This is a genomic window from Bradyrhizobium sp. (assembly GCF_035652035.1).
Taxonomy (GTDB): domain Bacteria; phylum Pseudomonadota; class Alphaproteobacteria; order Rhizobiales; family Xanthobacteraceae; genus Bradyrhizobium.
The window spans coordinates 1-51,690 of sequence record NZ_DASREO010000050.1; the positions used below are offsets into that span (position 1 = coordinate 1).

The following is a 51,690-nucleotide window of genomic DNA, read 5'->3' on the forward strand; positions in this document are numbered from 1 at the left end:
AGCTGCCGCCGCTGCGCCTTGCGGCCCAACTGACGCCCGGGGTGTTGGTAGTCGACATCGGCATCGCCCAGAACCTTCTCAATATGCCGGGCCAGGTTTCCCGGCTCTTGATCGGCAAGAGCAAAGGCGCGCGCGCGCCGCTCGAATCGATCGCCGGCGACAGGCTTCGCCTGGTCAAGCCCGACGCCGAGACCGACCTCGAACGCCTCACCGACAGCTTTCACCTGAACCTTACCGCGTTTGGCCTGCTGTCGTTTTTCGTCGGGCTGTTCATCGTCAATTCGGCGATTGGCCTTGCGTTCGAACAACGGCTGCCGATGCTGCGAACCTTGCGCGCCTGTGGCGTGTCGTCACGACAACTTAATTCGGTGCTGGTGCTCGAACTGATATTCTTCGCACTTGTTGCCGGTTTCCTGGGAATGATTGGCGGCTATCTGATTGCAGCAGTGCTGCTTCCCGATGTCGCCGCATCGCTGCGCGGGCTTTACGGCGCGCAAATTCCGGGACAGCTCTCGCTGCGGCCAGAGTGGTGGATGGCGGGACTCCTGATCAGCGTATTGGGTGCGCTGCTCGCTGCCGCAGCGAGCCTGTTGAAGGCGAGCCGGCTCTCGGTGCTCGCGGCAGCCCAGCCACAAGCCTGGCGTCAGGCGCAGCGGCGATGGGTCATGCGTCAGGGACTGGCGGCGCTCGCGGTGTTCGCCGCAGCGCTTGTTTTTTTCCGGTTCGGCGATTCTCTTCTCGCAGGTTTTGCCGTGCTGGCGGCGATCCTGCTCGGCGCTGCGCTGGCGCTGCCGCTGATTTTGGAACTGGTGCTGGCGGGCGGCCAACGCCAGGCGCAGGGCGCGCTCGCCGCATGGTTCTGGGCCGATAGCCGCCAGCAACTGTCGGGGCTATCGCTGGCCTTGATGGCGCTGTTGCTCGCGCTCTCGGTCAATGTCGGCGTCGGCACCATGGTGAAAAGTTTCAGCCAGACCTTTGTCAGCTGGCTCGATGGACGGCTCGCTGCCGATGTCTATCTCAACGCGGCCGACGATGCGGAGGCCAAAGCCATCACCGCGTGGTTGCGCGAGCGACGTGACATCACCGCCATCCTTCCCGGTGCCCGGGCCGAAACGCAGTTTGCAGGCGCGCCGCTGGAACTTTTCGGCCTCGCCGATCATGCCACTTATCGCGATCGCTGGCCTCTTCTGCAATCTTCGCAAAATGCGTGGCTACGGCTGCGGTCGGATGATGCAGCTTTTGCCAGTGAGCAGCTGGCGCTGCGCGCAAAGCTTTCCATCGGCGATGCCATCGAAGTGCCGACGCCTAATGGCGACTGGAAGATCCGGATCGTCGGCATCTATGCCGATTATGGCAATCCGAAAGCACAGATCGCGGTCAACTTTGACGCGCTGACCCGCCACTTCCCCAACATCCCGCAGACTCGGATCGGCTTGCGCGCCGATCGGGCTGCAATTCCCAAACTGATGTCGGACTTGCGGGAGAAATTCGGCCTCGATGACCATAGCCTGATCGATCAGGCGACGCTGAAAGCGGAATCGAAGCGTATTTTCAACCGGACATTCGCGGTGACGGCCGCATTGAACGCCTTCACGCTTGGGGTTGCCGGGATCGCTCTGCTGACAAGCTTGCTGACGCTCGGCAACTCACGGCTGCCGCAGCTTGCGCCGCTATGGGCGATCGGCATCACACGGCGAGAGCTCGCGATGATCGAACTGCTCAAGACCATGTCGGTCGCGCTGGTCACGGCCCTGCTGGCGCTACCGCTCGGCCTTCTGGTCGCCTGGTGTCTGATCGCGATCGTGAATGTGAAAGCGTTCGGCTGGCGCCTGCCGTTTCACGTGTTCCCGTTGCAGCTGGCCGAGCTGCTTGTGGTCGCCATGGCGGCTGCGCTTGTCGCGGCGGCGATACCGGTTCTCAAGCTGATGCGGTTGCAGCCCGCCGCGCTGATCAAGGTGTTCGCGGATGAGCGCTAACCTGATCACCCGGCGCACATTCGCAGGTGGTGCGCTGGCTTTCGCGCTGGCGCAAAGGCGCGCATGGGCGCAGGGCTTTGCGGGACTCGGCATCAGCGGCGAAGGATTTGCGCCGGTCGTGCCCGGCAGGCAACTGGTCTTTCCTGCCGATCACGGTCCGCATCCCGACTTCCGCATCGAGTGGTGGTACGTCACCGCCAACCTCACAGACGCAAACGGTGCAGCTTTTGGCGCGCAATGGACCTTGTTCCGTCAGGCCATGACGGCGGGTGCGCAACAGGAAGGCTGGGCCGATCAGCAGATCTGGATGGGTCATGCCGCGGTCACTCGCGCCGATACTCACCGCTTCAGCGAAACCTTCGCGCGCGGCGGCGTGGGACAAGCGGGCGCGCAGGCGTCGCCCTTTGATGCATGGATCGACGCCTGGCAGATGCGCGGGCGCGAGGGAATGAGCAGCGACGCGCTTTCGCCGCTCGATGTCAACGCCGCCGGCAGCGATTTCGCTTACGCGCTGCACCTTGAGGCGGACCACGCTCTGGTTTTGCAAGGGGACGCCGGCTACAGCGTGAAATCAGCGCAAGGCCAGGCCTCCTATTACTACAGCCAGCCTTATTTCAAGGCCCGCGGTCATATCACCATCGACGACAGACCGGTCGAGGTGACGGGCCTTGCCTGGATGGATCGCGAATGGAGCAGCCAGCCGCTCGCTTCCGATCAGACCGGATGGGACTGGCTGTCGCTGCATGTCGATGGCGGCGAAAAGCTCATGTTGTTCCGGCTGCGCGAGACCAGCGGCCATCACTTCATTTCCGGAAAATGGTTCTCGCCCGACGGCAAGGAGCGACGGCTCGAATCGTCCGCGATCGCCATGACGCCAAAAGCTTTCACGGATATTGCCGGGCGTCGAATTCCAACCAGCTGGGACATTGCAATCCCGCCGCTGTCGCTGACGATTTCGTGCACGCCTGTGAATCCAAAATGCTGGATGGGAACGCGCTTTCCCTATTGGGAAGGCCCGATCCGCTTTTCCGGCAGCCATAACGGGGTTGGATATCTGGAGATGACGGGTTACTGAAGTCGCCATCACGATCACGTGGAAGGAAAGCTCGCGATGTATCACCTGACGGCGCTCGTCACCTGCCTTGTGATCCCAATGTATTTCTTTTTCAGCTTTCAAGTCTCCAGGGCGCGCACGACCTATGGCGTCAAGGCGCCGGCGATATCCGGCAATCCGGATTTCGAGCGCGTTTTCCGCGTCCAGATGAATACGCTGGAGTGGATGCCGATCTTCCTGCCAGCGCTCTGGCTGTTTGCGATCTATATCAGCGATGCGATTGCGGCAGCGCTTGGCGTGGTCTGGATCGTCGGCCGCATTCTCTACATGACCGGCTATGCAAAGGCCGCGAACAAGCGCGGTCCGGGCTTTGGCATCCAGGCCACCGCCGCAATTATTCTCTGGGTGGGCGCAACCGGCGCCATCCTGTGGCGTCTTGTCCATCCGTAGTGCGAGCACAGTGCCAACTAGTTGAAACCCTCAACAAATCGGGAAAAACCTGCAAGATTGCGGGCTTGGATCGCAATTTGACTTCGGCCATGTCCCAAGTTTAAGTAACTGCCGCACCAACAAGGTTGCCCCGCCTCTCTTGATTTTCATCAGCGCCCGCGTGCTTTTGCGCAAGGGCCGTAGCGAGCTCCTATTATGAGTGCTTTTTTCAAGCGCCAGCTTGCCGATTACGTCGAATATCATCGCAATCCCTGGAATGGCGCGATGCACGTGCTCGGTATTTTGACACTGTTTTTTGCCGCCATTCTTCCCCTCACCCTTGTTCCGGTTCATGTGCTGGGCGTTCACACGACGCTCGCACCGATCCTGGCATTGCCGGTGTTGATTTACTGGCTGCTGCTCGACGCCGCGGTTGGAGCGGCCATTCTCGGCTTTGCGATCGTCCTGTTCGCTGCTGCGGCGTTCGTCGTGGGGCACGCCAGCACGGCCATGGTGTGGTCGGTGACGGTGCCTTTGATCGCAATCGGCATCGGCTTCCAGATCGTCGGGCATCGCGTGTTCGAGCAGCGCCAGCCGGCGCTGGTCGATAACCCCTCTCACCTTCTGCTCGGGCCGATGTTCGTGACGGCGAAACTGTTCATTGCGCTCGGCTTCCGGCGCGACCTTGCTGCGATCATCCAGTCCGTCCCGCCGCACACGCAGCGCGGCCCTTCATCCTTCACTGAGGAACATCAGGCCGGACCGCTGCGACGTTCATGACCAAGGCACTCGTCACGGGCGGCACGGGCTTCATTGGGCAGCACCTTGTGTCGGCGCTCGTGGCGCGCGATCGCAAAGTCCGGGTCCTCGACCGCAGGCCGCCGGTTTGCGCGACACCCGGCGTCGAATACGTATCGGGTTCGGTGCTGGATTCGACTCTTGTCGATCAAGCCTTACGCGATGCGGACGAAGTCTATCATCTCGCCGGCCTGCCGGGGATGTGGCTGCCGGACAAGAACGACTTCCATGCCGTGAATTTCAAGGGCACGGAGATCGTCATCGCCGCTGCGCGCAAGCGCGGCGTCGCGCGCTTTCTTCACTGCTCGACCGAATCCATCCTGTTCAGCCCGACCTCATCGCAGCACGACGCCAGTGAGCGCAGCCTGCTGCCGCCGGAGCAAATGCCGGGCGTCTACACCCGCTCGAAGATGCTGGCCGAGCAATCCGCCACGCGGGCCGCAGCGGAAGGATTCCCGCTTGTCATCGGCACGCCGACAATGCCGATCGGACCTCACGATCACAACCTGACGCCGCCGACGGCGATGCTCCGGCAATTTCTGCATGGGCGCATTCAGATGTATCTCGATTTCATCGTGAACATGGTGGATGTGCGCGATGTCGCGACTGGCCTGATCCTGACCATGGAGCGCGGGCAAATTGGTCACCGCTATATTCTCGGTGGCGAAAGCATTTCGCTGAAGAGAATCCTGAAGCTGATGACGACCATCAGCGGCCATCACACCCTCGCCATTCCCGTGCCCGGCAGGATCGCGGAGATGGCGGCGGGCATGCTGGAATTCGTCGCGGACCACATCACGCACACCCCGCCATCCGGCACCGCCGAGGGTGTACGGATCGCGCTGCGCGCAACGGAATTGTCGATCGAGAAGGCGCAAAAGGAGCTTGGCTATGCGCCGCGTCCGATCGAGCCGGCGTTGCGCGATACCATTGCCTATCTTCTCAGCAAGCCCGATCCGTCCTGAGACGCCAAGCCGTTCTATCAGCTTGGTTTTTTCGGCAATTGCCAGCACGCATCTTTCAGGAATATAAGGGCGGCCATGATGCATGAGCCGAACCCGATTATCGCTTTCGTCTGGAGTGGATGGACCGCAACCTGGCCCAGTGCCCTGTTGGCGCTGATTTGGGCCGCATGGCTGCTCAGCTGGTTCATCGGCGCATTTTTCTCAGGACGAACCGAGAAGCACGTCAGGACCTGGGATTCGCGGGCCTATCGCTTTCCCATTCTCATCGGCGCCGTCCTGCTCACGCCATGGACCGCGCAAGTCCTCGGCGAGAAGCCGCTCTGGAAGGTCGGCACGTCAGGCACCTATGTCCTGGCCGCGCTGACCGCGGCCGGCTGCCTGTTCACCTGGTGGGCACGCATCCATCTCGGGCGTTTCTGGTCCAATGCCATTACGCGCAAGGAAGGCCATCGCGTCATCGACACCGGCCCCTACGGGCTGGTTCGGCATCCGATCTATACCGGGCTGATCGGCGCGATGATTGCGACCGGTATTGCGGTCGGAACCGCAACGGCGCTGCTGGGCACGGCTCTGATCGCTTTTGGCCTCTGGCAAAAAGCGCGCATGGAGGAAGGCTTTCTGTCGGCCGAACTCGGCGCGGACGCCTATGGCCCCTACTGCCGACGCGTGCCGATGCTGGTGCCGTTTCTGCCGCAGCGCTGACGCGCAGCCGGTTTCCACTTCGCTCTTGGAAGCGCTCTGATCGTCAATGCCTGGCCGGCACGGGCGCCGATGCCTCGAGCACCGGTTCAAGATGACGGGGAACCACGACGCGCTCGCCCGGAACCAGCGGCGTGCGGTCCGCGCCCTTGTTGAGCTGCAGGATCGACCACAGCGGAACATGATAGGCCGTCGCGATCGACTGCAGACTGTCACCCGGACGAGCAAACACCGCCATCCCGCCATCCCAGAGATCGATATCCGCTTTCGCTGGAACGACCAACCGAATGGGCACGGCATCACCTCCGGCCTTGGCTGCGACGGCAAGCTGAACGACCTTGTTCACGAGTTGCTGGTGGATCGTATCCTGCTTCTCGATGTTGATGTGCGACTCGCCGTGCTCGGCCAGATCGAAGCTGGCATACTGGCCGCGATAGCCCGGCTTCGGCTTGACGTCGCCGCCGCCGAGCACGTCCTTCGACAGGAAGATGTTGATGAAGCGGTCGACGTTGAGCGGCACGTCATGCGTGATATGTGCCGGATCGATAGAGACGACCAGATCCGCTCTGATGCCCTCGGCATCCAGGAGCTCGGCAAACTTCACCGCGCAGGTGCCTCCCATGGAATGCCCGATCAGCACAATCGGCGCCGGGTTGGCGCGATAGTCCTCAATCGCCCGGTTTGCGATTAGGTCGCAAATGGTGAATTCGTAGACGTCGGCGGTGATGCCGACCTCTTCAAGCCGTCCTGTGAGGCGGTCGATCCCGCGCGAGAAGAACGGACCCAGGGCTCCGCGGAACAGATAGGCGCGCGGCCGCGGCGCCGGGTTGAGCGCGGGCGGCGGCGGCGATATCAGCGCCTCTGACGTTGCAGCGGCTGCCGGGCCCGCCGCCGCTGAACTGAAACCGCCGCTTGCCAGCGAGATCAGGCACAGCGCCGCGGCTAGAATTGCCCGTGTTGGATTGATCGAGTGCTCCACGAGCCGTCCTGACGCTGCGAGCCCCGCGCTGGCCGGAACCGGCCAGAGGGCAGAAAGGCGCAAATTGATGCGCGATCTCGTCCTTTTGAGAACCCGAGTTGGTGGAATTGTGGCGTCTTTGGATGCCGCTAAGCAACCGCGCAAACAACCTTTGGTTTGCGCGGTTTTGCCGGATTTATCGCACCCCGCCGGGCGCTGCGGAGACTTCCCGCCGGCGGCTGCCGAAAGCCACGGCATCGATGTCGCCGATCACCCGCCGCTGCATGATCTCGTTCTTTTCGATCGTGATGTGCCCGACGCCCGGAACATTCTGTACGTTCACGTTGTCGAGCTCGCCCTGCATGCCCCTCGCCCGCGCCACCGGCTCTCCATTGCCGTTGCCGATGTAATAGTTGATGTAGCGTCCGACGCGGCCGTTGAGGCTGGTGCGAAACACCGAATCGAGACCGATCACGAGCTTAACCGGTACGCCGAGCTGATTGAGACGCTCGACCATATCGGGCAGCACGGTCGCACCCGAAGAATGCCCCACCAGAATGATCGTCTTGACCCGCCCACTGCGATAGTCGGCCGCGGCCTCGTCAGCGACCGCCGACCAGCCGAGATAATTGGTCACGTCAACCGGGATACCCTGGGCCTGTAGCCTGGCCGCGATGCTATCGAGGCCGAGCGAGAAGATGTTGAGCACACCGCGCAACATGTAGACCTTTGCGCCACCGGCAGGCTGCGCCGGAACCGCACGGCTCGCCGTTGTCGCGCTCGGAACAGCAAGCAGCAGCAACGCCACGGCCGCTGCCTTAAGCGAACCTGACCACCGGCGCCCTGACACGCGAGGCATGCGAAAAAGCTTCAAGTAGCCGCTGGACGACGTCATGGGTTCCCTCAGCGCGAAATGGATTAGCTGGAACGGTAAGTAGCCTCGGCGCGCTCGCATCCGCAACAAAAAGACAGTCTAAGATGACGATTTAGTCGCCTCCGAGTGTCCTGACTGCAACACTACCACTTCTCCGATACCCTCGGTGGCGCGAGTGCTTTTGGCGAGTGTCAAAATAAAGCGCGGCGCCAAATGGCGCCGCGTCACATGGCCGCAATATCAGCGCTCCGCTCACTTCGTCAGCGGGCAACCGCTTTCCTTGGCCGTGAAGAACGCCTTGTCGCCGGGAACGACAGCGAGTTGCTTGTAGTAGTCCCAGGGCTTCTTCGATTCCGAAGGCTTCTTGACCTCGAACAGATAGAGGTCATGCACCATGCGACCGTTTTCGAGCACCTTGCCGTTATCCGTAAAGGCGTCGTTGACCGGAAGCTCCTTGAGCTTCTTGGCCACGGCGTCGGAGTCCTTGGTGCCGGCGGCCTTCACGGCCTTCAGATATTGCAGCGTCGCCGAGTAGGTCCCCGCATGGATCATGCTGGGCATGCGGCCGGTTCGCTTGAAGAAGCGTTCCGAGAACGCACGCGTCCTGTCGTTCTGGTCCCAATAAAAACCCTCGGTCAGCACCAGGCCCTGAGCGGCCTCGAGCCCGAGCCCATGGACCTCTGAGAGCGTCATCAGCAGTGCTGCGAGCTTCTGACCGCCCTTGACGATGCCGAATTCCGCCGCCTGCTTGATCGAGTTGGTGGTGTCGAGACCGGCATTGGCGAGCCCGATGATCTTGGCCTTCGAGCTTTGCGCCTGCAGCAGGAACGACGAGAAGTCCGACGAGTTCAGCGGCACGCGCACCGAGCCCAGCACCTTGCCGCCGTTTTCCTTGACGATATCCCCGGTGTCTTTCTCAAGCGCGTAGCCAAACGCGTAGTCGGCGGTGAGGAAGAACCAGCTGTCGCCACCGGCCTTGACAAGTGCGCCGCCGGTACCAACCGCAAGCGCGCGGGTATCATAGGCCCAGTGGAAGCCGTAGGGCGTGCAGGCATCGCCGGTGATGCGCGAGGTCGCGGCGCCCACGACGATGTCGATCTTCTTCTTTTCCTTGGACAGCTCCTGCACTGCGAGCGCGACCGACGAGGTCGTGAGCTCGGTGATCATGTCGACGCCTTCGACCTCATACCATCGCCGCGCGATGCTGGTGGCCAAATCAGGCTTGTTCTGATGGTCACCGGTCACCATCTCGATCTTCTGGCCGAGCACCTCGCCACCGAAATCCTCGATCGCCATCTTGGCGGCTTCGACCGAATATTTGCCGCCGTAGTCGGCGTAAACGCCGGACTGATCGTTCAGGATACCGATCTTGACGCCCTGCGCGGACGCCGGCGCCGCGATCAACAGGGCGCATGCCGCAACAGCAGCTGGCAATAGTCTAAACCTCATGGAACCTCCCGGAATATTGCTGCAACGAATGTCAATCCATTCGAATAACAGCATATTTTATTGCCTTTGCCATGCCCACCCACTTTGGATGGGCCAAAAGTAGGGTCGCGAAGACCCGCGCGCCGTGGCAAGGGCCCGCGCCATTTACCAATCGTCAGCTCAGCAAAGGCGGCTTTTTCGGCTGCGAGCCGTCAGCCAGATTGCGCACCACCACGTAGAAGATCGGCGTGAACACGAGTCCAAAAAGCGTGACGCCGAGCATGCCGAAGAACACGGCGACGCCGACCGCCTGGCGCATTTCCGATCCCGAACCGGCCGAGACGACCAGCGGCAGCACGCCGAGAATGAAGGCGAACGACGTCATCAGGATCGGACGCAAGCGAAGCCGGCAAGCTTCGATCACGGCTTCCAGACGCGGACGGCCCTCCAGCTCGATATCGCGCGCGAACTCGACGATCAGGATGGCGTTTTTCGCTGCCAGTCCCACCAGCACGACGAAGCCAATCTGGGTGAGGATGTTGACGTCCTGTCCCATGATCCGTACCCCAAGCGTTGCCGCGAGCAGGCACATCGGCACGATCAGGATCACGGCAAAGGGCAGCGTCCAGCTGCCATACTGCGCCGCCAGCACCAGGAATACGAACAGAACGCAGATCGGGAAGACGTAAAGACCCGAGTTACCGCCAGTGACTTGCTGGTAAGACAAATCGGTCCAATCGTAAGAGAAGCCGCTCGGCAGCGTCTCGTCCGCGAGACGCTTCATGATCGCGATCGCGGTCGAGGAGCTCGTCCCCGGCGTCGGCTCTCCCTGAAGCTCGGAAGCGGAATAAAGGTTGTAGCGCGCGACGCGATCAGGCCCCGAAATATCGCGGAAATCGACGACGCTGCCGAGCATCACCATGTTGCCGGCGGCGTTACGCGTACGCAACCGCGCGAGGTCGGCGGCTTCTTTGCGGAACGGCAGGTCGGCTTGCGCGGTGACGTGATAGGTGCGACCGAGAATGTTGAAGTCGTTGACATAGGTCGAGCCGAAATAGGTCTCGACCGCATCGGTCACGTTCTGGATCGGCACCCCCAACTTCTGCGCCTTGATCCGGTCGATATCGACAAAGACCTGCGGCGTGTTGGCGGTGTAGGGCGAGAACACCGACGTCAGCCCGGGGGTCTTGCGCGCGGCCGCCACGAGTTCGTCGGTCGCCGCCGCGAGCAATTGCGGACCGCGGCCCTGCCGGTCCTCGATGCGCATGGCGAAGCCACCGCCGGTACCGATGCCGGGAATCGAGGGCGGAGGAATGACGATGATGAAAGCACCCTCGATCACCGAAAGCCGCTTGCGCAGATCGCTGGTGATCCTGGCCGCGGTCAAACCTTTCTTCAGACGCACTTCAGGCTCGTCGAAGACCGGGAACAGCGCGGCCGCATTGCCGGACTGCGTTCGCGTCGCGCCGGAAAGGCCCGCGAAGGCGGCGACACGAACGATGCCCGGCGTATCGAGAGCGATCCGTTCGATTTCGCGCGTGATCTCGGTGGTGCGCGCCAGCGAAGCCGCGCCCGGCAATTGCGCCGAGACGATGACGTAGCCACGGTCCTGCGCCGGGATGAACCCTTGCGGCGTCGTCACCAGCAGCCAGCCGGCGCTGCCGATCAGCGCCACATAGACCAGGAGCATGACCTTCGCGTGCCGGATTACGAAATCGGCCGCGCTGCCGTAACCGTGGGACAGCCAGTCGAAGCCGCGGTTGAAGAAGTCGGTGAACGCCTCCCACGCACGCGCAATCACGTTCCAGCGCGCCGGCGGACGCTTCTCCTCATGCGCGACCAGGATCTGCGACGCCAGCGCCGGTGACAGCGTCAGCGAACAGAAGCACGAAATCGCCGTTGCGACCGCGATGGTCACCGCGAATTGCTGGAAGAACTGTCCGGACACGCCGCCGAGGAATGCCGTGGGCACGAACACCGCGCACAGGACGAGCGCAATCGAAACCAGCGCGCCGCCGACTTCCTCCATCGTGCGCAACGCCGCGTCGCGCTTGCTCATGCCGTCGCGAAGATGCCGCTCGACATTTTCCACCACCACGATCGCGTCGTCGACCACGATGCCGACCGCAAGCACGAGACCGAACAGAGTAAGGTTGTTGATGGCAAAGCCGAGCGCCGCCATCGCCGCGAACGTGCCGACCAGCGAGACCGGGATCGCGATGATCGGGATGATCGCCGGCCGCCATCCTTGCAGGAACACCAGCACGACCACGACGACGAGAATCATCGCCTCGTAGATCGTCTTGATCAGCTCATGTACGGATTGCGCGATGAATTCGGTCGGATTGTAACCGATATTGTAATCGAGCCCCTTCGGGAAGTTGGCTTTCAGCTTGGCCATCTCGTCGGTGATATTCTTGGCGGTGGCGAGCGCATTCGACCCCGGGCGTTGCGTCACCAGCATGGCAACTGCCGTCTTGCGCAACAGGAAACTGTTGGTGGTGTAATCGAGCGCGCCGAGTTCGATCCGCGCCACGTCGCGCAGCCGCACGGTGCGGCCGTCACCGCCCGCCTTGACGAGAATGTCCTCGAATTGCCTGATGTCCTTCAGTCGCCCGGTGAAGGTGAGGTTGGGCTGAAAAGCGCGGTCCGCGATCGGCGGTCCTGCCAACTGGCCGCCGGCGATCTGCAAATTCTGCGAACGGATGGCGGTGAGAACATCGCCGGCCGTCAGGCCGAGATTGGCGATCTTGTCGGGATCAAGCCACAGCCGCATCGAATAGTCGCGCGCGCCGAAGATCTGGATGTCGCCGATGCCGTCGAGGCGCAGCAGTTGGTCGCGCACCTGAAGCAGCGCGTAGTTGCTGATATAGAGCTGGTCGAAAGTGTCGTCGGGCGACAGCATGAACACGACCATCAGGATGTCGGGGCTGTTCTTGCGCGTCACCACGCCGTTGCGCTGAACCTCGTCCGGCAATTGCGGCGTTGCGATCGCGACCCGGTTCTGAACCAGCACCTGGGCCTTGTCGAGATCGGTGCCGAGCTTGAATGTCACGGTAATCGTGAGCTGCCCGTTCGACGTCGCCTGGCTGTAGAGGTAGAGCATGTCCTCGACGCCGTTGATCTGCTGCTCGATCGGCGCGGCAACGGTGTCGGACACGGTCTGCGCCGAAGCGCCCGGATATTGCGTGGTGACGACGACGGTCGGTGGCACCACTTGCGGATATTCGGCGACCGGCAGCGTCGTATAGGCAATCGCGCCGACGATCAGCAGCACGATGGACAGCACCATCGCCAGGATCGGGCGGTTGACGGAAAGCGCCCCGAGATTCATGTCTTATTACCTGCGGGAGCGGGCTTGGCCTCGTGCGGGGTGACCTTTGCGCCGACCCGCACGCGCTGCAATCCGTCGACCACCACACGGTCTTCCGGCTTGAGGCCTTCGCGAACAACGCGCAGGCCGTCGTCGAGCGGGCCCAGGACGACGGGCTTCGCTTCGATCGTGTTGTCGTCCTTGACCACGAACAGGATCTTGCGCGCCTGATCGGTTGCGATGGCCGTATCGGGCACGAGCAACCCCTCATACGGCGCGCTCGCAATCAGACGAACGCGGCCGAATTGTCCGGGCAGGATCGACAGGTCCTTGTTCGGGATCACCGCACGGCCGCGCAGCGTGCCGGTCGAAACATCGAGTTGGTTATCGAGGAAATCGACGGTGCCCTTGTGGGAAGGCTTGGCCTCTCCGGTCAGCGTCACCTCGACCGGGTTGGGATTGTCGCGCGAGCTCGGGCGTTTCCCCTCGGACCAGAGCTTGTTGTATTTGAGATAGGTCGCCTCATCGATATCGAAGTAAATATAGATCGGATCGAGCGAGACGATCGACGTCAACAGCGTCGAATTTCCCTCGCTGCCCTGGACCAGATTGCCGACATCGACGAGATGCCGGCTGACCCGGCCGTCGATCGGCGCTGTGACGTGGGTGAACTCGACGTTGAGCTGGGCAGCCTTCAGCGCGCCTTCGGCCTGCATCTCGGACGCTCGCGCCGCCTGCAGCGCCTGACGCCGCTGGTCGACGGTGGAATCCGCCACATTCTGCGACTGCTGCAAGGTGAGCGCGCGGTCCAGTTCGCGCTTGGCAAGTTCGACCTTGGCACGCGCGTCCGACAGCTGGCCATCCGCCTGCGTAGCGACCGCCTCGAACGGACGAGCGTCGATCAGGTAGAGGAGATCGCCAGCCTTGACAAAGGCGCCGTCCCGGAAATCGACGTCGGTAATGAAGCCGCCGACGCGAGGCCGAACCTGGACGGATTGAACCGCGTCAAACCGTCCCGTGAACTCGTCCCAATCAGTGACGGTTCGCTTGACGGGCTGGGCGACCGTGACGGGCGGAGCGGCAGGGGCCGCCGCCTGTGCTGCCGGCTTTTCGCTGCAGCCCGGGAGAAGACCAGCGATCAGAACAAGGATCGCCGAGCCATACAACGATCGGCTATCGGCCACTCGAACCGGACGCGTCGATTGCTCACTCGCGCTCAATTCCCTCTCCTTCAACGACAGTTGCGATCAATCGAGGTAGTCCAGATATGCGACAGAACCAAGAACAGACCTGCCGATAGTCTGTTCAAGCGACCACCTGGATCAAGCAAAATCTGTCGCCGCCACTCTCCAGGCATTCCTGGCGCCTGCCCGATATCGCTGATGGCGTGAATCACATTCCGGCCATTATATTGTGGACGCACGGATGATCGCGGGCACGCGACCATACAAGCAAAGCAGCTATGACGATCGCACGTGACTACTTGGTCGCGTGATTGCGAGGCAACTGGCCGATTGTCCGGGGAAGCGTTCGCGCCACGTACCGACTGGCAAAAGACTTCGTCGTCGAGGAAGCCGGCCGGCGCTATGTGATCGACCACGACCGCGTGGCGCTGAACGTCAAGAATTTCGCCAACAAACGCTATTTCGTTCCGGCCAACGGCGCCGGCGATTTCGTCGGCGAAGGGCTCGGCGCTTACCTGACCATCAAACACCACCAGTAGTCCCGACCGGGCCGACTTAGCCGTGGCATTGCGGGCGTGCCTTCTTTGGCCTGTGGCGATGGTGACGCCGCCTCAGCGCTCCGCTAACATCCCTTCCAAAAGCACGGATAAAAATTGTCCGGGAGGACGACGCGCACGACCGCCAAATCGCCACGCCAGCGGCGACGTGGCCGCGCTGTCTGCTCCTCCGGTCGTACAGGGGAGTCGCTCGAACGATGTATACCGGCACACACGCTCATCTCCGCCCGCTTCAGCCCGCTTTCATCATGGCGAACTCCGGCGAGTCCGTGAGCTATGCCGAACTCGAGGCGCGCACCAACCGCCTGTCGCACCTGTTTCGAAAGTACGGCCTGAAGCGGCTGGACCACTATTCGATCTTTATGGAGAACAACGGCCGTTATCTGGAGGCGTGTGGCGCAGGCGAGAAAGCCGGTCTCTATTTCACCTGCGTCAATTCCTATCTGACGGCGCCCGAACTCGCTTACATCATCAACAACAGCCAGTCCCGCATTCTCATCACCTCGCTCGCCAAACTCGACGTCGCCCGCGAGGCGCTGAAAGACTGCCCGAAGGTCGAACTTTGCATCGTCGCCGACGGCGCAGGCGAAAGCGAGCGTATCGTCGGCTTGGCCGAGGCGACCGCCGGCCTTCCCAAGACGCCGATCGCGGATCAATCGATCGGCACCGCAATGCTGTACTCGTCGGGCACGACCGGCAGGCCAAAAGGCATCTTGCGGCCGCTAGCCGAGCAGCCGCCCTCGCAGCAAATGCCGCTGTTCGATTTCCTGCAAAAGCTGTGGCAGTACCGCGAAGGCATGATCTACCTGTCGCCGGCGCCGCTCTATCACTCGGCGCCGCAGGCCGCGGTCAACCTCACCATTCGGATGGGCGGCACCGTCATCATCATGGAAAGCTTCGATCCGCAGCGTTATCTCGAACTGGTCGAGCAATGGGGCGTGACCCACAGCCAGCTGGTGCCGACGATGTTTTCACGCCTGCTGAAACTGCCGGAGGACGTGCGCTCGCGCTACGACCTGTCCTCGCTTGAAATCGCCATTCATGCCGCAGCTCCCTGCCCTGGTGCCGTCAAGGACGACATGATCAAATGGTGGGGACCGATCATCCACGAATATTACGGCGCCACCGAAGGACTCGGCTTCACGGCCTGCAACAGCCAGGAGTGGCTGGCGCATCGCGGCACGGTGGGCCGGGTCCTGTTCGGCGACCTCCATATTCTCGATGGCGACATGAAGCCGTGTCCGGTCGGCACGCCCGGCACAGTCTGGTTCAAGACCGCAAGCCCGTTCGAATATTTCAACGATCCCGAAAAGACCCGCGAGGCGCGCTCGGCTGACGGCAGCATGAGCACCGTGGGCGATGTCGGCTATGTCGACGGCGACGGCTATCTGTACCTGACCGATCGGGCGACCTTCATGATCATCTCGGGCGGCGTGAACATCTATCCGCAGGAATGCGAAAATCTCCTGATCACCCACCCGAAGATCGCCGACGCTGCGGTCTTTGGCGTGCCCAATGCCGATCTCGGCGAGGAAGTCAAAGCGGTGGTACAACCGATGCCAGGCGTGAAGCCCTGTCAGGAACTCGCCGAGGAACTGATCGGCTTCTGCAGCCAACAGCTGTCGCGCCAGAAGGTCCCGCGCTCGATCGATTTTGAGGAAGAGTTGCCGCGCCTGCCCACCGGCAAGCTGTACAAGAGGCTGCTGCGCGACCGCTACTGGGGCAACAAGACCTCGCGGATCGTCTGAAGAAGATCAGAACACCACCGGACAAAATGATCCGGTGGATGAATGTGGACTTCGACGTCTCATCGCTTGATAGCGCGTTCGCTTTTGCTGAAGATAACCACGCATAGGGCTTGGGGTGCGGCGCCATGATGTGGAAAAAGGAACGCGATCTTCTGATTGCGCAAACCATGGCGTTTGTGCAGTCGGTTGCCGGAAAGACCGGAGATGCCCGTCACGCCTTTGAAGGTCGCCTTCCGCCGGTGTCGCAGGTTCAGCCTTCCGCAGCGGAACGTCCCGCCGACGTCCTTCCTCCCCGCCTCACGCCGATCAAGCACAGCGACCTGCGCGACGAAATCGGCCGAAGGGTTGCGACCTTCCGCGCCCGCCAGCAGGCGTTCAATCGCGAGCGCGACGAATATTGCAACGCGATGATGGCAAAGGCTCGCGCTGCGAGCGAGCGCGCCGCGAAAGACCGCGACAACTAGTGTCCCGGTTCTGACAGCAGATGATCTTCCGGCTTCGTCGGCGCGGCAAAAATGACTTGCCTGCCGAAGTTTTCGCAGCGCAAAATCGGATCGCCCGACCATGTGTGCGGGGGCAAACCGATGGAGCAGGATCATGACAGAACTTAACCGGAGAGGTCTCTTGGGAGCAGGCTCGGCCATGCTCGCGTTCGCGGCATTCGCCAACAAGACCGCCTTGGCGGCCGGATCTCCGGGACTGACCACCCACGTGCTTGACACGGCGAACGGCAAGCCAGGCGAGGGCATCAAGATCGAATTCAGCGAGCTTGTCGGCGACACCTACAAGCTGCTTACGACGGTTCACACCAATGCGGACGGTCGCAATGCCGAGCCGCTGCTGACGCCGGAGACCATGAAGACCGGAAAATTCCAGCTGGTGTTCTATGTCGGCGAATACTTCGCCAAGCTTGGCACCCAGCTGCCGAACCCGCCCTTCCTGGAGAAGGCCGTCATCCAGTTCGGCATGGCCGACGCCAAGGCGCATTATCACGTGCCGATCCTGGTTGCACCCTGGAGCTACACGACCTATCGCGGCAGCTAATTCTGTCCGCGTCCAGCGAAAGGACGTCGAAAATGACTGCTCGCATCCTGCATGCCGTTTCGCTGGCTTTGGTCCTGCTGCTCGCCCCGGCCTCGATCGCCAATGCGGCCGCCGGCCCGGTCGACATGGCGCCGATCAATGCGATGGATCGCGCCGCCTTCGTCGTGAAGTTCGGCGCGATCTTCGAGAAATCGCCATGGGTTGCCGAGAAGGCCTGGGAGAAGCGACCGTTCGCCAACCTCGACGACATGCATGCTGCGATGGTTGCCGTGGCGAAAAACGCCACGGCCGAGCAGCAGCTTGCCTTGTTGCAAAGCCATCCTGATCTGGCCGGCAAGGAAGCCCAGGCGGGCACGATGACCGCCTCCTCCGTCGCCGAACAGGCGAGCGCCGGATTAAATTCCTTGTCTGCCGCCGAATTGGCGGAGTTGACGCACCTCAACGCGGCCTACAAGGCAAAGTTTGGATTTCCCTTCATCATCGCGGTGCGGATGCACACCAAGGAAGGGATCTTCTCCGAGTTCAGGCGTCGGCTGCAAAACGACACGCAAGCCGAATTCGCCAACGACTTGCAGAACGTCTACATCATCACGCGATTGCGGCTGAACAAACTGCTCAATGCAAGCTGACCCGCGGCGATCGTCACCACCAGTGGCTCGCCGCGTTCTGCGCCTCGCCGGCTTCGGCCTCCGCCTTCATTGCCCTGCGAAATCCGTCGCGCGTTTGCAATCGCTGCCAATAGGCCGCAACCGCCGGGCCGAAATCCTTGGCTAGACCGATACGCTCAGCCACCAGCAGCGCATATCCCACCGAAATATCAGCAACCGTAAACCTGCCCGCACACAACGTCTCGCTTGCGGCCACCGCAGCTTCAACCGCACGCAGTCTCGCAAGGAACCATTTCCCATAGTCGGTGACGACCTGCGGATTGCGCCGCGCTTCGGGTTCGAGCTTTCCGTAGCGCAGCACCAGGGTTTGCGGAAAGGTCAGCGTCGCCTCGCCGAAATGCAGCCAGTTGAGCCAGGCGCCGTAATCGCTTTCATCGAGGCCGACCGCAAGCGGCGTCGGACCGTGACGCGTGACGAGGTATTGCACGATCGCCGCCGATTCCGTCATGCGCGTTTCGCCATCGATCAGAAGCGGAATGGTGCCGAGCGGATTGAGAGCGAGGTAGTCCTTCGCAAGTGCGCGCGGCGGAAACGGCAGCATCTTCAGGTCATAGGGAAGGTCGAGTTCTTCCAGCGCCCAAAGCGGGCGAAACGAGCGCGCCGCCGTGCAGTGATAGAGCGTGATCACGCCGCACCATCCTTCTCCGGCTCGCCCTGGAAAAACAGGGCGTATGGCTCGTCGGTCGTGCGCCGCAAATGCTCCCGATAGAGCGCGTAGTTGCGGTCGGCCGATGAAATACGGCCCATGGTCGGATTCGGGATCGTCCTGATCGGCAAGAACACGATCGGAGCCGCGACCGGCGTCAACAGCGCACCGCGTCCAGCCAGCAGCGTCGTGATGATTCCGTACATTTCGCCGGTGATCCTTGGACGCGACACCGTGATAAGGCGATGCTGGCCATGCCGGTTGGTCACGAGATAGACATGACCGGACTGGTTGGGAACCGCGACTTCGCCGAACTGGGAATAATCGGCATCCAGCCGTTCACCTTCGCGAAAAACAAGGCACGAGGCGGACGGATCCCAGCTGAAGTCGGTGTGGTAGGCGTAGATCGCGCCCTTGGCGCCGAAGGACGGGCGCAAAGTGATATAGACGCCCTCGAGCCAGGCCACCGAGCGGCGTGAATAGGCGCCAAGTCCGTCCGGCGAAATATCGCCGTTCACCGCGGGCGCCGGCGATATCTCCACGCCCTTGCGCAGCGAGACGCCAAGCGCCTCCTCCAGGCGGACCATCGTTGCTAGGGTGAACGGGCGGCGGCCACCCAGCACCTTCTCGAGCGTCGAAAGGCTGAGCTTGGCTTGTTCGGCCAGCGTTTGCCGCGAAATCCGGCGTCGCGCGATCTCTTCCCGGATCATTTCGGCCACATGCTGGCTCTGCTCCGGCGAAAGCTGCTTGTCCGGTGTCGGCATTTCACCCCTCCTGCGCGGGGCAGTCTAGCAGACGTACATTTCATCACAAATCCGCACAGAGCCGCCATGGCCGCGGCGCGAGGCAACGGGGGGCGGCTGAAGATTGCTGATCATTCTGCTCGCGGCGATGCGCCCTGCCTCGCACAAATGCGGCACGGCAAAATGCCGCCGGGAGCAAACCAAATGACGATCAGCGACGAAGTTGAGAACTGCGAAAAACCCAACCTGTGGAGCTTCGGCAGATCGGCCCTGGCCGGGACCATCAAGCTGCTGGTCTTCCTGCTGATCCAGACCGTCGCCATCCTGCTGGTCGGGATCATGGCCTTGTTTGTGAGCTTCGAGCCGGCATGGTCAGCGGAAGGCCCCCTCGCCGCGCTCGTCAAGCCGAGCGACGCCCGATCGGGCTCGCTGCTACTGAAAACGAACGACGACGGTTACACCGAGGCGGTGCGGCTCGGCATCGACGTCGAACTCACCGTTTCCGGTCCGACGGTCCGCGCCCGGGTCACGCAGATCTTCAAGAACCCGACCCAGGACTGGGTTGAGGCAACTTATGTCTATCCACTGCCCTCGGGCGACGCCGTCGACACCCTGAAAATAGTGGTCGGAGACCGCGTCGTGGTCGGCGAAATCAAGGAGCGGCAGCAGGCGCGCCAAGTTTATGAACAGGCGCGGCGGGACGGAAAAAAGGCCGCGCTGACCGAACAGGAGCGGCCGAACATTTTCACCAATTCGGTCGCCAATATCGGCCCCGGCGAAACGGTGCTGGTGCAGATCGAATATCAGGAGCCGGTACAGCAGTCTGGCGACGAGTTTTCGCTGCGCGTCCCGATGGTGGTCGGCCCGCGCTATAACCCGCAGCCGCTCGTGCAAAGCGTTGACCTGCGGCCCGGCAGCAACGGTTGGGGCGCGGCCTCGAACGATCCGGTGCCGGACCGCAACCGCATCTCGCCGCCCGTGCTCGACCCCGCCACCAACGGCCCGGTCAATCCGACCGCCATCACCGTCCATCTGCAAGCCGGCTTTCCGCTCGGCGAGGTGAAGTCGCACCATCACGAGGTCAAGGTCGAGAACCCCGACAGCGCGACACGCATCATCAGGCTCGCCGACCGCGTCGTCCCCGCCGATCGCGACTTCGAACTGACCTGGAAGCCTGCGGCCAAAACAGCGCCGTCCGTCGGCCTGTTCCGCGAGCATGTCGGCGATGCCGATTATCTTCTGGCTTACGTCACGCCGCCCTCGATCGAACCGGCCGAGCAAAAGCCGTTGCCGCGCGACGTGGTCTTCGTGATCGACAATTCCGGCTCGATGGGCGGCACCTCGATCATCCAGGCCAAGGCCAGCCTTATCTACGCGCTCGGGCGCTTGCAGCCGAACGATCGCTTCAACGTGATCCGGTTCGATCACACCATGGATGTGCTGTTTCCGGATTCCGTGCCGGCCGACAAGGACCACCTCAGCCGCGCCGTCTCGTTCGTCAACGCGCTCCAGGCCGCGGGCGGCACCGAGATGGTGCCGGCGATGCGCGCGGCGCTGAGCGATCGCGCCACCGGCGAGGCGGATCGCGTCCGTCAGGTCGTGTTCCTGACCGACGGGGCCATCGGCAACGAGCAGCAATTGTTCGATACCATCTCGGAAATGCGCGGCCGCTCGCGCGTGTTCATGGTCGGGATCGGTTCGGCGCCGAACACCTTCCTGATGACGCGCGCCGCCGAACTCGGCCGCGGCGCTTTCACCCATATCGGCTCGGTCGAACAGGTCGAGGAGCGCATGCGCGGCCTGTTCGCCAAGCTTGAAAATCCCGCAGTGACCGGCCTCGCCGCGAAGTTCTCGGACGCAAAGGCCGATCTGACGCCGGCGGTGCTTCCAGACTTGTACCGCGGCGAGCCTCTCGTGCTGGCCGCAAAGCTCGACAAGCTTGCGGGTTCTGTGGAGATCAAGGGCCGCATCGGTGACCGGCCCTGGGTCGTCAAGTTGCCGCTTGCGGGCGCCGCCGAAGGCAAGGGCCTGTCAAAGCTCTGGGCGCGCCGCAAGATCGCGGACGCCGAAGTCGCCCGCACCCTGCGGCAGAGCGCGCCGGAAGACGCCGACAAGATCATCCTGTCGCTCGCGCTCGAACATCAGCTGGTGACGCGGTTGACCAGCCTGGTCGCGGTCGACAAGACACCGAGTCGTCCCACTGGGGCGAAGCTCACGCTGGCCGAGCTTCCGATCAACCTGCCCGCGGGTTGGGATTTCGAGAAGGTCTTTGGCGAACGACCGACGCCGCTCGCTCCGCCGGCGGAACGTCGCACGAACACGAACGACCCGCATCTGTTGCCGATCTCGGCAAAGCGGTCCCTGATCCCGGCATCCGCAGCCGTGAACACCGTCACGCTGCCGAAGACAGCGACCGATGCCGAGCTGAAGATGATCGCGGGCTCGATCCTGCTCATGCTCGGCCTTGTCTTTCTGGTGTTCAACCGGCGTCGGACACTTGCTCACTGACGCCGGGTGAAAGGAGGGGTCGCCCCACGCCTCCTTCAAAGCGCGCGGCTTCTTTCCCCAGGAGCCGCGCGCAACTCTCTTCCAGATGACAATGGGAAAGCTTTGATGATCCGCTTTGGCCCGTTCGTTCTCCTGACTGCCGGGCTCGTGCTGTTCGGTCAGGGCGCTTACATCCACGCAAAGGCGGTGGTGGCGCAGATCCTGCTGCGACGGGCCTTCGACCAGACCATCGCCACTGGTCACGAGGTCAAACCGTGGTCATGGGCCGACACATGGCCGATTGCGCGCATCGAGATCAGGCGGTTGCATGCGCAGACAATCGTGCTCGCCGGCACCAGCGGACAGGCGCTGGCTTTCGGCCCCGGCCATGTCGAGCTCACGCCCAATGCGGGCGAACGCGGCGTCGCCGTCTATTCCGCGCATCGCGACACTCATTTTCGTTTCTTGAAGGACGCCGTGGTCGGCGACGAAATCGATGTGACGCGACATGACGGCCAGACGTTCCGCTACCGCGTCGACGGATCGTCCGTCGTCCGCTTCGACGCCTCGGGTATCGATCCTCTCGGGGACAAATACGAGCTGGTGTTGTCGACATGCTGGCCGTTCGATGCCGTCACCTCCGGGCCGGACCGCTATGTCCTGCACGCCACGATGATCCCGTCAGCCTTGGCAAGCACGCATCCTTGAACGAAATCCAATGTCGGCCACGTTTCATCGGCCAGGCGGTAACCCTTGTTGATGCCCGCCTGGCCAATATGTGAGATAAAGAGGCGAACGAGGCCGGACCATCCGCGATGGGACATCAAGTCCACTACCTGCCGCTGACACCTGCGCTGTTTTCCCTGCTGGTGCTTGTGTTCGTGGTGCTGATCATCCTGATTCAGCTCCGCATTCTTCGTTACGCCTATATGAAGCTTGGCGTTGGGCCCGGGGCCGCGATGCTTCTGCTGTTCGGCTCGCTGATCGGTAGCTATTTCAACATTCCGATCACGGTCCTGCCGGGACAGTCGATGACATCAGGCGAAGTCGTCGAGTTCTTCGGGATGCAATATGTCGTGCCGGTGGTGCAGCAATGGCCAGGCACGGTGCTGGCGGTCAATGTCGGCGGCGCGGTGATCCCGACGGTGATGTCGGCCTATCTCATGTTCCGCTACCAGCTCTGGGGCCGGGCGGCGATTGCCGTCGTCGCCATCGCCCTCATCATCCATCTGATGGCAACCCCGGTGCATGGGCTTGGCATCGCGGTGCCCGTCTTCGTGCCGGTTATCGCGACCGCGATCCTCGCCTTTATCCTGTCGCGCGAATACGCCGCTCCGCTCGCCTATATCGGCGGCTCGATGGGGACATTGATCGGCGCGGATCTCTCCAATCTCGACAAGATCGGCGGCCTCGGCGCGCCGGTCGCCTCCATCGGCGGCGCCGGAACGTTCGACGGCATCTTCCTCACCGGCATTTTGGCGGTTCTGCTGGCCGGGATCGTCTCGCCATCGCGCCCGCGCCCAGCCTGGTAGTCGGGGCTGCATGCGCGTAGCGCGAGTTGCCACGTCAGCCGACTGCCAATAATAAGAAATCAAAATGCCCCGGAAGGGGTGAAGCACTTGCGGGAAGCGATCAGGGATGACGGCCAGGGCCATGGACGCGCGGTCAGAACACGCGGCATCGAAAAAGTGGTCGCCGCCGCCGAGTGCCAGCCGCGCCGTTCAGCAAATCCACGCCATGCTGCACCCGCGCAATATCGTCGTGGTCGGAGCGACGGATAAGCCCGGCAACTACGCCGAGCGTATCTGGAACAACCTGATCAAGTACAAATTCGAAGGCGGCCTCTACCCGGTCAACAGCAAGCGCGAAACCATCTGGGGCGTGCCGTGCTATCCCGATTTCGCAAGCCTGCCCGACAAGCCGGATCATGTTCTCGTCATGGTGCCGGCTCGCTTTGCGGTTCAGGTGATCCGCGATGCGGCAGCAGCCGGCGCACGTTCGGCGACGATCGTAACCTCCGGCTTCAGTGAGTTGCAGGACGAGCAAAGTCAAAGGCTCGCCGTCGAACTGCAACAGGCGATCCGCGAAACCGGACTTGCCGTCACCGGTCCGAACTGCCTCGGCAATTTGAGCGCGGGTGAAAACCTCTTCACCAATATCGACGACCGCGTCGTCACCATGGAGGCGGGTCCGGTTGCGATCGCCGGTCAGTCCGGCGCGATCGTGATGGCGATCCGCCAGGCGCTGGAGGATCGCGGCGTCGGCGTCGGCTACATGGTCACGACGGGCAACGAGGCGGGCCTCGAGACGACCGACCTGATCAACTACTTCGCAGTCGATCCACAGATCCGCGTCATCGTGGTCTACCTCGAAGGCGTCCGCAACACCAAGGCGTTCCGCGACGCCTGCAAGGCCGCGCGCGCGGCCGGCAAGCCGGTCATCGCGATCAAACTCGGTGCGTCCGAAGGCGGCCGGGCGGCGGCAATGGCGCACACCGGCGCTCTTGCCGGCTCGATCGAAAGTTTTGATGCGATCTCCTCCCGCGAAGGCGTGATCCGTGCCCACGGCCTCGATGAACTGATCGAGACGACTGAATGCTTCGTCCATGCCGCCTCACCCAAAGGCTCGCGGTTGGCCGCTGTATCGTTGTCAGGCGGCAAGCGCGGGCTCTTGATCGATGCGTTCACCTCCGCCGGTCTGGATTTCGCTCCGCTCAGCCAGAGCGCCAGCGATAAGCTCGCCAAGATGCTCGGACCCGGGTCGATCGTCGGCAACCCGCTCGATGCCGGCTTTGCCGCCGTCGTCGACCCATCGGTCTACATGCAGTCGATCAAGATCATGATCGACGATCCCGACACCGATATCGTCATCATCGACTCTGAACTGCCGAAGGCGCCGCATGAACTGCGCGAACGCAATCTGCGCCGCGTCAACGAGATGGCGGCAAGCGCCCACAAGCCGGTGATCTATATCTCGACGATGTCGATCGGCTTTACCGAGTTCACCAAAAGCCTGCGGCAATCGCTGCCGGATATTGCTGTCATGCAAGGCCTCGACCGCGCAGTGGGTGCGATCAAAGCGCTGATCGACTATGCGCGCTTGCCCAAGGACATTCCGGACATCGCATCAAGTTCGAGCGCATCGGCGCGCGCGGCGCTGGAGCGCGCCTTGAAAGCAGCGAACGGCGCGGCAGCACTCGACGAAGTCGCGTCGAAGAAATTGCTCAGCGCTTACGGCATTCCGGTATCGAAGGAAGCGATCGCGCAGACTTCGGCCGAAGCGGCGAAGATTGCGAAGAAGATCGGCTTTCCCGTCGTCGCCAAGGTCGTCAGCGCGGACATCCTGCACAAATCCGACGTCGGCGGCGTCGTGCTCAACCTCAACAGCTCAGCCGAGGTGAAAAAGGCCTTCGACCAGATCACGGCGCGGGTGAAGAAGCTGAAGAACAAGCCGAAGCTCGACGGCATCCTGATCGCGCAGCAGGTCAAGGCCGACCTCGAACTCGTCGTCGGCACCGCGCTCGATGCCGAGATGGGTCCGGTCGTGCTGTTCGGCACCGGCGGCGTCGAGATCGAATTGATCAAGGATGTTGCGCTGGCTGGCGCACCGCTCGATGCGCTTGAGGCAAAGAAGCTGATCGGCCGCACCAAGGCTGGCGTCAAACTTCGCGGCTATCGCGGCAAGCCGGCGCTGCATGAGGCGTCCGTCGTGAAGGCGCTCGTCGGCCTGTCCAACCTGATGATGGACGCCGGCAACCGCATTGCCTCGATCGACGTCAATCCGTTTCTGGTCAACGGCAAGACCGGCGTTGCGGTCGACGGCCTGATCGTTTTTAATAATGCGGCCGCGAAGGGTGCAAGCGGCCACTGATAAATTTAAAGGGGGGGAACCAATGCGAGTTGCATTAGCCGCGATCGCCATGATCGGCATGGCCGCCAGCGGCGTTTCGACCGCGCAGACGCAATCGCCCGCTCCTGCTTCGACATCCGCAGCCTCGTTCCCGGCATGGGCGTATCCGTGGGCGCCGGATTTCAAGGTCGCACCCGCCGACGACCTTCCGCAGCACGTTCCCGACAGCAACCAGAGCTTCACGATTGCGCAAGAGCGTAACTTGTTTTTCGTGCCCGATTGGCATCCCGAGGATCATCCGCCGATGCCAGACGTGGTGGCGCATGGCCGCACGCCTGACGTGCGCGCCTGCGGGTCGTGTCATCGCGCGGAAGGCACCGGCGGGCCGGAAAACGCGAGCCTCGCCGGCCTGCCCGCGGCCTACATCGTCCAGCAGATCGAGGATTACAAAAGCGGAGCGCGGAAATTCGCAGGTCCCCAGCGCAGCCCGAGCGTCACGATGACGGCGATCGCCAAGGCCAGCAACGAGGATGAGATCAAGGCCGCCGCGGCTTATTTTTCCTCGCTCAAGCCGAAGGCGAATATCAAGGTGGTCGAGGCCGACACGGTCCCGGTGGCGCAAATCGCGCGCGTGTTCTACATGCTGGTGAAGGACGGCGGCACTGAGCCGATCGGACAGCGCATCGTCGAGACGCCGGTCGATGCCGTGCAGTTCGAGCACCGCGATACGCGCTCGCAGTTCATCGCCTATGTGCCGAAAGGCAGCATCGCCAAGGGCGAGGCCCTGGTCAAAACCGGTGGTGCCGGCACCACCACACCATGCGGCATCTGCCACGGTCCGGACCTGAAGGGCGTCGCCTCGATTCCCGGAATTGCCGGGCGATCGCCGAGCTATCTGGTCCGCCAGCTCTATGATTTCCAGCAGCGTGCGCGCGCAGGAAGCGCCGGCGCGCTGATGGCGCCCGTGGTCGAAAAGCTCTCGCATGACGATATGATTTCGCTCGCCGCCTACGTTGCGTCGCTCTCGCCTTAGCGCCATTTCGCCGCACCGCTCGATGACATGATCGCTGACATGGCTGCTGGAAAGCCTTCGATCGAAGGGCTTTCCGGGAACGCCGGGCCAGCCGATTGGCCCCGGGAAATCGTCATCTAAACAACGATTTGGCTGTTAACCCCGTTCCGTCGGGCGGCTCGCGCCCAGCCCTACGCCGAAGGTTGCAGGATTTTTGCCGGCCTTGGTCGTTGGCAAGGTCGCAGCAGAAAGTTACGCTCCCGTTCCAAAGGCATCGAAGAATGCCTGACTTCAAGGCATTAAACGTTGTCGGGGAGGATAGCATGGGTACAGCGCGACGATCCTGGCCGGTCGACCGGCGGACTATTCTGCGGACAGGCGCGGCGCTTGCCGCTGCGCAATTTACATCACCTTTCATCATCACAGCGCGAGGCGAAACGCCAGTACGGATCGGATTGGTCGATCCGCTCACCGGCGTTTATGCCGCGATCGCGCAAGGCGAACTGGTCGGCGCAAAATTCGCCACCGAAGAACTCAACAAGAAGGGCGGCATCATGGGCCGGCCGGTCGAACTCCTCGTCGAGGATTCGGCCAATGACGTCGGCACCGGCGTCCAGAAAACACGAAAGCTGATCGAGCGCGACCAGGTCAGCTTCATTATCGGTGACGTGAATTCCGGCATCGCGATCGCGATGGCGCAAGTCACCAGCGAGAAGAAGATCCTGCACATCGTATCCGGTGGCCACACCGATCCGATCACTGGGACCAACTGCTCCTGGAACGTATTTCGCGTCTGCAATTCCACCGCCATGGACGCCAACGCGATTGCTTCCACCCTGATCGAAAAGTTTGGCAAGCGCTGGTATTTCCTGACGCCGGACTACGCTTACGGGCACTCCGTGCAGGCCGGCTTTGAAAAACTGTTGAAGGCGGCAGGTGGCACATCGGCCGCATCACTCGTGCCGCTCGGCACGCCCGATTATTCGGCCTATCTGATCCAGGCCAAGGCCTACGCGCCACAGGTCTTGATCAACGTCATGGGCGGCGGCGACCAGGTCTCGAGCCTCAAGCAATTCGTCCAGTTCGGCCTCGACAAGCAGATGGCGGTCGGCGGTACCTTGTTCGAACTGGAGAGCATCCGCGCCGTGCCGGACGGCGCGCGCGTCGGATGGTGGACCATGGAATGGTGGTGGGACCAGCCGGGCGTGCCGCATGTCGCGGAGTTCAACGCGTCGATGAAAAAGATCACCGGCGCTTCGGCGACGGCGCGCAACTGGTTCGGCTATGCCTCGGTGCAGACGCTCGCCGCCATCGCCAACCAGGAAAAGACGCTGGATTCCTTAAAGCTCTCCAGGGCGCTCTCGGGATTCAAGCTTCCGCCGGAAATCGCGCTTCAGCCCGGCGCGCCGGCGTTCCGCGACGGCGACCACGAACTCATGAGCACCGTCTTTGTCGGCGAAGCCCACCCGCCAAAGGGCGACCCCGACAACATGTTCACCGTGAAAAACCCCGTACCCGGCGAGAAAGCGGCGGGCCCCGTTGAAGCCACCGGCTGCAAGATGCAGTGGCCGGCCTGAGATCAACTTTTAAAAGCGCAACGATCGCGGCTGAGACCATCGAGGTGTCAGCCGCGAAAACACAAAAACAGCAATAATCGGGAGAAGCCTTTATGAGTTCGCAGACTTTCAGCCACAGATTTGACCGGCGCACCCTGATGAAGGGCGCGGCCGCCTTGGGCGCCTTACAGGTCACCTCACCCTTTATCATTCAGGCCCGCGGTGAAACGCCGATCCGCATCGGGATGGTGGATCCTCTGACGGGCGTCTATGCCGCGCCTGCCGGCAATGAGGTGATGGGCGCGAAGCTTGCGGTCGAGCAGATCAACGCAAAGGGCGGCATACTGGGCCGTCAGGTCGAACTGCTTGTCGAGGATTCCGCCAACGATGTCGGCACCGGCGTGCAAAAGTGCCGCAAGCTGATCGAACGCGATCAGGTCAGCTTCATGATTGGCGACGTCAATTCGGGCATCGCTGCCGCGATCGCCCAGGTCACCAACGAAAAGAAGGTCCTGCACATTGTCTCTGGCGGTCATACCGATTCGATCACCGGAAAGGATTGCAAATGGAACGTGTTCCGCGTCTGCAACACGACGCGAATGGAGGCCAATTCGGTTTCCGACGTGCTGTTCAAGAAGTACGGCAAGAAATGGCACTTCATCACGCCGGACTATGCGTTTGGCCACACGCTGTTTGACGCCTGTACCGCCGATCTCAAGAAGCTCGGCGGCACCGTCACCGGCAATGAACTGACCCCGCTCGGCACCACCGATTTTTCCGCCTATCTGATCAAGGCCCGTGCCGCAAATCCGGACGTGCTGCTCCTCTTGGTGCAGGGTTCCGACATGATCAACTGCCTCAAGCAGATCGTGCAGTTCGGCCTCGACAAGCAAATCCACGTCGCCGGCACCCAGCAGGAGCTGGAGTCGCTTGCCGGCCTTCCGCCGGAAGCGCGCATCGGCGTGTGGATGTTCGAATGGTACTGGAAGCAGCCTGGCGTTCCCGGCGTGGACAAATTCGTCGCCGATATCCGCAAGGTGAATAGCGGCCACGTGCCGACCGCGCGGCATTGGTTCGGTTACGTGTCAGCCATGAGCTTTGCCCTGGTCGCGAACAAGGAGAAGACGCTCGACGCGATCAAGCTAGCAGGCGCGCTTGAGGACTTCGAGCTGCCTGACGACGTCAAGCTGCAACCGAACAAGGTGTATTACCGCAAGGGCGACCATCAACTGATGACATCGGCCTTCGTCGGCGAGGCGCAGTCAAAAGGCAAAGACGATCCGGAAGATCTCTATCGCGTCGACGAGGTGGTCCCCGGCGACAAGACTGCGCCGGCCGTCAGCGACACCGGCTGCACGGTGCAGTGGCCGACTTGATATTGGACGAAAGGCCGACCTCTGACATGATCCGGGAGCAGCATCTCCCGGATCAACCACGTAAAGAGATTTCCTTCCTGGTGAATTATGACGCAACTGCTTCTCTTCAACATCACCAACGGGCTCATCATCGGCGCGTTTTACGTGCTGATGGCGCTCGGCCTTTCGCTCATCCTCAATCTCAGCAACGTCATCAATTTTGCTCATGGCGGTTTTCTCGTCATCGGCGGCTACATTGCCTATACGATCACGCCCTATATCGGCTTTTGGGGCGCGCTCGTGGTGGCGCCGCCTCTAACCGCAATCGTCGGGCTGATCATCGAGCGCGTGTTGATCCGTCCGCTTTACGGGCGTGATCCGCTCTACAGCCTGCTCTTGACCTTCGGCCTTGCTTTCATGATCGAGGACGGCACGCGCTTCATCTGGGGGCCGCAAGGCAAGCCGGTCACCATTCCGCCCTTTCTGTCGCAGCCGCTGAGCAACGACTTCTTCTTCATCACCGGCTACCGCCTGTTCATGGTGGGCATGGTGATGGTCGCGGTGGCGCTGCTGTTCGTGTTGCTCCGCTACACACGGCTCGGCGTTCGCATTCGCGCAGGCACGCTGGATCTCGAAACCGTCGCCGCACTTGGCATCAACGTGCAGATGCTGCGTTCGCTTAATTTCGCAGTTGGCATCTTCCTCGCAGGCCTGAGCGGCGTGCTTGCCGCCGGGCAATTGGGGCTTGAACCCACCATGGGCACCGGGCTCCTGATGCCGAGCTTCATCGCGATCATCGTCGGCGGCATCGGCAGCCTCCCCGGAACACTGGCCGGTGGCCTCCTGATCGGCGTCGCTTCAGGACTGACGGCCGTCTTTTATCCGGCCGCCAGCGAGGCGGTCATCTACGTGCTGATGGCGGTGGTGCTGCTGCTGCGTCCGCGCGGGTTGTTCGGCGAAGAAGGAATGATGACTTGACCGCCCAACAACAGACCCGCAAGCTGATCGTCCTCGCCGCGATCTGGGCAGCGCTGATCCTTGCCCCCTATTGGATGGCGCCGCTCGGCGGCTATACCGCGCTCGCCACTCGCGTGCTCGTGCTGGGCCTCGCGGCCATGTCGGTGAATTTTCTTCTGGGCTTCACCGGCGTTCTCTCCTTCGGCCACGCCGCCTGGTTTGGTCTAGGCGCCTACGGCACCGGCCTCGCGCTGAAATTCCTCACATCCTCTACGCCGCTCGCGCTTGTCCTTGGCATGCTGCTGGGCGGGGTTTGCGGTGCCATTCTCGGCACATTGATCGTACGGCGGCGCGGCGTCTATTTCGCGATGGTGACGATCGCCTTTGGCCAGGTGTTCTACTACATCGCCTTTCAGTGGAGCTCGCTCACCGGCGGCGACGACGGATTGCGCGGCTTCTCGCGCCAGCCGATCGATTTCGGACTGCTGAAGCTCGATATCTTGTCGAACGCCAACGCCTTTTACTACTTCGTGCTGTTTTGCTTTGCGCTCGCGGTCGGCGCCATGGGTTTCATCCTGCGTTCGCCGTTCGGCCGCACCATGATCGCAATCCGCGAGAATGAGCGCCGCGCCCGTTTCCTCGGCATTCCGGTTGAGCGGCACATCTGGATCGCCTTTACGCTGTCCTGCTTCTTCATGGGATTTGCCGGCGCCCTCTACGCGCTCGTCAACAATTTCGCCGATCCCCGTGGCCTGCATTACAGCCAGTCTGGCGATTTCGTCATGATGGCGGTGATGGGCGGAATGCGTAACTTCTGGGGACCACTGCTCGGCGCGGCGGTCTTCGTCGTGGTGCAGGATTATCTGTCGAGCGTCACCGTCAACTGGATGTCTTTCCTCGGCCTGCTCTTCATTCTCGTGGTGCTGTTTTTCCCACGCGGGCTCCTGGGCTTTCTTCAGCGGGGCAAGGTATGAGCGTCCAAGGCATGAACGTCCTCGAAATCAACGACGTCACCAAGCGTTTCGGCAATCTGGTCGCGGTGCGCGGCGTTTCGCTCAAAGTTGCCAAGGGCGAGCTGTGCGCCATCATCGGCCCCAACGGCGCCGGCAAGACCACCTTCTTCAACCTGATCAGCGGATTCTTTCCGCCGACGTCCGGCAGCATCATTTTCGACGGCAACGATATCACGCGGCTTTCCACCCATGAACGCGTGGTACGGGGGATGGCGAGAACGTTTCAGATCACCGAAATCTTCCCCGAACTGACCGTTTTCGAAAACGTCCGTACTGCCGCGGAAGTCGCAGGCGGCTATCGCTTGCGCCCCTGGATCAGCCGCGCGGAGAGCCTGAAACTTCACACGCGTGTGGAAGAGACGCTCAAGCTGGTGTCGCTGGAAGCGCGGTCCGACCGCCTGGTCGGCGAACTCTCCCACGGCGACCAGCGCGCCGCCGAAATCGCGATGGCGCTGGCCTTGAATCCGCATCTGCTTCTGCTCGACGAACCCACCGCCGGCATGGGCGATCAGGAAACCTACCAGATCACCCAGTTGATCCGGAGACTGCACCGCGACAGCAACTACACCATCGTGTTGATCGAACACGACATGCGCGTGGTCTTCCATCTTGCCGACCGCATTTGCGTGCTGGACCAGGGCCGGATGCTGGCGCAGGGCACGCCGCAGGAAATCGCCGCCAACGAAACTGTTCAGGCCGCCTATCTCGGAACCGCCGCATGACCGCCGCTCTCACGGCCGAAGGCCTCCACACCTACTACGGCAAAAGCCACATCCTCCACGGGGTCAGCCTCTCGGTTGCGGAGGGCAAGATCACCGCGCTCCTCGGGCGCAACGGTGCCGGCAAGACCACGACGCTGCGGAGCCTGATGGGGCTAACGGCGCCGCGCGAAGGCAAGGTCACGGTGTTCGGGCAGGAGACCACGCGCTGGCCGACATTCCGCATCGCGGAGCTCGGCGTGGGCTATGTGCCGGAAGGCCGGCGCATCTTCGCCAATCTGAGCGTCGAGGAAAACCTCAAGGTGCCTTTGGAGCGCGCCGGTCCCTGGACCATTGCGCGCATCTATCAGCTTTTTCCCCGACTCGAGGAGCGCAAGCTCAACCGCGGCCGCCAGCTATCCGGCGGCGAACAGGAAATGCTGTCGATCGCGCGCGCGCTCTTGCTCAATCCGAAACTGCTGATTCTCGACGAGCCCTCGCAGGGGCTGGCGCCGCTGATCGTGCGCGAGGTGTTTCGCATCGTCCAGCAGATGAAGGCCGAGGGCATTTCGGTGCTGCTGGTCGAACAGAACGCGCGAATGAGCCTTGAAATTGCCGACGACGCCTATGTGCTCGACGACGGCATCGTTGTCTATTCGGGGACGGCGCGCGAACTCGCCGCCGATGATGCGCGCGTCCGCTCGCTGGCCGGAGCCAGCGCCGAAGAATGGACACTTGCATAGGTGTATCGGCCTTTCGCCTGACCCGCTTTGCCCGTACAATTGACCGGAACGCTGGGTCATTCAGCTATCCAATCCGGTTCCTTGATGAAGATACGCGCCACTAACCTCGTGATCGGGACGGCGACGCTCGCGATCCTCGCGGTGGCCTTTTTCGGCATTCTGGGCGTGCGCAAATACCGCGCCGTCTCACAGGAAACGCGGATGCGCATCGTGTTCGAGGGCGGTTCGGCCAGCGGCCTGCGCCGGGGCGGCAGCGTCAATTTTGACGGCGTTCAGGTCGGCGAAGTGCTTTCGCTCCGGCTCGACACCCCACGCAAGGTTGTTGCCGAAGTCCGGGTCGACAGGAGCGCGCCGATCCGCAAGGACACGGTCGCGGGCCTCGAGTTTCAGGGGCTTACCGGCATTGCCGCCATATCGCTGATCGGCGGCGAGTCTCCCGATCCGCCGGCACCGTCCGGCAAAGACGGCATACCGACGCTGGTCGCGGACTTAAGCGAACTTCATTCCATGCGCGATACCCTGCACAACGTCGACCGCATCCTTGTCGACAACCGGACGACCATCAAGGATGGGCTACTGAGTTTCGAGACCTACACTGCTTCGCTCGCCGGCAGCGGCGATGCCATCGACCAGGCGCTAGCCAAGGCTAATGCGGCCTTCGCAGGCTTCGACGGCGCCATCGCGCGCATCGACAATCTCTTGCCCGGTTTTACCGATGGAAAAGCCGACGAGTTGTTCGAGAAGATGCAGGCGATCCGCGAATTTGCGCAAACGTTTGACAAGAAGTCGTCTGTTGTGATGGAAGAAGCGCGCCAAACGCTTGTCGATGTCAGCGAGGGCGCCAACAAGATCACGGCAAAGTTCAATCCGCAGGCCGTAGCTCCCGCGCGGCCGCCGCGCCGGCAAGCCCCGCAGCGCTAGCTCGTCACGCCGGCGGCCCCGGCGACTTGGGAAAAGTTCCGATTGCGGAACGATGGGTACCCAACCTGAACCGTAGCGAAAAAATTTTTGAATTTAACGGGAACGAATATTGCCTTGCCGAATTGTTTCACTCGGCTCAAATCTTTCGATCTATCGTATTGTAATATCTAATGTATTCCACTTGCTTTGCGGCTGTCTGCACGATTTGATCGTGTCAAAACCGACTCGTAAGCGCGCAGGTTTGGCGGCGCGTTATCGGCTTCTTCGAGGGGAAATTTATGGGTGAACTCGGTTCGGTCGGTCCGTCTTCGCGTCGTCGTACCAAAATCAAGCCCTACACCAATGGAAAACCTGATCCGTCGCAGGAATTGCTGCAGGCCCTGCAGGCAATGCGCAGCGGCGACTTTTCAGTGCGCATGACCGGCGATCATCTCGGCATCGACGGCAAGATCGCGGACACCTTCAACGAGATCGTCGCCGCCAATCAGCGAATGGCGCAACAACTCGAGCGCGTCGGCCAGGTGGTGGGGCGCGAAGGCAAGACCCGCCAGCGCGTCAAGTTCGGTCTTGCCAGCGGCTCGTGGGCCGACATGGAAGGTTCGGTCAACACGTTGATCGATGACTTGCTGTGGCCAACCCGCGAAGTGACACGCGCGGTCGCCGCCGTGGCGCAAGGCGACCTCCTGCAAACGGTGAAGCTCGACGTCGATGGCCGCCCCCTCGGCGGCGAATTCCTGCAGTCGGCGACGCTCGTCAACACGATGATCAAACAGCTTTCCGTGTTCACCTCCGAAGTGACGCGCGTGGCGCGCGAAGTCGGCACCGAAGGCAAGCTTGGCGGCCAGGCGCAGGTGCCGGAAGTGACCGGTGTGTGGAAAGACCTGACCGAGAGCGTCAACTCGATGGCCAACAACCTGACGGGCCAGGTCCGCAACATCGCCGAGGTCACGATCGCGGTCGCCAACGGCGACTTGTCCAAGAAGATCACCGTCGACGTGCGCGGCGAAATCCTGCAGCTGAAGGAAGCCATCAACACGATGGTGGACCAGCTGCGCTCCTTCGCTTCGGAAGTGACGCGCGTCGCTCGCGAAGTCGGCACCGACGGCAAGCTCGGCGGCCAGGCCATCGTGCCGGGCGTCGCTGGCACCTGGAAGGACCTCACCGACTCCGTGAACGCGATGTGCGGCAACCTGACTGCGCAAGTTCGTAACATCGCCAACGTCACCACGGCGGTGGCGCGCGGCGACCTGTCGCGCAAGATCACGGTGGACGTGCGCGGCGAAATTCTCGAGCTGAAAGACACCATCAACACCATGGTGGACCAGCTCAACTCGTTCGCGTCGGAAGTGACGCGCGTCGCGCGCGAGGTCGGCACCGAAGGCAAGCTCGGCGGTCAGGCCCAGGTGCCGGGCGTCGCCGGCACATGGAAGGACCTCACCGACAACGTCAACTTCATGGCCTCGAACCTGACCGCTCAGGTTCGTAACATCGCCGACGTCGCCACCGCGATCGCCGGCGGCGACCTCTCCAAGAAGATCACCGTGAACGTGTCAGGCGAAATCCTTCAGCTCAAGGAAACGCTCAACACCATGGTCGACCAGCTCAACGCCTTCGCCGGCGAAGTGACGCGTGTGGCGCGCGAGGTCGGCACCGAAGGCCGGCTTGGCGGTCAGGCCAACGTGCTCGGCGTCGCCGGCACATGGAAGGACCTCACCGAAAGCGTCAACTCCATGGCGGGCAACCTGACCGCTCAGGTCCGCAACATCGCCGACGTGACCACCGCTGTGGCGAACGGCGACTTGTCGAAGAAGATCACGGTCGACGTCCGCGGCGAAATTCTTGAGCTCAAGGACACCATCAACACCATGGTTGACCAGCTCAATGCCTTCGCCGGCGAAGTGACGCGCGTGGCGCGCGAGGTCGGCACCGAAGGCAAGCTCGGCGGTCAGGCCAATGTGCGCGGCGTCGCCGGCACCTGGAAGGACCTCACCGACTCCGTCAACTCGATGGCCTCCAACCTGACCGGCCAGGTGCGCAACATCGCCGAAGTCGCAACTGCGGTGGCGAAGGGCGACCTGTCGAAGAAGATCACCGTGAACGTGTCGGGCGAAATCCTTCAGCTGAAGGAAACGCTCAACACCATGGTCGACCAGCTCAACGCCTTCGCCGGCGAAGTGACGCGCGTGGCGCGCGAAGTCGGCACCGACGGCAAGCTCGGCGGTCAGGCGCAAGTGACGGGTGTCGCCGGCACATGGAAGGACTTGACCGACTCGGTCAACTCCATGGCCGGCAACCTGACCGCGCAAGTCCGCAACATCGCCGAAGTCGCGACCGCAATCGCCGGCGGCGACTTGTCGCGCAAGATCACGGTCGACGTGCGCGGCGAAATCCTGCAGCTCAAGGAAACGCTGAATACCATGGTCGACCAGCTCAACCGCTTTGCCGGTGAGGTGACGCGCGTGGCGCGCGAGGTCGGCACCGAAGGCCGCCTCGGCGGCCAGGCCAACGTGCCGGGCGTCGCCGGCACGTGGAAAGACCTGACCGACAGCGTCAACTCGATGGCGGGCAACCTGACGGCGCAGGTCCGCAACATCGCCGAAGTCACGACAGCCGTGGCGCGCGGCGACTTGTCGCGCAAGATCACGGTGGACGTGAAGGGCGAAATTCTCGAACTGAAGAACACCATCAACACGATGGTGGACCAGCTCAACGCTTTCGCCTCTGAAGTGACGCGCGTGGCGCGCGAAGTCGGCACCGAAGGCAAGCTCGGCGGCCAGGCCGAAGTGCCGGAAGTGGCCGGCACCTGGAAAGACCTCACCGACAACGTCAACTTCATGGCGTCGAACCTGACCGCACAGGTGCGCAACATCGCCGAGGTCGCAACCGCGATCGCCGGCGGCGACCTGTCAAAGAAGATCACGGTGGACGTGCGCGGCGAAATTCTGCTGCTCAAGGAAACCTTGAACACGATGGTGGAGCAGCTTCGCTCCTTCGCCGCCGAAGTGACGCGCGTCGCGCGCGAAGTCGGCACCGAAGGCCGGTTGGGCGGTCAGGCCGTGGTGCCCGGCGTCGGCGGCACCTGGAAGGATCTGACCGACAACGTCAACCTGCTCGCCGCGAACCTCACCACGCAGGTCCGCAACATTGCCGAAGTGACGACCGCCGTCGCCCGCGGCGACTTGTCGCGCAAGATCACCGTGGACGTGAAGGGCGAAATTCTCGAGCTCAAGAACACCATCAATACCATGGTGGATCAGCTCAACGCGTTCGCCGGCGAAGTGACGCGCGTCGCCCGCGAAGTCGGCACCGAAGGCAAGCTCGGCGGACAGGCGCAGGTGCCCGGCGTCGCCGGCACGTGGAAGGACCTCACCGACACCGTGAACTTCATGGCCGCCAACCTGACCGAGCAGGTGCGCGGCATCGTCAAGGTGGTGACCGCGGTCGCCAACGGCGACCTGAAGCAGAACCTGACGATGAAATCGAAGGGCGAGGTCGCGGCGCTCGCCGATACCATCAACAACATGACCGAGACGCTCGCGACCTTTGCCGATCAGGTGACCAGCGTGGCGCGCGAAGTCGGCGTGGAAGGCCGTCTCGGCGGTCAGGCCAACGTGCCCGGCGCGGCCGGCACGTGGAAGGACCTGACCGGCAACGTCAATCTGCTCGCGGCCAACCTGACCTCGCAGGTGCGCGCGATCGCGGAAGTGGCGACCGCGGTCACCAAGGGCGACCTGACCCGTTCGATCCAGGTCGATGCGAGAGGCGAAGTCTCGGAGTTGAAAGACAACATCAACACGATGATCACCAACCTCCGCCTCACGACGGATCTCAACACCGAACAGGACTGGCTGAAGACCAACCTCGCCCGCTTCACCAACATGCTGCAAGGCCAGCGCGACCTGACGACAGTCGGCCGGCTGCTCCTCACCGAGCTGACGCCGCTGGTCAATGCGCATCGCGGCGTGATCTATCAGGTGCAGTACGAAGACAGCCCGCAACTGCACTTGCTTTCGGCCTATGCCAGCGACGGCGCCAGTCCGCACCAGCAGGTGATCCAGATCGGCGACGGCCTGATCGGGCAATGCGCGCTGGACAAGCGGCAACGGCTGGTATCCGACATTCCCGAAGACACGATCCCGATCAATTCGGCGCTGCTGCGCGTGACGCCGAAGAACCTCGTGGTGCTTCCGGTGTTGTTCGAAACCCAGGTCAAGGCCGTCATCGAACTTGCTTCTGTTACGGCCTTCACGACTTCGCAGATGACCTTCCTCGAGCAGCTCACTGACTCGATCGGCATCGTGCTGAACAGCATCGAGGCCACGATGCAAACCGAAGGCCTCTTGATGCAGTCGCAGCAGCTTGCCGGCGAATTGCAAACCCAGCAAAAGGAATTGCAGCAGACCAACGACCAACTCGAGCAGAAGGCACAGCAGCTCGCCGAGCGCAACGTCGAGGTGGAGGCGAAGAACCAGGAAATCGAACAGGCCCGCCGTGCGCTGGAAGAAAAGGCGACCGAACTCTCGCTGACGTCCAAGTACAAGTCGGAATTCCTGGCCAACATGTCCCACGAGCTGCGGACGCCGCTCAACAGCATCCTGATCCTGGGTCAGCAGCTGACAGAAAACCCCGACGGAAACCTGACGCCCAAGCAGGTCGAATTCGCGCGCACCATCCACGGCGCAGGTACCGACCTGTTGAACCTGATCAGCGACATTCTCGACCTTTCGAAGATCGAATCCGGCACGGTGACGGTCGAAGCCGAAGATATCCTGATCACCAACCTGCTGGAGACCGTCGGACGGCCGTTCCGGCACGAAGCGGACAACCGCGAGCTGACGTTCGATGTTGCGATCGATCCCCATCTCGGTCGCAGCATTTCGACCGATTCGAAACGGCTGCAGCAGGTCCTGAAGAACCTGCTCTCCAACGCTTTCAAGTTCACCGCCGAAGGCGGTGTTCGCTTGAGCGTCTCCGCGGCGCTCGGCGGCTGGAGCGCCGAGCACCCCGTGCTCAATCATTCGCCGGCGGTGGTCGCCTTTGAAGTGTCCGACACCGGCATCGGCATTCCGCAGGACAAGCAGAAGCTGATCTTCGAAGCCTTCCAGCAGGCCGATGCCGGCACCAGCCGGAAATACGGCGGCACCGGCCTTGGCCTTGCCATCAGCCGCGAACTGGCAAGCCTGCTCGGCGGCGAAATCCACCTGCAAAGCACGCCTGGCAAAGGCAGCGTGTTCACGCTCTATCTACCGCTGAAATATTCCGGACCGACGATCGCGCCGCGCATCATCGCGTCCTCGCAAGTGGCGCAGCATGGCCTCACACCGGCAATGCCGGCCGTCACGCAGGAGCGCGTCACCGAAGCGCTGCCGGACGACCGGTTGAGCCTCGAGCCCGGCGAAACGATCCTTTTGATCGTCGAGGACGATCCGCACTACGCGCGCGTGCTGGTCGATCTCGCGCGCGACAAGGGTTTCAAGGTCCTGGTCGCGGCAAGGGGCTCCGAAGCCCTCGACCTCGCCAAGCAGTACCAACCGACCGCGATCTCGCTCGACGTTTTCCTGCCCGATATGCTCGGCTGGACGGTACTGAGCCAGCTCAAACACAATCCGCTGACGCGGCACATTCCGGTGCAGATCATTACGCTCGACGAAGACCGCCAGCACGCGCTCGCGCGTGGCGCGTTCTCCTTCGTCAACAAGCCGACGACCACCGAAGGCGTCGCCGCAGCGCTCTCCCAGATCAAGGAATACGCCAAACCCCGGCGCAAACGGCTGTTGATCGTCGAGGACAACGCGGCCGAACAGATGAGCATCAAGGAGCTGCTCGGCCACGATGATATCGAGATCGTCACCGCCGACACCGGCGCGAGCGCGCTTACGACGCTGCGGGATCGTCCCTGCGACTGCGTCGTGCTCGATCTCCGCCTGCCCGACATGAGCGGCTTCGAGGTGCTGGACTCGATCCGAAAGGACGACTCCCTGTCGGATGTTCCGGTGGTGGTCTTCACTGGCCGCGAGCTTTCGGTCGAGGAAGACGCCGAGCTCCACACCATGGCGCGCAGCATCGTGGTGAAGGGCGTCGAATCGCCCGAGCGCCTGCTCGACGAAACTTCGCTGTTCCTGCACCGCGTGATCACGGAACTGCCGATCGAAAAGCAGCGCATGCTCGAAAAGCTCAACAGTTCCGACGAGGATCTGGTGGGCCGCACGGCGCTCCTGGTCGACGACGATGCCCGCAACATCTTTGCACTGTCGAGCGTTCTGGAACGCCGTGGCATGAAAGTGCTCACCGCTACGACCGGCAGCGAGGCGGTGACGCTGGTCGGCTCCAATCCGGAAATCGCCGTCGTTCTAATGGACATCATGATGCCGCAGATGGACGGTTATCAGACCATCGGCGTCATCCGGGCGAACCCGGCATTCCGCAGGCTCCCCATTATCGCCCTGACAGCAAAGGCGATGAAAGGAGACCGGGAGAAATGCCTCGAGGCCGGCGCATCCGACTATCTCGCAAAGCCGGTCAACACCGAGCAATTGCTGCTCGCGATCCGAATGTGGCTGCATCGCTGATTCAAGCCGTGGACGCTGAATGATGGACCAGGAACAGGTAGACATTCTTCTGGTTGACGATCAGCCGGCCAAGCTCTTGGCCTATGAGGTCATCCTCAAGGAACTCGGCGAAAACCTCGTCGTGGCGACGTCGGGGCGCGAGGCGCTCGAATATCTCCTCAAGAACGAAGTCGCCGTGATTCTGGTCGACGTCTGCATGCCCGAACTCGACGGGTTTGAGCTGGCGGCCATGATCCGCGAACATCCCCGCTTCCAGAAGACGGCGATGATTTTCATCTCGGCCATCCAGGTTTCCGATCTGGATCGGCTGCGCGGCTACGAAATGGGCGCGGTGGATTATGTGCCGGTGCCGGTCGTGCCTGAGGTGCTGCGCGCGAAGATCCGCGTCTTTGTCGATCTCTATCGCAAGACGCGGCAGCTCGAGCGTTTCAACGCCGAGCTTGAAGACCGCGTTCGTGCCCGGACCAGGGAACTGGAATATTCCAACGCGCGGCTGCTCGAGAGCGAGCAACGGCGCAGCCTCGCGCTGGCCGCGGGCCGAATGGGTTCGTGGGACTGGGACTGGGGCAACGGCGACTGGATGTGGGATGAGGGCCAGTTCCGGATTTTCGGCGTCGATCCCGAAGGCTTCACGGTGACGCCGGAGAATATACGGGCGCTGCTGCACCCCGAGGATATTCACCAGTTACGCAAGGCAATCGTCCAGTTTGACAAGGGCGCCAAATCCCACGAGACCGAATTCCGCATCGTTCGTCCCGATGGCGAAATTCGCTGGCTGTTCGGCACGGCGGCCGCCACCACCGACAAGACCGGCCGCGTCATCCGCCTCAGCGGCGTTACCGTCGACATCACGGAACGCAAGCGAGCCGAAGAGCGGCAAAACCTGCTCACCCGCGAGGTCGACCATCGCGCCAAGAATGCGCTGGCGCTGGCGCAGTCGATCGTGCGCCTGACACGCGGCGAAAGCGCCAAGTCCTACATGCAGGCTGTTGAAGGCCGCATCGGCGCATTGGCGCGCGTCCACACCATCCTGTCCTTGTCGAGCTGGCAGGGCGCCGAGATCACCAAACTGGTCGACGAAGAACTCGCACCATATCTCGTGAACGACCAGATCGTGTTTGGCGGATCGAACGTCCAGTTGCAGCCGGCGACGGCCCAGACGCTCGCCATGGTGCTGCATGAGCTGGTCACGAACTCGGCCAAATACGGAGCGCTTTCCACGCTGACGGGGCGGCTCGCGATCAATTGGAGAATCGAGGCGGAGATTCTCAAAATCCTTTGGGAAGAGCGCGAAGGCCCGCCGGTCGTCGAGCCGGTATCGCGCGGCTTTGGCACACGAAGCGTGATTGCCTCGATCGAATCCCAGCTCGGCGGCCAAGCCGAATTCGACTGGCGTCCCGAAGGGTTGATCTGCCGGCTCTCGGTCCCGCTAAAGCCGCCTGCCGCATCCCGGCAGACCAGCTATCGTCAGCCCGCGGGCTTTGCTGACGCCGAAATCCAGAAGGTCGCCAGCCAGTAAATATCCGAGCGCGGAGCAAAAGAACCTCCGCGCATTTCTGACAATCTCCGCGTTTGCCGCAGCCCGGGATCGCCCGAGGACTGGCGCGAGGCCGCCCGCCATGTTAGCGGCTTCCCTGTCTTGTGGGGGTGCTGGATAAAACAATGTTTGAAGCAGTGATCTGGGATTTCGGCGGCGTGCTGACGTCCTCGCCCTTTGAGGCATTCGCCCGTTTCGAGGCCGAACGCGGCCTGCCCGCCGATATCATTCGACGCACCAACACCGTCAACCATCTCGAGAATGCCTGGGCGAAGTTCGAACGCGCCGAGGTGGACATCGAGACCTTCGACAGATTGTTTGCGCAGGAATCGCTGGCCCTGGGCGCCGAGGTCCGGGGCAAGGATATCCTGCCGCTGCTTGCCGGCGACCTGAGGCCCGAAATGGTCGAGGCGCTGCGGCGCATCAGGGCCAAATTCAAGACCGGCTGTATCACCAACAACCTTCCGGCGAATGCGATCGGCAGCGCTGGCGGACGAACACTCTACATCGCCGAGGTAATGGCGCTGTTCGATCATGTGATCGAATCGGCCAAGATAGGCTTGCGAAAGCCCGACTCGAAAATCTATCGCATGATGGTGGACGCGCTCTCGGTCGACCCGGCGGCTTGCATCTATCTCGACGATCTCGGCGTCAACCTGAAACCGGCGCGCGAGATGGGCATGACGACGATCAAGGTGGTCAGCGCCAGGCAGGCGCTCGCCGAACTGGAAGCAGCGACCGGACTTTCGTTGCGGTAAACCTCCGCCGCCACAAGCAGCATGACCCTCATCCTGAGGAGCGCGTTTGCGCGCGTCTCGAAGGATGTAGGCCCATCTGGGGTGCTCATGGTTCGAGACGCCGCTTTGCGGCTCCTCACCATGAGAGTTACGGCTTAAGCGTCGATCGCGGCCTTGATTTTCTTTCGTGTCAACGGCAGATCGCGCAGGCGCTTGCCCGTGGCGTCGGCAATCGCATTGGCGACCGATGCCGCGGCCGGCCCCTGCCCGGTTTCACCACTGCCGAGGAACGGCAGGCCCGGGCGGTTGATGATGTGGACGTCGATCCTGTCCGGCACCGCATCGAAGCGCAGGATCGGATAGGTTTGCCAGTCGATGCTGGTGATCCGCGTTTCGTCGAAGCTGACGGCTTCATAAAGCGTCCAGCTCGTCGACTGAACGATGGCGCCTTCGACCTGATTGATCAGCCCGTCGGGATTGACGACCTGGCCGCTGTCGACGGCCGCCACCGCGCGCACCAGGCGCGCACGTCCGGTCTCGCGATTGACTTCCACCTCGCTTGCGATGGCGCAGTAGGCGGCGAGATTCTTGTAGCGCGCAAAGGCAAAGCCATAGCCGCGTCCCTCGGGCGCCTTTTGTCCCTTCTGCCAGCCGAACTCCTTCGCGGCCTTCTCGACGACTTCGCGCGCACGGGAATCGTCAAGGTGTTTCAGGCGGAATTCGACCGGATCGGCGCCGGCGAGTTCGGCAAGCTCGCTCATGAAGCTTTCGATCGAAAACACGTTGTGGTAGGCGCCAAGCGCGCGCATCGCCGAAATCCTGACCGGCATCGACGGGATGAAGTGATGCACGATATGCGCGTTCGGGAATTTGTAGATCGGGATCGCGTTGCGGTCGCCGCCGCCTTCCGGCAGCGGCAGCGGCTTCGGCGCCGGTATGGCAAGAGGATCCGCCATCAACTGGGCGGCCAGCATGCAGCCGCCGCCGCCAGGGCGCATCGAATGCGTGTTGCTCCAGACCTCGAAATTCCATGACGCGATCGCGCCGCTCGCATCAAGCGAGGCCTTGAGTTTGGTGACCATCGCCGGGCCGTAGGGCTCCCAACCGTGCTCCTGTTCGCGCATCCATTGCACGCGCACCGCCGTCCCCGGCAATTCACGCGCGATCAAGGCGGCGTCGGCCGCCGCATCGTCGGCGCCGTTATGGCCGTAGCAACCCGAGCCTTCGACGTGAATCAAATGGACCTTCGCCGGCGGCACGCGCAGCATTTCGGCAATACCGGCGCGATCGGGATAGACGCCTTGCGTGTGCGTCCAAACCGTCATCGTGTCGCCGGTCAGTTGCGCCACGGCGCAAGACGGACCGATCGAACCGTGCGACTGATAGGGGCGCGTATAAGCGACCTCCAGCGTCTTTTGCCCTGCTGTGGTCGGATCGCCCTGCTGGAAAATGACGGAATCCTTCGACGGCAAGCCAGTGATCATGCGCGGCAGATCATTCTGGTTCGGCAGCCGCGCTTTTTCGGTCCACTTTGCGGCCAGAGACAACGCCCGCATCGCCTTGATCGCCTGAAACTCCTTTTGCGCGACGACAGCCAGAAAATTGCCGTTGCGAACGACCTTGACCACGCCCGGCAATTTTTCGACCGAAGCCGCATCGCAGTCCCTCAATTCGGCGCCGTAGCTCGGTGGACGAACGAGGCGCGCATGCAGCATACCCGCCAATCGCATGTCCTGGACGTAAGCCTCACCGCCAGTGACCTTGGCCGGAATATCGACGCGGGGCACCGGTTGCCCCATGATCTTGTAGGCCGCGGGATCTTTCAGGTTCGACGTGGCCTGCGCTTCGACATGCAACATGTCGCTCGCGGCAAGATCGCCGTAGGCAAGCTGACGGCCATCGGGTGCGACCACTTTGCCGTTTTCGGTTTGAAGGCTTTCCGCAGGTATATCGAAACGTCGCGCGGCTTCCGCGACCAGAAGCGCGCGCACCTGCGCCGCTGCATGCTGGATCGCCGTACCGCTATCCTGCATCGAGTGGCTGCCGGCGGTGTAACCCTCGTTGGCGGTGCGGCCGGTATCGGCGGTGACGACCTTGACAGCCTCGAATGGAACATCGAGCTCTTCGGCGGCAATCTGCTGAAATGCGGTCTTGAATCCCTGGCCGAGCTCAGCCTTGCCGGTAAAGGCCGTGATGCCACTGGCATCGATGCGGATCCACGCATCGAGATACGGCGTTTTTTCGAGGCTGCCTGGAGGTTTTGGAGCAGTAGATGCGGCTTGTTCCTGCGCGAAGGCAACGGGGAGCTGGAAGCTGACGATCAACGCTCCGCCACCGGCCAGGACCTGACGGCGATCGAGTGTCACGGGACCGTTCATTGGTTGCCTCCCTGCGTCGTCAGTTCGGCGGTATCCATCAGATGCGCGGCGCGGTGCACGGCGCGGAGAATGCGCATATGGGTGCCGCAGCGGCAGAGATTGGTCTGTAGTTCGCTGCGGATCTGCGCATCGGTCGGCTTGGGATTCCGCTGCAGCAAAGCCTGCGCGCGCATCATCATTCCAGCGATGCAGTAGCCGCATTGCGCGGCCTGTTCTTCCATGAAGGCGCGCTGGATCGGCGCGGGCTTCTCGACCGTGCCCAAACCCTCCAGCGTCGTCACCTCCTTGCCCTTCAAGAGAAGCAGCGGCGTGACACAGGACAACACGGCCTTGCCGTCGACGATCACCGTGCACGCGCCGCACTGGCCGAGACCGCAGCCGAACTTGGCGGCATTGAGCTTGAGTTCGTCGCGCAGCACGTAAAGCAGCGGCGTATCGGGGTCGGCATCGATCTCGTGATCGTGACCGTTGACCTTCAATGTCGTCATCACTTGTCTCCCGATGAAGTCTGGAGAGATACGGTTTCGCTGCGCCTCGCATCGCGGACGACCTGCTCGACGCCGGCCCAGGCCGGCTCCTTGCTGAAGCGCCCGCGGAGATAGGTCAGCAAGGCGGCAATCTGTTCGTCGGTCATGCTGTTGGCAAAACCCGGCATGATGGGGCTCTGTTCCCCGCTGACGGGGCGAATGCCCGACAATATGACGTTGGCGGCGTTGCGCGGATCCGGCGCGCTTAGCGCCGTGCTGAGGCGAAGGTTGATGCCGCTATAGGGCAGCGGCCGATTTGATTCATGACAAGTTGCGCAGGCAGCCTGATAGATCGACGCGCCAGGCGTATCGGCCGCGACCGGCTGAACCGAGGGCGGTTTGGCTTCGCCACGCGACGGGGCGCCGAACACGCTTGCCATATAGAAGGCGATCGCGCGAACGTCGCTTTCCGGCACCGACGACAGGTTGGCGGTCACCTCAGCCATCGGGCCTCGGGCTACGCCGTGATCGGCATCCCAGCCATAACGCAGGTAGTGGAACAACGCCTCGGCGGTCCACGGCGTCGGCGAATGCGATTGCGCGTTGATGGCATAGGCATGCCAGTTGTCGACATCGGCGCCGGAAAACGCGGCGCTTGCCTTCTCTGCACCGAGCGCGTTGCGCGGCGTATGGCAGGCGCCGCAATGCGCCAGGCCATCGACCAGATAGGCGCCGCGATTCCACTCGACGCTTTGTGTACTGTCGGCCTTGTAGGTCCCGCCCTTGAGGAAAAGCAGTTTCCAGCCTGCGACAACAAAGCGGTGATTGAACGGGAAGGAAAGGTCGTTGGGATGATCAGGCGCGCGAACGGGAGAGCGCGTCATCAGGAAAGCATAGAGCGCGCGGTCGTCCTCATCGGTAACATTGGTAAAGTGGTCGTACGGAAAGGTCGGATAAAGATGATGTCCGCCGCGATCGACGCCTCTGCGCATGGCGCGTTGAAAGGCCGCCTCCGACCAGCGGCCAATTCCCGTCTCCGGATCGGGCGTGATGTTCGAGGAATAGACCGCGCCGAACGGGGTGGGCACCGGCAGACCGCCGGCGAAGGCTTGGCCGCCCGGGGTCGTATGGCAATCGCTGCAATTGCCGATGGCCGCGAGATCGCGGCCTCTTTTGACAAGTGCGGGGTCGAAGGATTTCGGCGCGGGAGGCTCGATTGCCTCGATCGTAGGCCACCAGGCGACCGCGAAGGCTGCGATCGCGCCGCCTGTCAGCGCCGCGATGATGATCCCCCCGACGATTGCTGGCTTTGACATGATTCCCAAGCTCTTGTGGCTTTGGGAGCATTGCTAGCACAAAAGCGGCAACCGCGTCCAAGCACCGACAAGGCTTGCTTTTGGCCAGCAAACCTGACGAGTTTGACGCTTTTCACATCGAGAAATCTCGGGATCTGCCGTCTATTGCTTGATGATTTCCGGCGCCGGCGCTGCCGCAGAAAATGCGCGTTCAAAAACCTCCAGATCGGCGCTCGGCAAGTCGCCCACCGCGACGTAGGTGAAATTGCCATCGCTCCAGCTTCGAACATTGTAGCCGGCGATTGTCTGATCGGGCACGGACTGGCCAGGACGCAGTGTCGTGAGGCTGACGGTATGCGCGGCGTGCTTGTAGACGATCGTGGCCACCGGACGGTTGCCGATCACGTCGACCCGGCCGCCGAGCAGGGTGAAGCCCTGTGCCGAAAGGTCCGGCACCTGGGGCGATTCCGGCAGCCGCGAGGTGAACCACGGTTTGACGGTGTGACGGTCGGAGGACGCGATATCGAACGGCTGCGGCGCCAGCAGCCCGCGGATATGACCGGAGACCACCTCGTTGGCGATCGTGTCGCTTTGGCCAAAGTGGTCGATGGTTTTCAGCACGGATCCGGAGATGACCGCGCCAAACACCGCCGACGCCGCCAGCGCCTGGAGCGACCAGCTGCGACGGCGCAGAACGGTGACGTTGCTGGCTCTGTTCGCGCGCGCGGTGCCGGCCTGCTCCGCGTTCGCCTGCTCGGCATTCAGCCCGGCCTGGATGCGCGCTTGTAGATCGGAGGGCACCTCTGCCAACGGCAGCGAACGGACGGCCTGCCGCAACGCCAGCAGGCGCGAATAGCGGGCCTTGAGCGCTTCATCGCTCGAAAGCCGACGCTCGAATTCGTTCACCGCAGTCGCGTCGAGCTCGCCGTCGCAGTAAGCGGTCAACAGCAATTCGTCGTTGTCTCGTAAGGATGCGATCATAATTATTTCTGCTCCCCGAGAAGCGTCATCAGGAGCTGCCTTCCTCGCGACAGTCGGGACATGACCGTGCCGATCGGAACGTTGGTGACCTCGGCAATATCGCGATAATTCATCTGATTGATTTCCCGCAAAACGATTACTTCACGAAACTGTGTCGGTAATTGCGCGAGAGCCTTCTGGATCTCCTCGGCATCCGCCTTGAGAAGCGCAGCCTCCTCCGGTGTTTCTATTTTCGCGCCGTGAAGGCCCTCATATTCAATTCCCTGCTGCTCGGCAGCATTGAGATCCTCAATATACGTGACCGTTTTTGGCCTGTTCTTTGTCAGCCAGGTCAGAGCGGTGTTGCGCACGATGGTCAGGGACCATGCGCGGGCGTTCACGGCTCCGAAACTCTTGATGCCCCGAAACGCCCTTATCGCGGCTTCCTGAACGATGTCGTCGGCATCCGATGCATTGCCGGCAAGCCACTGCGCGAGGCGATAAGCCTCTGGCAAGTACGGCAGGAAGACTTCGTCAAACGCGCTTCGTTCGTCCTTGTTCTGCACTACGGCGACCGATATTTGCTGCTGGCTCGGCAGGTGAACTGAGCCTTCCAGCCGGTCTTTTAGCATGTCGCTTTTGGGTTCGGTACACCGGAAACCCGTCCGGTGTACCGATAACGTTGTTGTCATGCCCTGCTCACCATGACGTCATCACTTCACGACGATCTTTCCTTGCATGTGCGGATGCAGCCCGCAGAAGTAACTAAAGGTGCCGGCACTGGCGAACGTGAATGAGTAGGCATCGTCAGTGTCGAGCGCCTTGGAGCGGAAAGCCTTGTTGCCGTCGACCACGCTGTGCGGGATGTCGTCGTGATTGACCCACTTCACCGTTGTGCCGACCGCCACAGTCAACTCGGGCGGCGTGAAGGTGAAGTTGTCGATCGTAATCGTGTTGGCGTCCGTATTGGCAGCTTTGGCTTCCTGCGCCGAAACGGTTCCGAACGCCAGCAACGCGCCGACGACGGGACCCAGGAGCATCGCAACGGCCGTGGCGCGACCGGGAGTGAATCGCGCCACGGCGAGGCACAGGCGGCTTACTGAACTACGCATGGAAATCCTATTGGTTAGCCGGCCAGCGTCTTGTCGACGAAAGCGAGCGGCTTGTTGCCTTGCATGACGGTGACCGTGGACAGTCCGAGCTTGCTGCGAAGCTGATCGGCTGGAACGACCATCGGCCCCGGCGAAGGCGCCGTGCCGGGAGCCGGCTGCGGGAACGCCGTCGACAGCGCCGTATGGAAGGTCATGTTGCCTTCGACCTTCTGGGCGAGCTGATGGATGTGGCCGTTGAGAACGGTGACGGAGCCGAACCGCTTGAGCAGATCGAGCGCGCGCTGGCCGTCTTCGGTGCCCCAGCCCCACTCCTTGTAGAGGACGTAGAGCGGGATGTGGGAGAACACGACGATCGGCGTGGAGGCTGACTTGTCCTTCAGGTCCGCCTCGAGCCAGGCGAGTTGCTCGGCGCCGAGATTGCCAAGGCCGCCGCCTTTCAGGTCGACGACGTTGACCAGACCGATGAAGTGGATCCCGTGATCGTCATATGAATACCAGCCGGCGCCCTTGGCGCCCTTGCCGTAGCGCTCGAGATAGGCCTTGCCGCGTTCCTCGTCGATGATGTCGTGCTCGCCGGGCACCCAGTGCATCTGGACGCCGGTCTCGCCGAATACCTTGTCGGCATTGTCGAACTCTGCCGGCTTGGAAAGATGGGTGATATCACCGGTATGGATGATGAAGGACGGCTTGGCCGGCATCGCCTTCACCTTCGCGACCGCCTCACGCAGCGTGGCGAGCGCATCAGGGTTCGCGGCCTTGTCGAAGCCGATATGGCTGTCGCTCATTTGCAGGAAGGTAAAGCCGGTGGTCTGTTCGGCAGCGGCCGCTTCACCGATCAGCCCGATCGAATGAGGAACACCGCCGCTGACGGTCCAGAGCACGCCCGTTCCCGCCCAGACCATACATTCCAGGACTTCGCGGCGACCCAATCCCTTTTCCTGATCGTCAGGGCCCTTCTTAGCCATGTCATTCTCCCTATGGAGCCCGGTGGCTCCAGATGGCGCAGGATTGCGCCGTACGAGAAAGACTCAGGGCTATCGCCGTTTATTCCTGACCCTTGGCGCGGCCGGCACGTGGCCTCCGGCAACGACAATCATGGTTTACGGGATTTTGCATCAAGGCGATCGGGATCGGCCGCGCGTCAGATCAACGGGCAAAAAGAAAGAGGGAGCGGAAATTCCGCTCCCTCTCGATCACTTGGACTTGAACCAGGTCTTCGGGTTCTAGCTCAGAACTGGTAGCGGAGACCAATGCCCGGGTCGAAGGTCGACACGTGGTCATGCACAGCGGCGCCGGCGAGGGTGCCGTTGTTGGTCGACAGCATGAAGCCGTTGGCAGCGCCACCGAACTTCTGGTTCCAGGCCACGCCAGCATACATATCGACGTGACGGGCGAAGCGCCAGTCGATCGCGACGCTGATCATGTCCTGACCGCCGGCGCAGTTGCCGAGCGATGCGCTGTTGGCGGCGCAAGCAGCCTGCTGAGCGGCAGTGCCAGTCGTCGGGCCACCCGGAACGTTGGCAAACGCGTTGTTGCCAAGTGCGCCCGGACCAGCGCCAGCAGTGAAGAACCCGAACCGCTGGCCGTAGTAAGCACCAGCGATATCCAGGGTCGGGGTGATCGCATACTTCACACCAACCCAGAAGATGTTCAGATTCTTGCTCTCGAGGTAGTTGTTGTTGTTGACGAACGCCAGGTTATAGCCACCCGCGAGGAAGGCATTCGGAGCCAGCGGGCTGTTCGGATTCTCGTACTGGACGTGCTCGTAACCGCCGTACAGTTTCCAGGGACCGATCGTGTAACGAGCGGCGATCTGGAACACGGTGTTGTCGGAGACCGTACCCGACATACAGCCGAGCGAGCAACCGATCGCTCCCCCGAACGCATTGCCGAGGCCCGTCGCCTGGTTGGTGGTCAGTGTGGCAAACTGCGCACTGCTCAGAGTCGTTCCGATAGAGACCGCGTCGTAGACCTTGCCGCCGACGAAGTCCATCGACAGACCCATGTAATCGAAGCCGATGTTGCCTTCGAACGCGTTGTTGGTGCCGCTGTTGCCGCCGTTACGCAGCTGCGCTTCAGCAGCCAACCGCACCGGACCGACGTTCAAACGATACTCATACGAGTTGTCGTAGATGCGGTTTTCGGTGTCGCCAGCGCCGCCGGATGCACCTTCGAAGGTGAGCAGCGACCAGGCGTTCGAACCAGACAGCGCGTCATAGTTGCCGACGAGGTCCGAGCTCAGCGCCGACTGACGGCCCATGGTGAAGGTACCGTAGGTCGGCGAACTGACACCGAAGTAGGCCGCGTTGTTGAACATCACGCCGGCCTTCGACGAATCGCCGTAGGAGTTGGCAAACCCGCCGCCGAGCTGCGGCGACTGGCCGAGGCCGTTGTTCTGAGCGATCGCACCGACGCCGTTGGCGTTCACACCAGAGGCCGGGTTGAACAGGGTCTGCAAGTTGAAGACGGCGTACAGATTGTCGCCGATCTCCTGCTTGCCGCGCAGACCGATGAACGAGGTGCTCATCTGGTTGGCAGCAACGCCGAAGAACGAACCGTAGGACGCCTTTTCAACCATGAACTGGTTCGCGCCGGCAGCAAACGCGCCAGCAAACGGGCTGCCGTGCTGCTGGTAGTTGATGCCCATGTCGAAGTTGCCGTAGACGCAAATGCCCTTGATGCAGATGTCGTCGTTCTCCGGCGGGCGAGCCTTGACCGCTGCCTTGTAGGGCAGGTCGGCAGCCATCGCGTCGACCGGGCTGATAGTCGGCACGGCCTTCTGAGCCTCAAGCGACTTCTGCCGCTTCTCGAGATCGGCAAGACGCTTGGTCATCGCCGCGTTCTGTTCACGAAGTTGCTTGGCCTGAGCCTGGATATCCCCCAGCTCGTCGGCGTGAGCCGACGCAGCGAAGGCCAGGACGGCTGCTGCTGAGATAAAAGTCCTTTTCACGTAAGGTCCC

At 62.3% G+C, this 51,690-nt stretch carries 41 protein-coding genes; 26 read left to right on the plus strand and 15 right to left on the minus strand.

Annotated elements, in window-relative coordinates; all coding sequences use genetic code 11:
* The 6 genes from VFB05_RS14260 to VFB05_RS14285 form a co-directional block, all read left to right on the plus strand.
* Positions 1–1,976: ABC transporter permease (locus VFB05_RS14260; RefSeq protein WP_325013368.1), on the plus strand; the 1,976-nt coding region annotated here is incomplete at its 5' end.
* Positions 1,966–3,051 (plus strand): lipocalin-like domain-containing protein, encoded by a 1,086-nt coding sequence (locus tag VFB05_RS14265; protein ID WP_325013369.1) that lies wholly within the window; start codon positions 1,966–1,968, stop codon positions 3,049–3,051. The genes VFB05_RS14260 and VFB05_RS14265, both read left to right, overlap by 11 nt.
* 36 nt (positions 3,052–3,087) lie before the next feature.
* Positions 3,088–3,480: an MAPEG family protein gene (locus tag VFB05_RS14270; protein ID WP_325013370.1), complete on the plus strand. Its 393-nt coding sequence runs from the start codon at positions 3,088–3,090 to the stop codon at positions 3,478–3,480.
* Between the two features lie 195 nt (positions 3,481–3,675).
* Positions 3,676–4,239, plus strand: coding sequence for a DUF962 domain-containing protein (locus tag VFB05_RS14275; RefSeq protein WP_325013371.1), 564 nt, complete (start codon positions 3,676–3,678; stop codon positions 4,237–4,239).
* Positions 4,236–5,222, plus strand: a complete 987-nt coding sequence (locus tag VFB05_RS14280) for an NAD-dependent epimerase/dehydratase family protein (RefSeq protein WP_325013372.1) — start codon at positions 4,236–4,238, stop codon at positions 5,220–5,222. The genes VFB05_RS14275 and VFB05_RS14280 overlap by 4 nt, the downstream gene beginning before the upstream one ends.
* A gap of 75 nt (positions 5,223–5,297) precedes the next feature.
* A complete protein-coding gene (locus VFB05_RS14285) occupies positions 5,298–5,924 on the plus strand; it encodes an isoprenylcysteine carboxylmethyltransferase family protein (protein ID WP_325013373.1) in 627 nt (208 codons plus the stop codon).
* A gap of 43 nt (positions 5,925–5,967) precedes the next feature.
* Here VFB05_RS14285 and VFB05_RS14290 read toward each other — a convergent pair whose 3' ends face one another.
* The 5 genes from VFB05_RS14290 to VFB05_RS14310 all read right to left on the minus strand — a co-directional run bounded on the left by VFB05_RS14290 (position 5,968) and on the right by VFB05_RS14310 (position 13,660).
* Positions 5,968–6,900: a LysM domain-containing protein gene (locus tag VFB05_RS14290; RefSeq protein ID WP_325013374.1), complete on the minus strand. Its 933-nt coding sequence runs from the start codon at positions 6,898–6,900 to the stop codon at positions 5,968–5,970.
* A gap of 175 nt (positions 6,901–7,075) precedes the next feature.
* On the minus strand, positions 7,076–7,738 hold the full coding sequence (locus VFB05_RS14295) for a hypothetical protein (RefSeq protein WP_325013375.1): 663 nt from the start codon (positions 7,736–7,738) through the stop codon (positions 7,076–7,078).
* Between the two features lie 267 nt (positions 7,739–8,005).
* Positions 8,006–9,202: an ABC transporter substrate-binding protein gene (locus VFB05_RS14300; protein ID WP_325013376.1), complete on the minus strand. Its 1,197-nt coding sequence runs from the start codon at positions 9,200–9,202 to the stop codon at positions 8,006–8,008.
* Positions 9,203–9,356: 154 nt separating this feature from the next.
* The gene (locus tag VFB05_RS14305; protein WP_325013377.1) at positions 9,357–12,515 is read right to left on the minus strand and encodes a multidrug efflux RND transporter permease subunit; all 3,159 of its coding nucleotides are present in this window, start codon (positions 12,513–12,515) and stop codon (positions 9,357–9,359) included.
* Positions 12,512–13,660, minus strand: a complete 1,149-nt coding sequence (locus tag VFB05_RS14310; protein ID WP_325013404.1) for an efflux RND transporter periplasmic adaptor subunit — start codon at positions 13,658–13,660, stop codon at positions 12,512–12,514. Before VFB05_RS14310 ends, VFB05_RS14305 begins: the two co-directional genes overlap by 4 nt.
* A 329-nt stretch (positions 13,661–13,989) precedes the next feature.
* Between VFB05_RS14310 and VFB05_RS14315 the strand changes: the two genes are divergently transcribed.
* From VFB05_RS14315 to uraD, 5 genes are all read left to right on the plus strand, one after another.
* Positions 13,990–14,217: a hypothetical protein gene (locus tag VFB05_RS14315; protein WP_325013378.1), complete on the plus strand. Its 228-nt coding sequence runs from the start codon at positions 13,990–13,992 to the stop codon at positions 14,215–14,217.
* Between the two features lie 215 nt (positions 14,218–14,432).
* A complete protein-coding gene (locus VFB05_RS14320; protein ID WP_325013379.1) occupies positions 14,433–15,983 on the plus strand; it encodes an AMP-binding protein in 1,551 nt (516 codons plus the stop codon).
* 125 nt (positions 15,984–16,108) lie between these two features.
* On the plus strand, positions 16,109–16,447 hold the full coding sequence (locus VFB05_RS14325; protein ID WP_325013380.1) for a hypothetical protein: 339 nt from the start codon (positions 16,109–16,111) through the stop codon (positions 16,445–16,447).
* 178 nt (positions 16,448–16,625) lie between these two features.
* Positions 16,626–17,027 (plus strand): hydroxyisourate hydrolase, encoded by a 402-nt coding sequence (uraH, locus tag VFB05_RS14330; RefSeq protein WP_325013405.1) that lies wholly within the window; start codon positions 16,626–16,628, stop codon positions 17,025–17,027.
* Between the two features lie 32 nt (positions 17,028–17,059).
* Positions 17,060–17,656 (plus strand): 2-oxo-4-hydroxy-4-carboxy-5-ureidoimidazoline decarboxylase, encoded by a 597-nt coding sequence (gene uraD, locus VFB05_RS14335; RefSeq protein WP_325013381.1) that lies wholly within the window; start codon positions 17,060–17,062, stop codon positions 17,654–17,656.
* A 13-nt stretch (positions 17,657–17,669) separates the two neighbouring features.
* Here the strand turns inward: uraD and VFB05_RS14340 are convergent, their stop codons facing one another.
* The gene (locus VFB05_RS14340) at positions 17,670–18,323 is read right to left on the minus strand and encodes a glutathione S-transferase family protein (protein WP_325013382.1); all 654 of its coding nucleotides are present in this window, start codon (positions 18,321–18,323) and stop codon (positions 17,670–17,672) included.
* Positions 18,320–19,105: a helix-turn-helix transcriptional regulator gene (locus VFB05_RS14345; RefSeq protein ID WP_325013383.1), complete on the minus strand. Its 786-nt coding sequence runs from the start codon at positions 19,103–19,105 to the stop codon at positions 18,320–18,322. The genes VFB05_RS14340 and VFB05_RS14345 overlap by 4 nt, the downstream gene beginning before the upstream one ends.
* Before the next feature lie 183 nt (positions 19,106–19,288).
* Between VFB05_RS14345 and VFB05_RS14350 the strand changes: the two genes are divergently transcribed.
* The 15 genes from VFB05_RS14350 (at position 19,289) to VFB05_RS14420 (ending at position 42,539) form a co-directional block, all read left to right on the plus strand.
* Positions 19,289–21,592, plus strand: coding sequence for a marine proteobacterial sortase target protein (locus VFB05_RS14350; protein WP_325013384.1), 2,304 nt, complete (start codon positions 19,289–19,291; stop codon positions 21,590–21,592).
* 105 nt (positions 21,593–21,697) lie between these two features.
* Complete coding sequence (locus tag VFB05_RS14355; RefSeq protein WP_325013385.1) at positions 21,698–22,279, plus strand: class GN sortase; 582 nt, start codon at positions 21,698–21,700, stop codon at positions 22,277–22,279.
* A 107-nt stretch (positions 22,280–22,386) separates the two neighbouring features.
* Positions 22,387–23,103: a DUF1614 domain-containing protein gene (locus VFB05_RS14360; protein ID WP_325013386.1), complete on the plus strand. Its 717-nt coding sequence runs from the start codon at positions 22,387–22,389 to the stop codon at positions 23,101–23,103.
* Between the two features lie 106 nt (positions 23,104–23,209).
* A complete protein-coding gene (locus VFB05_RS14365; RefSeq protein ID WP_414643200.1) occupies positions 23,210–25,441 on the plus strand; it encodes an acetate--CoA ligase family protein in 2,232 nt (743 codons plus the stop codon).
* A gap of 22 nt (positions 25,442–25,463) precedes the next feature.
* Positions 25,464–26,453, plus strand: coding sequence for a c-type cytochrome (locus tag VFB05_RS14370; protein WP_325013387.1), 990 nt, complete (start codon positions 25,464–25,466; stop codon positions 26,451–26,453).
* A gap of 302 nt (positions 26,454–26,755) precedes the next feature.
* On the plus strand, positions 26,756–28,009 hold the full coding sequence (locus tag VFB05_RS14375; RefSeq protein WP_325013388.1) for an ABC transporter substrate-binding protein: 1,254 nt from the start codon (positions 26,756–26,758) through the stop codon (positions 28,007–28,009).
* A 92-nt stretch (positions 28,010–28,101) separates the two neighbouring features.
* Entirely contained in the window at positions 28,102–29,364 is a 1,263-nt protein-coding gene (locus VFB05_RS14380; protein WP_325013389.1) for an ABC transporter substrate-binding protein, read from the plus strand.
* Between the two features lie 87 nt (positions 29,365–29,451).
* Positions 29,452–30,321 carry a branched-chain amino acid ABC transporter permease gene (locus VFB05_RS14385; RefSeq protein WP_325013390.1) on the plus strand — a complete coding sequence of 290 codons (870 nt, stop codon included), beginning with the start codon at positions 29,452–29,454 and terminating at the stop codon, positions 30,319–30,321.
* On the plus strand, positions 30,318–31,274 hold the full coding sequence (locus VFB05_RS14390) for a branched-chain amino acid ABC transporter permease (protein WP_325013391.1): 957 nt from the start codon (positions 30,318–30,320) through the stop codon (positions 31,272–31,274). The genes VFB05_RS14385 and VFB05_RS14390 overlap by 4 nt, the downstream gene beginning before the upstream one ends.
* Positions 31,275–31,285: 11 nt before the next feature.
* Positions 31,286–32,035 carry an ABC transporter ATP-binding protein gene (locus tag VFB05_RS14395; RefSeq protein WP_325013392.1) on the plus strand — a complete coding sequence of 250 codons (750 nt, stop codon included), beginning with the start codon at positions 31,286–31,288 and terminating at the stop codon, positions 32,033–32,035.
* Positions 32,032–32,754, plus strand: coding sequence for an ABC transporter ATP-binding protein (locus VFB05_RS14400; protein WP_325013393.1), 723 nt, complete (start codon positions 32,032–32,034; stop codon positions 32,752–32,754). Before VFB05_RS14395 ends, VFB05_RS14400 begins: the two co-directional genes overlap by 4 nt.
* An 84-nt stretch (positions 32,755–32,838) precedes the next feature.
* On the plus strand, positions 32,839–33,675 hold the full coding sequence (locus VFB05_RS14405) for an MlaD family protein (RefSeq protein WP_325013394.1): 837 nt from the start codon (positions 32,839–32,841) through the stop codon (positions 33,673–33,675).
* A 278-nt stretch (positions 33,676–33,953) separates the two neighbouring features.
* Positions 33,954–40,244 (plus strand): HAMP domain-containing protein, encoded by a 6,291-nt coding sequence (locus VFB05_RS14410; RefSeq protein ID WP_349256094.1) that lies wholly within the window; start codon positions 33,954–33,956, stop codon positions 40,242–40,244.
* A gap of 22 nt (positions 40,245–40,266) precedes the next feature.
* Positions 40,267–41,763 carry an HWE histidine kinase domain-containing protein gene (locus VFB05_RS14415; protein ID WP_325013408.1) on the plus strand — a complete coding sequence of 499 codons (1,497 nt, stop codon included), beginning with the start codon at positions 40,267–40,269 and terminating at the stop codon, positions 41,761–41,763.
* Between the two features lie 143 nt (positions 41,764–41,906).
* A complete protein-coding gene (locus tag VFB05_RS14420) occupies positions 41,907–42,539 on the plus strand; it encodes an HAD-IA family hydrolase (RefSeq protein ID WP_325013395.1) in 633 nt (210 codons plus the stop codon).
* A 134-nt stretch (positions 42,540–42,673) separates the two neighbouring features.
* On the opposite strand, the gene VFB05_RS14425 is transcribed toward VFB05_RS14420, so the two are convergent.
* From VFB05_RS14425 to VFB05_RS14460, 8 genes are all read right to left on the minus strand, one after another.
* Positions 42,674–44,896, minus strand: a complete 2,223-nt coding sequence (locus VFB05_RS14425; protein WP_325013396.1) for a xanthine dehydrogenase family protein molybdopterin-binding subunit — start codon at positions 44,894–44,896, stop codon at positions 42,674–42,676.
* Positions 44,893–45,384, minus strand: coding sequence for a (2Fe-2S)-binding protein (locus tag VFB05_RS14430; protein WP_325013397.1), 492 nt, complete (start codon positions 45,382–45,384; stop codon positions 44,893–44,895). Before VFB05_RS14430 ends, VFB05_RS14425 begins: the two co-directional genes overlap by 4 nt.
* Positions 45,384–46,679 carry a cytochrome c gene (locus VFB05_RS14435; protein ID WP_325013398.1) on the minus strand — a complete coding sequence of 432 codons (1,296 nt, stop codon included), beginning with the start codon at positions 46,677–46,679 and terminating at the stop codon, positions 45,384–45,386. Before VFB05_RS14435 ends, VFB05_RS14430 begins: the two co-directional genes overlap by 1 nt.
* A gap of 141 nt (positions 46,680–46,820) precedes the next feature.
* Positions 46,821–47,639 (minus strand): anti-sigma factor, encoded by an 819-nt coding sequence (locus tag VFB05_RS14440; RefSeq protein WP_325013399.1) that lies wholly within the window; start codon positions 47,637–47,639, stop codon positions 46,821–46,823.
* A 2-nt stretch (positions 47,640–47,641) separates the two neighbouring features.
* Positions 47,642–48,310 (minus strand): sigma-70 family RNA polymerase sigma factor, encoded by a 669-nt coding sequence (locus VFB05_RS14445; RefSeq protein ID WP_325013400.1) that lies wholly within the window; start codon positions 48,308–48,310, stop codon positions 47,642–47,644.
* Positions 48,311–48,331: 21 nt separating this feature from the next.
* Positions 48,332–48,658 (minus strand): cupredoxin domain-containing protein, encoded by a 327-nt coding sequence (locus VFB05_RS14450; RefSeq protein ID WP_414643201.1) that lies wholly within the window; start codon positions 48,656–48,658, stop codon positions 48,332–48,334.
* Between the two features lie 86 nt (positions 48,659–48,744).
* The gene (locus VFB05_RS14455) at positions 48,745–49,695 is read right to left on the minus strand and encodes a metallophosphoesterase family protein (protein WP_325013402.1); all 951 of its coding nucleotides are present in this window, start codon (positions 49,693–49,695) and stop codon (positions 48,745–48,747) included.
* A gap of 263 nt (positions 49,696–49,958) precedes the next feature.
* Positions 49,959–51,690 (minus strand): porin (locus tag VFB05_RS14460; RefSeq protein ID WP_325013403.1); only part of this gene is annotated, 1,732 nt, incomplete at its 5' end.

What these genes read in the sequence shown, in the direction of transcription:
- VFB05_RS14265 (WP_325013369.1), top strand. Translation starts at nt 1,966, where the DNA reads ATGAGCGCTAACCTGATCACCCGGCGCACATTCGCAGGTGGTGCGCTG.
- VFB05_RS14270 (WP_325013370.1), top strand. Translation starts at nt 3,088, where the DNA reads ATGTATCACCTGACGGCGCTCGTCACCTGCCTTGTGATCCCAATGTAT.
- VFB05_RS14275 (WP_325013371.1), top strand. Translation starts at nt 3,676, where the DNA reads ATGAGTGCTTTTTTCAAGCGCCAGCTTGCCGATTACGTCGAATATCAT.
- VFB05_RS14280 (WP_325013372.1), top strand. Translation starts at nt 4,236, where the DNA reads ATGACCAAGGCACTCGTCACGGGCGGCACGGGCTTCATTGGGCAGCAC.
- VFB05_RS14285 (WP_325013373.1), top strand. Translation starts at nt 5,298, where the DNA reads ATGATGCATGAGCCGAACCCGATTATCGCTTTCGTCTGGAGTGGATGG.
- VFB05_RS14295 (WP_325013375.1), bottom strand. Translation starts at nt 7,738, where the DNA reads ATGCCTCGCGTGTCAGGGCGCCGGTGGTCAGGTTCGCTTAAGGCAGCG.
- VFB05_RS14300 (WP_325013376.1), bottom strand. Translation starts at nt 9,202, where the DNA reads ATGAGGTTTAGACTATTGCCAGCTGCTGTTGCGGCATGCGCCCTGTTG.
- VFB05_RS14305 (WP_325013377.1), bottom strand. Translation starts at nt 12,515, where the DNA reads ATGAATCTCGGGGCGCTTTCCGTCAACCGCCCGATCCTGGCGATGGTG.
- VFB05_RS14320 (WP_325013379.1), top strand. Translation starts at nt 14,433, where the DNA reads ATGTATACCGGCACACACGCTCATCTCCGCCCGCTTCAGCCCGCTTTC.
- VFB05_RS14325 (WP_325013380.1), top strand. Translation starts at nt 16,109, where the DNA reads ATGATGTGGAAAAAGGAACGCGATCTTCTGATTGCGCAAACCATGGCG.
- uraH (WP_325013405.1), top strand. Translation starts at nt 16,626, where the DNA reads ATGCTCGCGTTCGCGGCATTCGCCAACAAGACCGCCTTGGCGGCCGGA.
- uraD (WP_325013381.1), top strand. Translation starts at nt 17,060, where the DNA reads ATGACTGCTCGCATCCTGCATGCCGTTTCGCTGGCTTTGGTCCTGCTG.
- VFB05_RS14345 (WP_325013383.1), bottom strand. Translation starts at nt 19,105, where the DNA reads ATGCCGACACCGGACAAGCAGCTTTCGCCGGAGCAGAGCCAGCATGTG.
- VFB05_RS14350 (WP_325013384.1), top strand. Translation starts at nt 19,289, where the DNA reads ATGACGATCAGCGACGAAGTTGAGAACTGCGAAAAACCCAACCTGTGG.
- VFB05_RS14355 (WP_325013385.1), top strand. Translation starts at nt 21,698, where the DNA reads ATGATCCGCTTTGGCCCGTTCGTTCTCCTGACTGCCGGGCTCGTGCTG.
- VFB05_RS14360 (WP_325013386.1), top strand. Translation starts at nt 22,387, where the DNA reads ATGGGACATCAAGTCCACTACCTGCCGCTGACACCTGCGCTGTTTTCC.
- VFB05_RS14365 (WP_414643200.1), top strand. Translation starts at nt 23,210, where the DNA reads ATGACGGCCAGGGCCATGGACGCGCGGTCAGAACACGCGGCATCGAAA.
- VFB05_RS14370 (WP_325013387.1), top strand. Translation starts at nt 25,464, where the DNA reads ATGCGAGTTGCATTAGCCGCGATCGCCATGATCGGCATGGCCGCCAGC.
- VFB05_RS14375 (WP_325013388.1), top strand. Translation starts at nt 26,756, where the DNA reads ATGGGTACAGCGCGACGATCCTGGCCGGTCGACCGGCGGACTATTCTG.
- VFB05_RS14380 (WP_325013389.1), top strand. Translation starts at nt 28,102, where the DNA reads ATGAGTTCGCAGACTTTCAGCCACAGATTTGACCGGCGCACCCTGATG.
- VFB05_RS14385 (WP_325013390.1), top strand. Translation starts at nt 29,452, where the DNA reads ATGACGCAACTGCTTCTCTTCAACATCACCAACGGGCTCATCATCGGC.
- VFB05_RS14395 (WP_325013392.1), top strand. Translation starts at nt 31,286, where the DNA reads ATGAACGTCCTCGAAATCAACGACGTCACCAAGCGTTTCGGCAATCTG.
- VFB05_RS14400 (WP_325013393.1), top strand. Translation starts at nt 32,032, where the DNA reads ATGACCGCCGCTCTCACGGCCGAAGGCCTCCACACCTACTACGGCAAA.
- VFB05_RS14405 (WP_325013394.1), top strand. Translation starts at nt 32,839, where the DNA reads ATGAAGATACGCGCCACTAACCTCGTGATCGGGACGGCGACGCTCGCG.
- VFB05_RS14410 (WP_349256094.1), top strand. Translation starts at nt 33,954, where the DNA reads ATGGGTGAACTCGGTTCGGTCGGTCCGTCTTCGCGTCGTCGTACCAAA.
- VFB05_RS14415 (WP_325013408.1), top strand. Translation starts at nt 40,267, where the DNA reads ATGGACCAGGAACAGGTAGACATTCTTCTGGTTGACGATCAGCCGGCC.
- VFB05_RS14420 (WP_325013395.1), top strand. Translation starts at nt 41,907, where the DNA reads ATGTTTGAAGCAGTGATCTGGGATTTCGGCGGCGTGCTGACGTCCTCG.
- VFB05_RS14425 (WP_325013396.1), bottom strand. Translation starts at nt 44,896, where the DNA reads ATGAACGGTCCCGTGACACTCGATCGCCGTCAGGTCCTGGCCGGTGGC.
- VFB05_RS14430 (WP_325013397.1), bottom strand. Translation starts at nt 45,384, where the DNA reads ATGACGACATTGAAGGTCAACGGTCACGATCACGAGATCGATGCCGAC.
- VFB05_RS14435 (WP_325013398.1), bottom strand. Translation starts at nt 46,679, where the DNA reads ATGTCAAAGCCAGCAATCGTCGGGGGGATCATCATCGCGGCGCTGACA.
- VFB05_RS14440 (WP_325013399.1), bottom strand. Translation starts at nt 47,639, where the DNA reads ATGATCGCATCCTTACGAGACAACGACGAATTGCTGTTGACCGCTTAC.
- VFB05_RS14445 (WP_325013400.1), bottom strand. Translation starts at nt 48,310, where the DNA reads ATGACAACAACGTTATCGGTACACCGGACGGGTTTCCGGTGTACCGAA.
- VFB05_RS14450 (WP_414643201.1), bottom strand. Translation starts at nt 48,658, where the DNA reads ATGCTCCTGGGTCCCGTCGTCGGCGCGTTGCTGGCGTTCGGAACCGTT.
- VFB05_RS14455 (WP_325013402.1), bottom strand. Translation starts at nt 49,695, where the DNA reads ATGGCTAAGAAGGGCCCTGACGATCAGGAAAAGGGATTGGGTCGCCGC.